The following is a 44,052-nucleotide window of genomic DNA, read 5'->3' as shown; positions in this document are numbered from 1 at the left end:
CCGAATCAGGTGGCCGATCTGTTCCGCACCGGATCGCTCGATATCGGCGGCATCTATTCCCCGGCCTTTTTCCCCGACCAGATCCGCAAGCCCGAGTACAAGATGGGCGTGACCTACGGCATGAAGGAAGGCTTCGCCACGCAACTGATGTTCACGGTGATCCCGAAGTCGCACCCCGCCGACAGCGATCTGATCCACGCGTTCATCAACCATTCGCTCGACGCCGGCGTGCAAGGCCGCATGGCTGCCGACGTGCTGAACGGCCCGGTCAATTCGAAGGCGGTGATCCCGGCTGAGAGTCGCGCGTTCGTACCCAGTCCGAAGCAGATCGCCGAAAAGGCTGTCCTGCACGACGACAAGTCGCTCGCCGCGGTGCAAGCTGCGTGGATCAAGCGCTACACCGAGATCTTCGCAGCATGACCACGATGCCCGCGCTCTCCTCGCGGCGCACTTCCGGTGCGCCGGACGATCCGGCGTCCGCCGCACCCGGCGCCGCGTTGGCGAACGCGCGGCCGTGGCTGCTGCTGACGCCGATCCTCGTGTTTCTTGCCGTGCTCGCGGCAGCTGCGCTCGTGGTGCTGCGGATGAGTTTCGGCACCACCGGCAACGAGTGGCACGGCTTCACCTTGCAGAACTACGCGGATCTGGCCGATAGCTACTTCATGAAGTCACTTTGGATCACGCTCAAACTCGCCTTTCAGAGCATGATCTGCGCGGTGCTGCTGGCGATCCCGGTCGCGCTCGCGATGGCGCGCACCGAGTCTCGCCTCGCGCGCCGGCTGCTGCTGGCCGGCGTGCTGTTGCCACTGCTCGTCAATCTGCTGCTGCAAGGCTATGGCTGGCTGGTGATCCTGGGGCCGGCCGGTTTGCTCAATCACGCACTGCTCGCAACCCGGCTCATCGACCGGCCGGTGCTGTGGCTGTATCGCGAGCATGGCGTGTTGCTCGGCTTGATCCAGACTGCGTTTCCGCTTGCCGTGCTGCCGTTGTCGAGCGCGATGCGTGCGGTGTCGCGCTCATACGAAGAAGCCGCGGCAACGCTCGGTGCGAGCCGCTGGCAGACCCTGCGCCACGTGATGCTGCCGCTGGCGATGCCCGGACTCGTGTCCGGCGCGCTGCTGGTGTTTGCCTATAACGCCAGCGCGTTTGCCGTGCCGCTGCTGCTCGGCGGACGCCGTGTGCCGATGCTCGCCGTGCTGGTCCACGACCAGGTCGCGCCGCTTTTGAACTGGCCCGCTGCATCGGCATCCGGCGTCGTGCTCATGGTTGCGACGCTGACTGTGATGACAATCTCGCAGCGCCTCGTGCGTCGCACGCAACATCTCGAGGAGACTTCCGCATGAGCACGCCCACCTCCTCACTGCGATTGCGCTCGCTACGCCTGCCCACCACGATGCCGGGCCAGCTTGGCAAGCCCGCCGCGTTGCTTGCTGCGATCGTCCTGTTCCTCGCCGCGATGCCGATCCTGACGATGATCACGATGTCGTTCAGCGCGTCGGACACGCTCGAATTTCCACCGTCCGGCTACAGCCTGCAGTGGTATCGCGCGGCGTGGCACAACTTCGTCTCACCCGAGGCGAGCGACACGCTGTCGATGGGCAGCGCCCTCAGCACCAGCCTGATCGTCGCCGTCTCGACGATGATCATCGCCACGCTCGTCTCGGTGCCGGCCGCCTATGCATTGAGCCGTTACCGCTTTCGCGGCAAGTCGGCGGTCGAACAACTGGTCGCGTTGCCGCTCGTCTATCCGCTGGTGATGCTCGGCCTGTCGCTGTTGCTGGTGTTCAACGTGCTGCCGGTCGAACTCGGCGTGTTCCGGCTGATCATCGCGCATGTGATTCTCGCGCTGCCGTTCACGGTGAAGAACTGCGCGGCCTCTGTGGCCTCGATCGGCCCGGAGTTCGAGGAAGCCGCCTGTGTGATGGGTGCAAGTCCGCGCAGAGCGCTCTTCGACGTCGTGTTGCCATTGATGCGCCCAGGCATCCTCGCCGGCATGCTGTTTGCCTTCATCATCTCGTTCAACGAATTCACGGTGACGTTTTTTCTTTACGGCATCAACACGATGACGCTGCCGGTATGGCTCTATAGCCGCACGGTGTCGTCGCTCGATCCGACTGTGTTCTCGTTCGCGGTTTTTATCGTCGCGATCGACTTCGCGCTGATCTGGTTGCTCGAAAAGCTGATCGGCGATGAAGGCGTTGCTCTCTGATTCCGTATTGATTGCGCTTCGATTCCGTGGCGATTCTGGCTCAAGCAGGAAATCTTCATGACTCATTTGACATTGCAGGCCGTGACCAAGCGCTTTAACGCCGCGTATGCCGTCGACCACGTCGACCTGAGCGTGCCGGACGGCAAACTGGTTTGCTTCCTCGGGCCGTCCGGCTGCGGCAAGACGACCTTGCTGCGCATGATTGCCGGGCTCGAAACGCCAAGCTCCGGCAGCGTGAACTTCGCCGGCCGAGATATCACGCATCTGCCCGCCAACCGGCGCGACTTTGGCATGGTGTTCCAGTCGCTCGCGTTGTTTCCGCATATGACGGTGGCGGAGAACGTTGCTTATCCGCTGCGATTGCGCAAAACGGACAAGGCGGCGCAAAGCCGCCGCGTCACGGAACTGCTTGAGTTGATCCAGTTGCCGCATATGGCGAACCGGCCGGTCACGCAACTCTCCGGCGGCCAGCGGCAACGCGTGGCGATCGCGCGCGCAATCGCATCGCAACCGAAACTGCTGCTGCTCGACGAACCGCTCTCCGCGCTCGATGCCAAGCTGCGCGAAGCGATGCAGGTGGAAATCCGCCTGCTGCAACAGCGTCTCGGCATCACGACAATCATGGTCACGCACGACCAGCGCGAGGCAATGACGATGGCCGACGAAATCGTCGTCATGGAAAAGGGCCGGATTGCGCAGGTGGGCAAGCCGCTCGATATCTACCGTGACCCGGTCAGCGAGTTCGTCGCGGACTTTATCGGCTTGGGCAACATCCTGCCGGTCACCCACGACGGGCAAGGCGGCGTGAGCTTACCCGGCGGCCAACAGATCGTCGTGACCCAACCGGAGCGGGTGACGCAAGCCACCTCGGACGTCCGTCTGCTGATCCGTCCCGAAGACGTCTGCGTCAAGGCCGCGTCGGCTGACGCTGGCCCGAACCGGCTAAGCGGAACGGTGACCTTCATCCGCGATGTGGGCGCATCGCTCGAAGCGACGATCGACTGTTCCGGCTTCTCACTGACTGTCGCAACGACGTCCCGCGAGACGCCGGGTCTTGCCCTGGGTATGCCGGTACTTGCTGAATTGCCGGCTCACGCGTGCAAGCTTGTTGCCGCGCGCCAAACATATTGAACTCAACACAAAACTATCCATAGAGGAGCACACCATGAATGCTTTATCCCTTTCCAACGTCGCGAATCGCCTTTTCGGCAACACGGTCTTTACGCTATCGGTCGCCTGTGGCGCTGTGCTGACTATGCTGGCACCTGTCGCGCATGCTGATGCGCTCGATTCGATCGCCAAGTCCGGTGTCGTGCGGATCGGCGTTTTCGAAGACTATCCTCCGTTCGGCTCGATCGGTGCTGATATGAAGCCGGTTGGCTACGACATCGAAATGGCCAACCTGATCGGCAAGGAACTGAATGCGAAGGTGGAACTCGTCCAGGTGACAGGCGACAACCGCATGGCGTACCTCGCTGACCACAAGGCGGACATGCTGCTATCCGTCGGCCAAACGCCGGAGCGCGCGAAAGTGATCGATTTCTCGCAGCCCTACGCGCCGTACTACCTGGCCGTGTTCGGTCCGAAGAATCTGCCGGTCAAGGGCGCGGCGGATCTTTCAGGCAAGACCATCTCGGTTGCGCGCGGCACGCTTGAAGACCTGAGCATCTCGAAGGTTGCGCCGGCGAGCGCGACGATCAAGCGGTTCGACGATCCGAACGGCGCAATTTCGGCATTTCTCTCCGGTCAGGTGCAACTGATGGTGGTGGGCAACGACGTCGGAGCGACAATTCTCGCGCGCCACCCGGCCATTGAACCTGAGCAGAAATTCGAATTGTTCAGCTCGCCTGACCACGTCGGTATGAACAAAAACGAGGTGCGACTCATGCAAAAGGTTGACGCGACGATTGAGCACGCAAAGAAGGACGGCTCGCTGAACGCAATCTCTCAAAAGTGGCTGAAGACCTCGTTGCCCGCGAACCTGTGAGTACGTAATGAGTTATGCATTCAATTTCAGTGATCTGCACACTTACACAGAAATACTGGTGCGAGGTGTAGCGGTGACGCTGGGACTCACAGCAGTCTCGACGGTGCTCGGAGGCGTAGTTGGCGTGGCCGGGGCTGCCGTCGGTGTGGCTGGCCCCCGTTGGGCGCGCGCGCTCGTCGGGGCCTATGTCGAGTTGATCCGGAACACACCGTTTCTGGTGCAGTTGTTCTTCGTGTTTTTCGGATTGCCAGGTCTTGGTATCCATATCGACGAGATGCAGGCTGCGGTGCTCGCGATGACCGTCAACCTGGGCGCGTACGCGATTGAAATAGTCCGTGCGGGGATCGACTCGATTCCGCGCGGGCAGGTCCAGGCGGCGGTCGCGCTTGGCTTGCCTGGGCGGCAGGTGTTTCGCTACATCGTACTACCGCAGGCGCTCGCGAACGTGTTCCCCGCGCTACTCGGGCAGGTCATGATCGTCATGCTCGGATCCGCCGTCGTATCGCAAATCTCGGTGCCGGATCTCACTTACGCGGCCAATTTTATCCAGTCGCGCAATTTCCGGTCGTTTGAAATCTATCTGGTGATCACGGCGATCTATCTGGGTCTCGCAATCGTGTTGCGGCGCATGTTGAACCAGCTGGGCTCCGGTCTCTTTGCGGGGCGTAAGCGATGAGCGACTTCACTCTATGGGATATTGCGCGCAATCTGATTATTGGGGCGCGCTGGACAGTCCTGCTTTCCTTTATCGCCTTTGTTGGCGGAGGGGCCGTTGGCATGGTGCTGCTGGCGATGCGCGTATCGAAAAGCACAGCGCTTCAGCACGGTGTTGCGTGGTATGTCGAGCTCTTCCAGGGTACACCGCTGGTGCTGCAACTGTTTCTTGGCTTCTTCGGCCTGCCTTTGCTCGGTATCGATGTGTCTCCGTGGAGCGCTGCAGCGGTGACGCTAACGCTCTACACGAGCGCTTATCTGGTGGATATCTGGCGAGGTTGCGTCGATGCCGTGCCGCGAGGCCAGTGGGGTGCTGGCGCCAGTCTCGGCATGACATATGGCCAGCAACTGAGATACATCATTTGGCCACAGGCACGCCAGATCGCAATTGCTCCGACTGTCGGGTTCCTGGTGCAAGTTGTTAAAAGCACGTCGTTGACGTCGATTATTGGCTTTGTCGAACTGACAAAGACGGGGTCGATGATCACCAATACGGCGTTTCGCCCGTTTCCAATCTATGGAATGGTCGCAGTTCTGTACTTTGCGATGTGTTTTCCACTGACCTGGTACGCGCGCTTGCTCGAAAACAGGGTTCAGGTCGCGCGGCACCGCTGATGGGACCATCAGCCGCGACCGGCACACAGCGCTCAATAGCGCAGTGGATGCAGTGACATAACGTTGACAGGTGTAGAAATGATTTCTATCAATGATGTTTCGAAGTGGTACGGGCAGTTTCAGGTGTTGACCAACTGCACAACCGAAGTAAAGAAAGGTGAGGTGGTGGTGGTGTGCGGCCCGTCGGGTTCGGGTAAGTCGACGCTCATCAAGACGGTGAATGGGCTGGAGCCGTTCCAGAACGGCGAGATCGCGATCAACGGCCAGTCAGTTGGTGACAAGAAGACCAACCTGTCGAAGTTGCGCGCGAAAGTCGGCATGGTGTTTCAACATTTCGAGTTGTTCCCGCATCTCTCGATCACCCAGAACCTGACGCTTGCCCAGATCAAGGTGCTGGGTCGTTCAAAGGACGAAGCAGCCGCGAAGGCGCTGAAACTGCTGGATCGAGTCGGCCTGCGTGCGCATGCGGACAAGTTTCCCGCGCAATTGTCAGGTGGTCAGCAGCAACGTGTAGCGATTGCACGTGCTCTCTCGATGGACCCGATCGCGATGCTGTTTGACGAGCCGACCTCGGCGCTCGACCCCGAGATGATCAATGAGGTGCTCGACGTGATGGTCGAACTCGCGCAGGAAGGTATGACAATGATGTGCGTCACGCACGAAATGGGCTTTGCAAAGAAGGTCGCGCACCGCGTGATCTTCATGGACAAGGGCTTGATCGTGGAAGATGGCCGTAAGGAAGATTTCTTCGCCAATCCGAAGTCCGATCGGGCCAAGGAATTCCTGGCGAAGATCCTGCACTAGTCGGACTCTGTCACTGCGTCGCCGCAACGGGGGGCGTCGCGAGCATTAAAGCGTGCAAGAGCGATAGCCAATGCGGAGCTGTACTCGTCTCGCTCACGCACTACACTCGATCAAGCTGCAATGGTTGTCGGTACGCCGCAAGTGGCCTCTTTCCTGAATACCTCGCATTCCATGAGGGCGCGTCTTCCGCGGCGAAGGAAATCCGGGAATTGATCGGCGACTCGGTTCAGCGCGTGCAACGGGGCTCGCAATTAGCCGATCAGGCGGCCCAAACGATGAACGACATTATCGTTGCAGTGCAGCGCGTCACCGACATCATGACCGAGATCGGCGCGGCGTCGATGGAACAGAGTATGGGGATAGATCAGGCTTCCCGCGCCGTGTGCAGATGGACGAAGGCACGCAGCAAAATGCTGCGCTCGTTGAGCAGGCTGCAGCGGCTGCGCAATCGTTGCAGGATCAAGCGATCAAGTTGCAAGGCGCGGTCGCCGTGTTCCGCATCGTGTGATCCCATTTTTCGGCGTATCTTGATAGCCTGCACGCGTTACGTTTGCCTGAGCGGTCGGCGTTGCGCGACGGCTGATTCCAACTTTCGTTTCCAGAACACCATGCGACGACTTCCACCCTTGAACGCGCTGCAGATCTTCGAGACTGTCGCGCGGCACCGCAGCTTCACGCGCGCGGCGGAGCATCTGTGTCTGACGCAAGGCGCGGTCAGCCGGCAGATCCTCACACTAGAGGAGTATTACAAGTTCCCGCTCTTTAAGCGGCACGCGAAGGGGCTCACGCTGACCGCAGAAGGTGAACTGCTGCTGCCGGCGGTGAAGGAAAGTTTTGCGCGGATCGAAGAGATTTCGCTGCGCCTCACCCGTCAGCGCACGGACCTCGCGCTGAAAGTGCCGACCTGCGTCATGCGCTGGATGTTGCCGAAGATCATGCGCTTTCAAGGCGGGCATCCAGGCGTTCAGGTGCAAATCACGACGACATGGCAGCACGACGTCAATTTCGAGTCCGAGCCGTTCGATGCGGCGATCATTTATGGTTCGTCGCCGGGCGCCAACGTGCGTGCAGTGCCGCTCTTTGAAGAGCGGCTGACGCCCGTATGCGCGCCTGATCTTTTGAAAGTCAAACCACTTGCCAGCGCGGCCGATCTGATTGAGCACACGTTGCTGCATCCGACCCGCGATCATCGCGACTGGAAGCTGTGGCTCGACCGTGTCGGTGCACAGGCCGTCGACGCAAACCTCGGCGCGAGCTTTGACACCCTCGATATGGCGACCAATGCCGCCATGCAGGGCTTTGGCGTTGCAATCAGCGATCTGACTCTGGTCGGCGAAGACATTGCGGCGAAGCGTCTGACGATGCCGTTCGATACCGTGATAGGGACAGGCTCGCGTTATTACCTGGTGTATCCCGAATGCGTCGCGGACCAGCATAAGGTAAAGCTCTTTAGTGAGTGGATAGCGGAACATCGTGACGAATGAAATCGCATCGATAAGTGTTGACGTGAACATCCGGAAATCGTTATTTCACTTTCCTTGGAAGTACGTATAAATACGATCAGAGTCGTAACGGATGGGACGGCCAGAACAATTCAAGTGGAGAAATCAATCGTGGCGGAATACTTTCAACCAATGGGCGGCAATGAGATGCCGCGCTGCGGCGGCATTGCGACAATGATGCGTCTGCCGAATGTTGCTTCGACCGAGGGGCTCGACGCATGTTTCGTCGGCGTGCCATTTGATCTAGGCACGTCGAATCGCACCGGTGCGCGTTTCGGGCCGCGCCAGATTCGCAACGAATCGGTGCTGCTGCGGCCTTACAACATGGCGACGCGCGCTGCGCCGTTTGATTCGCTGCAGGTCGCCGATATCGGCGATGTCGCGATCAATCCGTACAATCTTCTCGATTCGATCAAGCGCATTGAAGTTGCGTATGACGAGATCCTGCGGCACGGCACCAAGCCGATCACGCTCGGCGGCGACCACACGATCACGCTGCCGATCCTGCGGGCGATCCACCGGAAACACGGCAAGGTTGGCCTGATTCACGTCGACGCACATGCGGACGTCAACGATACGATGATGGGCGAAAAGATTGCGCATGGCACGCCGTTCCGCCGGGCGGCTGAAGAGGGCTTGCTGGACTGTGATCGCGTCGTGCAGATTGGCCTGCGTGGCACCGGCTACGAGGCGGAAGATTTTGACTGGTGCCGAGACCAGGGCTTCCGGGTCGTGCAGGCGGAGGAGTGCTGGAACCGTTCTCTTGAACCGCTGATGAAGGAAGTGCAGGCGAAAATCGGCGACGGTCCGGTTTACTTGACTTTCGACATCGACGGTATCGATCCCGCCTATGCGCCCGGCACCGGCACGCCGGAGATTGCCGGTCTAACTGTGCCGCAAGCCCTCGAGATTATCCGTGGTTGCTGGGGCTTGAATCTCGTGGGCGCTGACCTTGTTGAGGTTGCGCCGCCGTACGACCCGTTTGGCACGACCGCTTTGCTGGGCGCGAATCTCGCATACGAGATGCTCTGCGTTTTGCCGCAGGTTAAACGCCGTTAACTGCCACGCGAGGCCGCGACGCTGAAGTTCGAACAGCGCTCGGCACTCGCATACCGTCACGCGACGCCGTTGGCGTCGCGTGATACGGTGTGGCAGTTAGAACTTGTGACGGATTGCTACGCGAAACACGACCTGATTCTGCGTCGACGAAGCATCCGCTGCACCCGGCACATACGCCTGATCCAACGCGCTGCCAGTCTTGTCGCCAGCGACCTTCTGGTAGGCACCCTGAACATAGAAGTCTGTGCGCTTCGAGATGTTGTAGTCTGCCATCAGGCCAAATGAATGGATTTTCGGCTTGGCGCTGCCCGAGGACGCATCGTAGCTTTCCATCGTGTACACATATTGTGCACCAACAAAGAACGCCGGCGTGAACTGATATTTGCCGTTGACTTCGAAGTTCTGGAATTTGAGCGCGTTGAGCGTGCCGCTAGCCGGAAGGATCGATCCCGAGATGTAAGTCGTTGAGAGAGGCGACGTAAGGTCGGTGTTCGTATACACGAAACCCGCGGTCGCCGACCCGAACGTATAGTTGACGCCACCGCCGAAAACGCGCAACCGCTTGGCCAGGAAGTTCTCGTCGCCACCGTTGTTGATCGCGCCGATCGCGCTCGACGAAGGATTGTTCGCCTGCAGGTAAGCTGCGGCGACAAGCAAGCCGCCGTTCGCATATTGGCCGCCGATGCTGTATTGACGGTTATTCGCGAAGTTCGTGTCGTTGCTGAAACTATACGTACCACCCGCCTGGAATCCAGCGAAACTCGGACTTGCGTATTTGACCGTGTTGTTCACACGGAACGAGTTATCCGTGTTGTCGTTGTCGTACGGATGCGAGAACAGGTAGCCGGCCCAGTTGCCGTTGGCTGTTGTTTGTGCGAGGTAGTCGACCAGCGAGTCGTACTGGCGGCCCACAGTGACCGTACCGTAGGTGTCATTGCTCAAACCCACATAGGCCTGCCGGCCGAACATTAGGCCACCCTGGCCAAGCTTACCGTTGTTCACGTTAAAGCCGTTTTCCAACTGGAAGACTGCCTTCAGACCGCCGCCGAGATCTTCCGTGCCCTTGAGGCCCCAGCGACTGCCCTGCGCGTAGCCGCTTTGAAGTTCGGAGAGTGATTTCCCACCGACACTATTCGTATAGTCGAAACCCTCGTCGATGAGTCCATACAGCGTGACGGTGTTTTGCGCGAACACGGGTGCTGCGAATGCTGCGGACACGGCCAGTGCGATGACTTGCTTCTTCATTAAGATCTCCAGACTTCATTAGTAATTCGTATCATTTTCTTAGAGTCGCACTCCGAAAAATGCAACGGACGTGATGCTGTCATACCGATGGAACAGTGTCTATTGGCAGTGACACGAAAATGACAGCGCGTTGCTAAATGAATACGGCAACGACAGATGGTTCGCGTGATCGAGGGCGAGGTACCGGAACACAAAGTGAGTCTGCTTGCGGAATTTAAGCGTGATTTTGAGTATCTTCGTAGACGAACCAAGGCCATGATGCAGGCGCATGCTTCGCATGAAAAATTTTCGGTGGTGACGTTGGGAGAGTTGACGTTTAATCGCTAGACCCCATGAAAACGTTTTGCGCAAGCAGGGCGTAGATTCTGAAAGATGCGGCGCAGCCAGCGGAGTCACCGTACCTGCTCGGTATCCGCGTCACGTAGCCAAACATAAAGCAAAGGAGATCATCCATGAAGCAGCTGAAGAACTTGCTGGTATTCGCTTGCGCGTTCGCGTCCATGTCTGCGATGGCCGCTGATGCGGGCACGCTGCGCTTCGGTCTTGAAGCGCAATATCCTCCGTTTGAATCCAAGGGGCCGAACGGCAAGTTGCAAGGCCTCGATATCGACATCGGCAATGCTGTCTGCACGACCGCACATCTGACCTGCAATTGGGTCGAGACCTCGTTTGACGGCTTGATTCCCGCCCTGGAGGGTCGGAAGTTCGACGCGATCAATTCGGCAATGAATGCGACTGAGAAGCGCCGCCAGGCGATCGATTTCACGTCTGTGATCTACCGTGTGCCGACACGATTGATCGCGAAGAGCAACAGTGGCTTAGATGCAACCCCCGAATCGCTGAAAGGCAGACGCGTAGGCGTGCTGCAGGCTTCGATTCAGGAAACCTACGCGAAGGCTCACTGGGAAGGTGCGGACGTGAACGTCGTGTCGTATCAGGATCAGAACCAGATCTACACGGACCTCGTTGCGGGCCGGCTCGATGCGACGCTCGTGCTCGCACCGGCAGGGCAAACTGGATTTCTGTCGCGTCAGGAAGGCAATGGGTTTGCGTTTGTCGGTGCCCCGGTACGCGACGACAAGATCCTTGGAAGTGGTATCGCGTTCGGTGTCCGTAAGGGCGACGCGGCGCTACTTAATGAATTGAACGCGGCGATCGCGAAAGTGCAGGACGACGGTACCGTGAAGAAGCTGGCGCAGAAGTACTTTGGCAGTGTCGACGTGTCGGCGAAATAACCTGCCTGCAGAGCGAAGGTCGATGCGATCGCGACGGCTGACCTGACACTGTCGAGTTTCAGACGCGAGAGATAGGTGTTGGGCCGGCCGAAAAAAGTCCGTAGGTATTTCCATCATGAAGAAGTCTTTAGGCGTGACCGGCGCCTGGTTTGCAAGATTTGACGGTTGAGATTGAATGCGTACTTTGATGTCTCTGGATACAACGCTGCGACAAGGGAACGGCCGTGCTGCGAGCGCTATTTGATCTCGATCTGCGGCTAGTTCGCCTTTTTCTGGCGGTTGCCGATGCGGGCGGTGTAACCATCGCGCAAGCGAAGCTGAACATCAGCCAACCGACCATTAGCACGCAGCTGTCCACGCTCGAGACGCGTCTGGGTTATCGACTGTGTGAGCGTGGCCGGAGTGGCTTCAGGCTTACCGAACAGGGCGAGCGCTTCCGCGCGCTGTGCAGAACGCTCCTCACGACCGTCGACGAGTTCAGCGCCGCAGCGCGGAACATGGATAAGGCGCTGGCAGGCACGCTGAAAATCGGCCTGGTCGACCACACGCCAATTAGTCAGAATGCACGGATCAGCGACGCGATCGCGCTTTTTCGGCAGCGCGACGAAGCGGTGCACTTTTCAATATCGGTCAAATCGCCAGCTGAACTTGAACAAGATTTACTAAGTGGTGCGATTGAAATCGCGATCGGCTATTTTGGGCAACGTGTACCGGCGCTCGACTACACGCCACTTTTCAACGAGTGCCAGCTTGCCTATTGCGGGCACGGCCACCCGCTTTTTGGACGCGCTGGCAAGCTGGAGCCGGCGGAGGTCACTGATTTCGACTGGGCCTGGCGCAGCTATCCGTTGCCGGAGGCGAAATTGCCCGCAACATCAGGCCGCGTTACTGCGCAGGCGGACAACATGGACGCCGTATTGTTGCTGGTGCTGTCAGGCTGTCATCTGGGCTACCTGCCCGAACACTTTGCTGCACCTTATGTTGCGCAAGGCTTGCTCGCCGCGCTTAATCCGCAGCAACTCGGCTATGAGGTGACGTTTCTGATGGTCACGCAGAAGCAGACCAAACGGCGCCCGATTGTCGACGCATTTGTCGAGGACCTGAAGCAGGCGCACCAGGTTATCGGGAGTGATCGCCCAGCATCGTCGCTGAGAGGTCAAGTGGAGCAGTGAGCTGTTTGGTTATGCCGAAGGCGCGTTCACCGGCGCACGCAGGTCAGGTATGGCAGGGAAAATCGAAGCGGCGAATCACGGCACGCTGTTCCTCGACGAGATCGGCGAAATGCCACTCGACATCCAGCCGCATCTGCTGCGCGTGTTGGAGGAGGGGGAGATATACCGGTTGGGCGAGAATGCGCCTCGCGAGGTCAGCTTGCGTTTGCTCGCCGCCACGCATCGCGACCTGCGTGCAGACGTCGCTGACGGTAGATTCAGCATGGATCTGTATTACCGGCTGGCCGTCACGAACATCTGGATACCGCCGCTGCACGAACGCAAGACGGATTTGCCCGAGATGATCGAGCACTGGTTGAGTTTCTCGCGCGAACGGTACGGCGTAAGCCATGCCGTCTTCGACGACGTGGCGTATGAATGCCTGCTGAACTACACCTGGCCCGGTAACGTCCGCGAGATGCGAAATGTGATCGAGGGCGCAGTACTCATGGCCCGCGACGGAATCATTAAAGTCGCCGAGCTGCCGCTAGAAATCGACGCCCTGGCCGTTTCTCCTGGGGGCGTTCGGGATACGGCGTCCTCTGGAGTCGTCCAAAGACGCGCTGACGCAGTGGGCTCGCGAAGTGGACGAGGCTTTCGCCCACTCGGGGCGGGGGCCAGGTAGGATGCAGCGGGTTGCCCTTAACGCGCTGTTGGTTGTTGCACACCTGAACTGAAGTCGCAGCAATTCCGTGCAACGTCGGCAACCATGTGCCCTAGCGCGGAATGTGACTGCTTCAAAAAAATCGCGTCGTAGCGAACCAGCGGTGCCGGAGGGTTGGTCATCACGATTTGCATGAGCCGGTTCTGGATTTGCTGCCTGAAAAGGTCGACCGGCAGCAAGCTCACGCCAACCCCGGCCGCCACGAGGCCGCCTACTACCACCGCATTGTTGCCGCCGCAAATACGCTCAGGATCGACGCCCACACTTTCGAAGCTCCTTGAACTCAGGACCGTAATGATGGATGCAGGAATCTGCTCGATGACCGGAACGGTGCCCAGTCTGTGTAGCGGCACTGTGCGCTTGCTGTCGAACGCGCCGGGACGGCAGAACCAGGCGAAGCGGGCACTCCCGAGCATCACTCGTTCGACTGATGCGGGCAGCTCTGCCTCGGGCAAAATCGCGAGGTCGAGGCGTCCATCGATCACCCGCTCTTGCAGCGGCCCGGACATGTCGACATGGGGTTGCAGGATGAGATTTGGAAAAAGCTCGCGCATCTGCTGGAGGAACGCTGGGAACCACGTCAACGCAACCAGTTCGGTCAAACCGATGTGCAGCACACGGGCCATATGCCGGTCGGCGTCCTGGTAGGCTTCCAGTCGCCCAATGCTGTCCAGCAAGCCCTCGCACAGAGCGAACATCTCGTGTCCTTTCGCGGACAACCTTGCTTTCTTGCCGCTCCCTTCGAACAAACGTGCAGCGGACTTCGCTTCGACATCCTGCAGGCGCTTGGTCGCCGCGGACTGCGTGATATGGAGCTTGTCGGCCGCCCGCTGAACGGTACCGAGCTTCGCTACCCAGTAGAACGTCTCGATCTGCTTGACGGTCAGCATCGTTATTTAGCCTCGTTGACGAGCGATTCGCGTGCGTCCTGATAGCGCATTCCATAGTTACATGTCGCGCGCGCGAGGGTAATGACCTTGCGGTGGAACGGTGTCAGCGCGTCTTGCCGCGCAACGGCGACATAGCGCACCGGCGGCATCACCGGCGTCACAGGGACTTCACGCAACATACCCAGCGTCACGAGTTCACCGGAGATGGCATCCGGCAGACAGGCGATACCCAGACCCGCGCTCGCCATGCCGCCAAGCGCCGCGAAGTTGTTGCAGGTCAGGATGCTGCGCGGTTGCACACTGTTGCGCTCGAGCCATTTGCTCATGACATGTCCCACCGCCGAGTCGGCAGACTGGGACAGCAACGTCAACTGGCCGAGTTCCGACACGGCGAGCCTGCGCCGCTTGAGGTTGAACGTGGGACTGCAGAACCAGCCGTTACGCACGTTGGCGAGCGGGAACCTCAACATATCCGTCCAGCGTGGTGTGTCGGGCACGATGGCCAGATCCAGCTGCGCCAGTCTGAGCTTTTCGTAGAGTTCCACAGCGACGCCGCCCACCTCCAGTTCGACATCCACCAGCGGATAGGTAGAACGCAGTGCATCAATGAAGCCAGGCAACCAGGTCAGCGCCGCGAGCTCAGTCACACCCAGCCTTAACGAGCGCCGCAACACTTTCTCGCTCGCATACTGACTCAACAGGGCATCGCGTTGCTGAAGAATCGTGCGCGCCTGCGAGAGTATCTCGAGACCGTCGACGGTCAGCCGCGCCGATCGCGAACCGCGGTCGAATAGCGGCTTCGGGAACCGGCTCTCCAGCTCGCGAACGTGGCGCGACACGCCGGACTGAACGCTGCCGAGCTTGCGCCCGGCCGCCTCGAACGAACCCATATCCGCGATTGCAACCAGTGCTTCGAGTTGCAGAAAAGTGATCTGGTGTGCCATGCAACGCCTCTCGAATAAATCACACTTTGGAATGGATAAGTATGCACAAATATCTCTTTATTTAGGATTTTTTTCCACCAAGAATAGGGTCTCCAAGTCCCCTGCAATGCAGATCGAGCACATCAAGAGCTCGCGGTTGCGCTTTGAAGCACCTGTCTACGGAGATCGCATGAAATCGTCTAACAACCTAACCGCGGCATTGCTTGGGTTCACCCTGGCCCTGCTTACGGGTACCGCACACGCAGACCAGCTTGCAGACGTCAAGGCGCGCGGAACGCTGGTGTGCGGGGTATTGGCCAACTTCGAGCCATTCGGCTTTCAGGATCCGGCGTCTCGGGAGATCGTTGGCTACGACGTCGACTACTGCAAGGGCGTGGCGAAGGCTCTGGGCGTCAAGCCGGTGTTGCAGGTGGTGTCGATGGAGGCGCGCATTCCGGAACTGCTGCAAGGCCGTGTCGATGTACTCGCCGCGGTGCTCGGCTACTCGCCGGCGCGCGCCGAACAGCTCGCATTCACGCATCAGTACTACGTCGCCAAGCAGATCATTGCCGTGAAGACCGGCGGTCCGTTCAAAGCGCGGGACGATCTCGGCGGCAAGCGCGTCAGTACGATCAAAGGTTCCAGCAATATCGCAATCATGGGGCAGGTCATGCCGAGCGTGCAGCTCGTCAGCTATGACGACTCGCCATCCGCGTTCCTGGCCATGGTGCAGGGCAAGGTCAATGGTTTTGTCGTCTCCGAACCCATCATGCATCGCTTTGCCGCGAAACTCGGTCACGACACCAATGTTGAAGCGCTGTCACCGCCGGTGGGTCTCGAATACTGGGGACTCGGTATGAAGAAGGGCGAGCCAGCATTGCTCGACGCGGTGAATAAGGCGCTGGACGGAATGGAAAAATCAGGTGAAGCCCAGCAGATTTTCGACAAATGGCTTGGCCCCAACACGATCTATCAGATGCATCGCGATTTCAGGATCGGGCCGATCAAAGGCTGACCTTCATGCCGCTCTGTGTGATGAGGATTACGTATGTTATCGCATCTCAATTTTTCGGGCATCTTCACAGCTCAGAATCTGAAGCACCTCATGTGGGGAGTGCAGTACACCGTGCTGCTCACGCTGACGAGCCTGGTGCTCGCGGTTGCGCTCGGCACCGTGCTGGCGACGCTGCGCGCGATAGGTAACCCGCTCATCGAGAGGATCGTCGCCGGCTACGTTGCCTACCATCAGAACGTGCCGATGCTCGCGCAACTGTTTCTCTGGTACTTCGGGGTTCCGACGCTGCTGCCGGACAGCGCGCAAGGATGGATCAATGCGCATGGGGGCGAATTCATCTTCGCGTCGATTGCCATTGGCCTGTGCATGGCGGCGTACTACTCGGAAGATATTAGAAGCGGTCTGCGGGCGGTATCGGCAGGTCAACATGAGGCAGCCCGCTCGCTGGGTTTGAGCTTTGCGAAGTCGATGCGTTACGTGATCCTGCCACAAGGTTTTCGCATCGCCATGCCGCCGTTCATCAACCATACGGTGGTGCTCTTCAAGAATACCAGCCTGGCGATGGCCATCGGTGTTGCGGAACTGACATACACGGTGCGTGACATCGAGAATCAGACGTTTCGAACCTTTGAGATCTATCTCGTTGGGACGGTCATCTACCTGGCCATTTCATTGGGCCTGATGGGCGTGGGCGCGGCGGTCGCGCGCCGCACCCGTATCCTGGCGAAATAAGCGATGCTCGACATACTCATCCACAACGCGCATTTTCTGCTGCTCGGGCAATATCCGAACGGACCGGTTGGCGGTCTCGCGCTGACACTGATTCTCGCGCTGCTCGGTCTCGCTTTTGCCTTGCCCCTTGGCCTGCTGCTGGCGTTATGCCGGGTTTCGCCCTACAGGGTGTTGAGCGTGCCCTCGACGGCGCTCGTCTATATCGTGCGCGGTGTGCCGCTCGTGATGCTGGTGTTCTGGAGTTATTTCCTCGTGCCGGGCCTGATCGGCCATCTGGTCAGCGCATTCACGACCCTGGTCGTCACGCTGGTGATCTATCAGGCGGCTTACCTGAGTGAGATTGTCCGTGCGGGCATCGAATCCTTGCCCAAAGGACAGACCGAGTCCGCACGCTCGCTCGGGATGAGTTACGGGGCGACGATGCGGCACGTGATTCTGCCGCAGGCGCTGTACAACATGCTGCCGAGCATTCTCAGCCAATGCGTATCGACGGTGAAGGACACATCGATAGGCTATGTGATCAGTGTGCAGGAACTGACGTTTTCGGCCCAGCAAGTCAACGCCAGTCTTCTTACGCAACCGTTTCAGGTTTTCTTCATTCTCGCGTTGACCTACTTCGTGGTGTGCTACACGCTCACCCAATGCGCGCATGTCATAGAACGGCGCATCGCGCATCGGCGTGCCTCAGGAAAGATGCAAGACGTCAGGAGCGTCATCAATGATTCAATTCTCCAAAGTTAACAAGTGGTATGGCGAGTATCAGGCGCTCGTCGACGTCACTGCAGAGGTGAAACGAGGCGAGGTGGTGGTCGTGTGCGGCCCTTCCGGGTCGGGCAAGTCGACGCTGATCCGTACCGTCAACCGCCTCGAGGAGATTCACGGTGGCGGGATCACGGTCGACGGAACGAGCGTCCATCAAGCCTCGTTGAACCTGAACCGCTTTCGCACCCGTATCGGCTTCGTGTTTCAGCAGTTCAACCTGTTTCCTCATCTGTCGGCGCTCGACAACGTGTGCCTCGCTCCGATGAAGGCGGCCGGAAAAAGCCGCGCGGATGCGAAGCGACAGGCGTTGGCACTGCTCGATCGCGTGGGTCTGGCCAGCAAGGCGAACTCATATCCGCAGCAGTTGTCTGGCGGGCAGCAGCAACGCGTTGCGATCGCGCGCGCGTTGGCGATGGAGCCGCCGGTGATGCTGTTCGACGAGCCGACGAGCGCGCTTGATCCTGAGATGGTTGGCGAAGTGCTCAGCGTGATGAAATCGCTCGCCAGAGACGGGATGACGATGATGTGCGTGACCCACGAGATGGGATTCGCGCGCGAAGTGAGCGACAGCGTCTGGTTTATGGATCGCGGCGCGATTCTCGAGGTAGCCGATCCGCAAACGTTCTTTCGGTCGCCGCAGCACCCGCGCGCACAGGCATTCCTGTCCGACTTGCGTCACTAGCCAACCGTCATTGATGTGAGTTCGTTCTCTGATGAGACTCATCCACGCGAGACGACTCCGACGCTCCCTAACTATGACTCTATGACAAGAAGCAACATGATTAATCCAATTGACGCGGACCTGGTGCCGGCGGTCGCAACCCCTTGCTTCGTGGTGATGGAAGACCGCGTCCTGCACAATCTGGCGGTCACCGCACAAGCGTGCGGCGGCGTTGAGCGCCTCATGCCGCACGTGAAGACTCACCGCGCGGCGTGGCTCGTTTCGTTGCTGCTCGCCCATGGCGTCCTCGCTTTCAAAGCCAGTACGCTCGCCGAGGTCGAAATGGTGCTGAGCGCGGGCGGCACACGCGTCACCTGGGCGTTTCCTACCGTCAATCCGCAAAATATAGGCCGCTTCATCGAATTGGCCCGGGCATTTCCGGAGGCCGAACTCACGGGCCTGATCGATTCCCGCGAGGGACTGGACGTGTGGACCAGGCTACTCGAGGGCGCCTCGCCTTCGATTCGCCTGCGTGTTGATCTCGATCCAGGGATGGGGCGCACGGGCGTTGCGATGGACGAGGCAGCGCTCGAACTCGCGCGTGGGGTGGCGCGACTCGGTCGGCTTGCGGGGTGGCATGTTTACGACGGCCACATCCGGGGCGCCTATGACGAGCGAAAAGCTGAAGTGGAAAAGCTTGCCGGTACGTTGGAGGTGCTGCAGTCGCACCTGCGCGAAGAGGGCATCGATGTCGACGTCGTCGGCGCATGCAGCTATACGTTCGACCTGTGGCCGCGTTCTGTGATGCGGTATGTGTCGCCGGGCACCTGGGTGTATTCGAACGCCCAGCACCTGAGGGAGCTATCGCATCACAAGTGGGTTGCGGCCGGGTTTGTGTTGACGACGGTTGTTTCAACGCGCAATGGCACGTCGACGCTGGACGCCGGCAGCAAGGCGATCTCACCGGACAAGCCGTTGCGGCAGCGTTTTGAAGGCGCCGGCGAAATCGTGATGATGAACGAGGAGCACACCGTGATCCGCAGCGACGCACTTCACACCGGTGACAGGCTGTTACTCGTCCCGGAGCACACGTGTACCACCGCCTACCTGTACAGCAACGCCTTGGTTCGATCCCTCGACGGACACTGGGAATACCGCGATCAACTCGGCAACGAACGTTCGGTTGTCGCGTTGACGCGTTGACCGCCAACACGCGGGTGCATGCGGGCCCATGTTCATATTCCTCCAGCTGAGACTTCACACATGACCGAATTGAGCAAGCAACCGTCCACAGGCGGCCACTACAGCCTATGGCGCCGCGCAGGCGGACTGATTTTTGTGGCGGGTCAGGTTCCGCGAGATCCTGAGCGAAACATTATTGGCGACACCATCGAAGAGCAAACGACTGCGGTACTCGACAATTTGCGTCTTGTTCTGGAAGACGCCGGCACGGATTTCAGCCGGCTTGTTCGCGTCCAGGTGTATCTGGCGGACATTGGCGAATTCCCGCGCTTTAACGCCGTGTACGCAAAAGTGATGGGCAGTGCCGCTCCCGTACGAACCACCATTGGATGCGCGTTGAATGGCGTGCGTATCGAAATTGACGCCGTTGCGGAACCGGGTGACGCATCGATCCCCGCAGCAGTCAATGGTTAACCAGTTTTTCACAGGGAAAGACGATGGACCTACAGCTAAAAGATAAGACCGCTCTCGTGCTTGGCGGTGGTGGCGGTCTCGGTGGCGTCATCTCGCGAACGCTCGCGGCCGAGGGCGTACGCGTTGCCGTTGCCGACATTGATCTGGCGGCAGCCGAAAAGACCGCGACGGCGGTGAGAGAGGCGGGCTCGCATGCCATTGCGCTTCAGTGGGATCTTGGCGATCTGTCTACCGTGGACAGTCATATCACCCGGATCGAGGACGAACTGGGGGCTATCGACATACTGGTGAACAATACCGGCGGACCTCCGCCGACGCCGGCGCATGGACAGGATGCAGCACTGTGGCGCAAGCATTTCGAGAGCATGGTCTTGTCGGTGGTATCCATCACCGACCGGGTGCTTCCGGGAATGCGCGAACGTGGTTTCGGCAGGGTGATCACCAGCACCTCATCGGGTGTTGTCTCGCCTATACCGAACCTCGGGTTGTCAAACGCACTGCGCATGTCGCTGGTCGGCTGGTCGAAAACACTGGCGCGGGAAGTCGGTCGCGACGGCGTTACCTGCAACATCGTGCTGCCCGGGCGCATCGCCACCGATCGCATCCGCTTCCTTGACGACGCCAAAGCCAGGCGCGAAGGACGATCGGTCGAGGACGTTGCTGCCGAGAGCACTGGGTCGATTCCGGTGGGGCGGTACGGCGAGCCGCAAGAGTACGCAGATGTGGTGACCTTCCTTGCGAGTCCTCGAGCTTCTTACATTACCGGATCGACGGTCCGGATCGATGGCGGCCTTATCGCCAGCATCTGATCACTCCTTCTTTGGAAGCACCAAACCGTGACCATCGACCCACTTCCGCTCGACGAAAAAATCGTTGCAACCCTCTCGGGCGTATCTACGGCCACGCTTACGACGGTCATGCTCAAGCATGGTCTTCGCAACGTGTGGCTTCGCGGTACTCGACCGATAGCAGAAGGTCAGCCGAGGCTCGTCGGCCGTGCATTCACACTCCGTTTCGTGCCGGCCCGGGAAGACCTTGCGACCCCTGCGTCGTGGAGCTCGCCCATTTCAACCCGCGCGGCGATTGAAGCGATGCCAAGTGGCTGTATCGCCGTAGTGGGCGCACTGGGCGTAACCGATGCGGGAATCTTCGGCGACATTCTCTGCGCACGAATGCACAAGCGCGGAGTCGCGGCGCTTGTCACGGACGGCGTGGTTCGGGATATTGCGGGCGTGCTGAATGCCGGCCTTCCAGTCTGGTGTCAGGGTACCGCATCGCCCCCCTCGGTGGCCGGCCTGACGTTTGTCGCCTGGCAGGAACCTATCGACTGTGGTGGCGTCGCGGTATTTCCAAACGACGTAATCGTGCTCGACCGGGATGGCGCTGTGCTTATTCCTGCTGCGCTTCTTGAGGAGGTTGTTGCCGCGTCGGTCGAACAGGAGCGACTGGAAAACTGGATCATGAGCGAGGTCGAAAACGGCGCTGCTTTGCCAGGTCTCTATCCGCCTAACGAGGCAAACCGGGCTCGCTATGAAGCGGCGAATATTTGATCTGGCGGTGCGTCGAACGTATGTGGGTAACGCGTAGCATTTAGCGGAATCGAAGCAAGTCTGAGGTATCACGAACTCGACTTCACGGATGTCGTCGAGTTCGTCTCCTACCACGTGGATATTGCGTCAGGCCGCCGCCCGTCGAGCCGAGTAGGTGAGAAGCCATCTCCGAGTCAGAAAGCGCCGCTCCGCTGCGAGAGTGCGTCTGCTTCGATTTCCGCGAGAATGGCCTCGGTATGCTGGCCGACTGCCGGCACCGGACCCATCACCGGTTCGAGCCCCGGGATCGTAACCGGCGGAAGGAACATATCGTGCGGTCCGCTCTCGGTTTCGACGCTGCGGTAGCGATTGCGCTCGCGCAATTGCGGATGATCAAGCAGCGCCTCCACGTCGTTCATCATGCCGTTCGCAATCGCCGCGCGATCCAGTCGTGCCAGCACTTCAGCGCTGCTCCACGCGGCGAAGCGCTGCTCGATCGTCTGTTCCAGCGCCTCGCGATTCGAGACCCGTAAAGAGTTCGACACGTAGCGCGGCTCAACCGCGATAGCTGCATCGCCCAATACGACTTTGCAGAAACTGAGCCACTCGCGTTCGTTCTGAATGCCGAAGAAAACCGTCTTGCCGTCGCCGGTTGCAAACGGACCGTATGGCGCGATGGTCGCGTGCCGGGCGCCGCTTCGTGGAACCGGCTGGCCGCGGCCGCGCGTATAGTACGCCGGATAGCTCATCCACTCGGTCAGCGCGTCGAAGAGCGAGACCTCGAACGCCATGCCTTTGCCGGTGCGCGAGCGCTGATGCAGGCCCATCAGGATGCCATTCAGCGCGTACATGCCGGTCGCGATATCGGCAATCGCAAGACCGCATTTCGACGGTGTCTCGGGCGTGCCGTTGATTGACAGGAAGCCAGTCTCGCACTGAACTAGCAGGTCGTAGGCCTTCTTGTCGCTGTACGGTCCGTTGGAGCCGTAGCCGGAAATGTCGCAGGCGATCAGTTGCGGGAAGCGGGCGACGAGGGACTTCGCGTCGAGACCCTGGCGCTGCGCAGCGCCGGGCGCCAGATTCTGGATAAAGACGTCGGCACGGAGAAGCAACGCTTCAAGCGTTTCCTGCCCGCGGTCGGTCTTGATGTCGAGAGCGAGGCTCTCCTTCGAGCGATTGGTCCAGACGAACTGGCTCGACAGGCCATCCATCGCTGTATCGTAGTTGCGGGCGAAATCACCGACCTCCGGGCGCTCGATCTTGATGACGCGCGCGCCCCAATCGGCCAGATGCCGGCTTGCCAGCGGTGCGGCAATTGCCTGTTCGATCGAGACGACCGTGATGTCGTTGAGTGGATGGTTCATCTTCTGCATATCCTCGATATTTCAATGCGTAAAGCACGTGCTCAGTTTTTCTTGCGGTGCGGCGGTGACCCGGTCGATCACGGCACCATCCAGCCGAGGACCGGCGTGGACTGGAGATAGACGAGCAGGCTGAGCGCCGCGATCATCAGGACAGTCCAGCCCGCCACACGCCTGAACAGCACACCTTCCTTGCCCATCATGCCGACCGCCACCGCGCCGACCGCGAGGTTCTGCGGCGAAATCGCCTTGCCGACCACCCCGCCCGAAGTATTGGCAGCGGTCAACAGAATGTCGGACAGGCCAGTGTGATGTGCGGTGGTGAGTTGCAGCATGCCGAACAGCGCATTCGCCGACGTATCCGAGCCAGTGAGCGCGGTCGCGAACCAGCCGAGTATCGGCGATACCGGTGCGAAAGCCGGGCCCGCCTTGGCCGCCCAGATGCCGAGCGTCACGATCTGGCCAGACAGGTTCATCACATAGGCCACGCCAACCACGCAGCACACCGTGAACACCGCCCAGCGCAGTTCATGCAGGTTCTTCAAATAGGTCCGGGCGGCAACGGGCGCGCTGACTTTAAGGATGGGCGCGGACAGCAAACCGGCGATCAATACGATCGAGCCTGCGGAAAGCAGCCATTCAAACTTGGCGTTGACAGCCGATACGGCCGCGCCTTTCGGATCGACGACGTGCAGGCCGGGCCATGGAAACGTTGAGGTGATGACGCCCAGTGCGTGGCCGACCAGGCTGATCTGCGTCGATGCGACGACGAGAATCACGGCGGCGTAGGGCGCAAGCGCGCGCAGGATCTCGGCGCGCGAATCGGGCGCCTGGGCGGTGTCGGCAGGTGCATTGCCTCGCTCGGCTGCATGATGGAAATGCGTTCCTGAGCCCGGGGTTGGCATGGCCATGGTGGCGCTGTGAGACACACCCGCCAGGTCGCGGCTGGGCTCAAGACGCCGCTGGCCGCCGGAATTCGCAACGGCCGCGGCCGCGCCAGCCAGGTCGGCGCGCAACACGCCCGGCGACCAGACGCGCAGGAACACGATCGAAACGCCTGCGCAGACCAGTGCGGCGACGATATCGACGAGTTCGACCGGCAGCAGCATCGATCCCGCAAACTGCGCGAGCGCAAACACGATCCCGGCGACTAGCGCGAGCGGCCAGACTTCCTTCAACCCGCGTCGCCCGTCGACGATAAATACGAGGATCAGCGGAATGAAGAGCGACAGCAACGGCGTTTGCCGTCCTACCATCACGCTGATCTCATGGACCGGCAAACGGGTGATCTTGGCGAGCACGGTAATGGGCAAACCGAGTGCGCCGAACGCGACCGGACTGGTATCCGCGATCAGGCAAACCGCTGCGGCCTTCAACGGCTCGACGCCGATCGAAATCAGCAACACCGCACAGATTGCCACTGGTGCGCCGCCGCCGGCCAGCGCTTCCAGCAACGCGCCGAAGCAGAAGGCGATCAACACCGCTTGCACGCGTTGGTCGGCGCTGACGCGGGCGAGTGCGCGCCGCAGCACGTCGGCGTGGCCGCTTTCCTGCGTCAGCTTGAACAGCCAGATTGCATTGATGCCAATCCAGATGATCGGGAAGAACCCGATCGCGGCGCCTTCGAGTGCGCCGCTGGCTGTCTGGTTAGCGGGCATTCCATACACCAGGATCGCGACCGCCATCGAGACGGCGAGCGAGGCAAGCGCTGCCCAGCGCGCCTGCACGCGCAGGACGCCGAGCAGAACGAACAGGATGAGAAGGGGAAGGGCGGCAAATGCTGCGGAAGCCCCTATCGAATGCGCGACGGGGGCAAAAGTCTGGGTGTACATGCGTCTCCTTCGAGCTCTGTGCGAGCATCTTTTATCGACTACGAAGGCCTCAATTTAGACGCACGCCGCGTCGGCGAGAAATACCGATTCGAGCTACCGCATATAGGTGACGCCTATATCTGACGTGACAACCTTGACTCTGTCCAAAAATCGAATCACTTCTACCAACTTCGCGTAGATACCAAATCAAAACCGAGTGAGGTGTTGTTGAAAACCACGACCTTGACTGGCAGATCGATCTGGCAGGCGCTCGACAGATCGCCGGGCAACATTGACAGGCCACGGTCGCCGGACGGAGCGATCACTTAGGCGGCGGCTAGCACGCGGCGTGCTTCGCGGGCGATCGCTTCGTCCACCATGCGGCCGTCGACGGTGCCGGCGCCCTTTTCGGCGGCTTCGACGACGCGCTTCGCCCATGTGACGCGTTCGGCCGAAGGGGTGAACGTTGTGTTGATCGACTCGATGTGCGACGGATGAATCGCGGCCTTGGCCTCGAACCCGTTGGCTGCAGCAAACGTCAGATCGGCGTGTAACCGCTCAGCGTCGTGAAGCGCGAAACAAGGCGCATCGATCGCGAGCACGCCCGCCTGCGCGCAGGCCGCGGCGACGCCACAGCGTGCAAGCTGGAGCGCAAGCGCCTCGGGTTGTGCCTTGACGTCTGACGCATAGTCCGCTGCACCAAACATCAGCGCGGCGACGCGGGAGCAGGATTGTGCAATCGGCTCGACGACCGAAAGGCCGCGCGCCGATTCGATCATCGGCACAAGCCAGGTGGTTTTGCCGGCGGCCGTCAATAGCGTGTCGATTTGCAAAACCTGCTCGGGCGATTCGATCTTCGGCAATAAAACGAACTGCGGCGCGTGCTTCGCGTCGAGCAGCATGATGAGATCGTCAAGACCAAACCGGGTCAGCAGCGAATTGATGCGAATGGCCAAGGGGGGGAGCGCCGTGTTGTCGGCCGCGTCGAGCAAGGTTCGAACGTTGCCACGTGCTGCCGCTTTTTCGTCCGGCTGCACCGCGTCTTCAAGGTCCACGATGAGCACATCCACCTGGCTTTTAGCGGCATTCGCGAAGCGATCGGGACGTGTTGCCGGAGTGAACATCCAGCTCCGTGTACGGATCGCAAGCTGACTGTTTGTGGCAGAAGACATAATCTGAGGCTCCTCATGAGGATGGTTTCGATGCATCCAATGTAAGAGGTCGGCGAAGCGGGCGGAAATACAGGTCAGGTCTAAGTGGTATAGGATCAACCTATCGGAACCTCGATTTTCCCCCGAACCTCCCGGCAGGAATGCGCAAACTATGGACGTCAGGCAACTCAAATACTTCATCGCGATCGTCGATGCCGGCAGCTTGTCCAAAGCCGCGCAGAAGCTGTATGTGGCACAGCCGTCACTGAGCCAGCAGATAGCCGGGCTCGAGGCGGAGCTGAAGACGAAGCTGCTGCTGCGAAGCGCCCAGGGCGTCAAGCCGACGACGGCGGGCAGCGCCTTGTACCGGCACGCGAGACTTGTCGTGCGGCAGATTGACCAGATCCGCGAGGACGTGCGTGAGGACAGCGGCAGCGAGGCGGGCGCGGTCGCGGTGGGGTTACCGACCACGGTGGCGGCCATCCTTGCGCTGCCGCTGTTCGAGCGGATCCGCAAGCGCTTTCCCGGCATCCGCTTGCAGCTTTTCGAAAGCATGAGCGGATACATCAGCGAATTGCTGCCGAACGGGCGGCTCGATCTCGCGTTGCTGTTTCGTGACTCTGAAACGCGCGGCATGTCGGTGATTCCCGTCTTCGATGAGGAACTTTACGTGCTCGGCGACGCGGGGCTTTCGCTGCCCGGCGATCAAACCGTGTGCCCGCTGCACCTGCTGTCGAACGTGCCGCTGGTGGCGCCGAGCGCCAGCAATGGGCTGCGGCTCATCATCGAGCGCACCTTTCAGCGCGAAGATGTCGAATTGAATCTGATCGCGGACATCGATTCCCTGCCTACGCTCGTCGCGATTGCCGGCACGGGCGAGGCCTGCACGATCTTGCCGGCTTCCGCGCTGGCGCGGCACGAACCGTCGAAACGGGCCGCCATGCGCCGGATTGTCGACCCCGTGATGTCGAGGCCGGCAAGCGTCTGCTGGTCGCATGCGCTGCCGATTAGCGCCGCCGCGCTTGCGGTGCGCAAGTCGATCGTGGAACTGATCGGTGAACTGCATGCAGAGGGTCTGTGGACTGGAATTACCTTGCGGCCGCCGCCCGATGCGGCGACGCTGGCCGACACGGGTGGCTCGCCGAGTGCGCAAGGTTTTGACTGAACCAAAGGTTTTACCTATAGGACCTTTCGCGATTTCGTATTTCCTCTAGTGCAGAAGCACTCCCTACACTGGCTCCCAACGTGCAATCACTTGGAGAACCAGCATGGCGTGCATTTCAGCGCGAACGATTCCTGACTATGTCGACGGCTATGGCAAGGTCCAGCGTTTTTCCGGCGTCAGCCGCGAGTCGCGGGAGGTTGTCTTCGCCTCGGTCCGGTCAATCTCGGAACAGACCGGGGCCAGCAAGCTTCTGTCCGGCATCGGCGCCGCGCTTGACGCATGCGGGGTGCGCGACGGCGCGACTCTGTCCTTTCATCACCACATGCGTAACGGCGATCATCTGCTGAATCTGGTGCTCGCCGAAGCAGCCAAAAGGGGGTTGCGCGATCTCACGATCGCACCCAGTTCGATTTTTCCGGTCCATGCACCGCTGGTGGAGCACATGCGCACGGGCGTGGTGACCGGTATATATACGGCCTATGTTGCCGGACCCGTCGCCGAGGCGATCAGCGCAGGCTTGCTGCGCAACCCTGCCGTCCTGCAAAGCCACGGCGGCCGTGCACGAGCGATCGAGTCCGGCGAGCTGCCCATCGATGTCGCCTTTATCGCGGCGCCGACTGCCGATGACTACGGCAACCTGAACGGCGTCGACGGTCCGTCCGCATGCGGCTCACTGGGCTATGCGCAGGTCGATGTGCGCTCGGCGCGGCGGGTGGTCGCCGTGACCGACAACCTCGTGCCGTATCCCGCCTGTCCGGGTGAAATCACACAGGACTTTGTCGACTTCGTCGTAGCGGTCCCGGAAATCGGCGACGCGTCGCAGATCGTGTCGGGCAGCACCCGCGTGACCGAAGATCCGGTGGGCCTGCAGATCGCCCAGACCGCCGCTGCGGTTATCGATGCGGCGGGTCTGCTCGTGGACGGGTTCTCCTTTCAGACCGGCGCAGGCGGGATTTCGCTCGCGGTAGCGAAATACGTGGGGCAGCTGATGCGCGACAAGCATGTTCAAGGCAGCTTCGCTGCCGGCGGCATTACCGGGCAGATCGTCGACATGCTGGAAGCTGGACTGTTCCGCACGCTCTTCGACGTACAGTGCTTCGACCTTCGTGCGGTGCGCTCGTACCGCGACAATCCGACTCATCAGGGGATGTCTGCGTCGCTGTACGCGAATCCGTGGAATCGGGGCGCGGTAGCGAACCGGCTGGACACGATGATTCTGGGTGCAGCCGAAGTCGACCTCGATTTCAATGTCAACGTCACCACCCGCTCCAACGGCGTGCTAATGGGCGGCTCGGGCGGTCACGCTGATACCGCGTGCGGCGCGAAGCTCGCGATCGTGACGACGCGCCTGAAGGCCGGCAAATATCCGAAGATCGTCGATAGCGTGACGACGCTGACTACCCCCGGGTCCACCATCGATGTGGTGGTCACCGAAGCAGGTGTGGCGGTGAATCCGCTTCGCGAGGAGCTTGCCGCGCGGCTCGTCGCAGCCGGTGTAAATGTCGTGCCGCTTACACGTCTTCACGACCTGTCGCAAACGGATGCATCGCCCAGGCTGCGCGCCGACGCTGCCGTTGAGCAGGCGAAGAGGATCGTCGCGCTTCAGCAGTATCGCGACGGCACGGTGATCGATGTGCTGAGGCAAGCCGGTTCGCTCAACTAGCGCACAGAGCCGGTAATCGCCGTCTTCGCCAGCCGCATGTGCGCCGAAGGCAAGCGCCCAATCTGCCAGGACACCGGCATCGTCACGGTGTTCGTGAAGCTCGGTATGGACGTGCGTTGGGACGATGCGACGATAGGCGTCACCGACATGATCAACGAAGGCGTTCGCCGCGGTTACCTGAACCCGGGCAACGTGCTGCGCGCCGCGATCGTGAACCCGCCGGAAGGCGCGCGCAAGAACACGAAGGACAACACGCCGGCCGAGAGGAGAAAGGGCACCGCGCGAACATCACACCGCGATCGCCTCTCCCGCCCGCGTCGGCCAGTCGCGCTTGACAACCTGTAATGCGACGAAACACAGTGCCGCCGCTAGCAATGCGCCGATCATGAACAGAAAGCCGCCCGTGAAAGACCCGGTCACACCGACCAGCCAACCGACGATGATCGGCGCAAAGAAGCCGCCGATCTGGCCGCCGCAGTTGACGAAACCCGAGAACGCGCCGCGCAGGTTGCCGGGCGTCAGATCCAGCACCACCGACCACACCGGCCCGAATCCGCCATACAGGAAAAACCCGGCTGCCGATAAACCGACGATGCTCGCCTGCGCAGTCGCGACGTTGTATGTCACATATAGGCAGACGGCCGTGCATAGATAGATCGCGGCGATCAGCACACAGCGATGGCGGTACAGCACCTTGCTGCCGAGCCAGCCGAACACGAACATGCCGACCGTGCCGGCGAGATACGGCATCGACGCGGCAAAGCCGAGCGCTTTGAGTTCGATGTGACGGCTGAGCGACAGATAGCTTGGCATCCAGCCGAGGTAGCCCCAGAACGCAATATTGAACGCCATGTAGGCGATGAAGATGAGCCACGATGTCGGCATACGCGTGACGTTGACAAAGCGGCCGCTTTCTGCAGGCGCTTCGGCTTGCTCGCGGCTTATAGCCCTATCGCGCGATTGGCGCGGAATCACGAAAAAGATCAGCAGCGCCATCACGAAGCCGGGCAATGCGAGCCAGCGGAACATCCCCTGCCAGCCGACGTGCGTCAGGAACCACACGGCGACCGGCGCGATAAACGCGGGCCCGAGTGCAAGCGCCGACAGGTACGCGCCGTTCGCGGCCGAGCGTTCATGCGACGGGAAATAATCGCCGATCAACTTGAAGCTCGCGCCGTTCGACAGGCCTTCGGCGGCGCCGAACAGCACGCGCACGATGGCGAGCGCAATGAAACTCGCGACGAATCCCGTCATGCCGGTGAAAACGCTCCACAGAATCGGACTGACGATCAGGAGGATTTTCGCGCCAAAGCGGTCGGCCAGCGCACCGCCGGGAATCTGCGCCACCGCATAGCCCAGGCTGAACGCGGCCAGCACGACGCCGAAGAGCGCCGGCCGTATCGATAGCTCTTTCATCATCGTCGGCGCGGCGATCGAGAGATTGATGCGGTCCAGATAGTTGACGAACTGGAGCATCCAGATCATCAGCAGAACCTTGTATTTGTCGCTGGAATTCATACCGATTCACTCCCTCGGGGACGATAGGTTGCAGACTAACGACGTTTTTTTAGCACTTCTGGATTCACAACATGCGTTGGACGGCCGTTTGCAAAGGCAACAATCTGATCAAAAATATCGGTAAATTGGATTTCAAATTCGTCACGCGATACATAGCCGATATGCGGCGTACAAACAACATTATCCATATTGAGTAAAGGATGGTTAATGTCCTGCACCGGCTCATCTTCGAACACATCCACGGCGGCCATTCCTGGGCGCCCTGCTTGTAGAGCCTGTACCAATGCGCCTGGTGCTATAAGTGCTGCCCGGCTGGTGTTGACGATCAATGCGGTCGTCTTCATGTGGGCGAGATCCTCAGCGGTGACAATGCCGCGCGTCGCATCGTACAATCGCATATGCAAAGAAAGGACATCGGATGTTTCAAAAAAAGCCTGCTTACTTTCAGCAATTTCGTAGCCATCCTCAATTGCTTTCTTGAGCGATTCTGCGCGCGCCCATATCAATACTTTCATACCAAAGGCTTTGCCATATCCAGCAACCACGCGCCCAATCCGGCCATAACCATAAATACCTAAGGTCTTCTCACGCAACGTACTACCAGCACCGATTTGCCACTTTCCTGCCTTGAGAGCCGACATTTGCTGCGGAATCTGGCGCACACCAGCAAGCACCAAGCCCACGTAATTTCTGCCGCAGCGTAGTTAGGGGTATCAGCGTGCTGACTAGATGAGACGATCACGCCGAGTCGTGTACAGGCAACAATGTCGATGTGTGGATAAACGCTACGTTGGCTGATCAGTTTGAGATTGGGGAGGCGCTCTAATAATGCAGACTGAATTTTGGTGCGCTCGCGATTCAATACTAGCACTTCGATCTCTTGTAATCGTTCAGCTAGCACATCAACATTTTGTACGTGATCGTTCCAGATTGTGACGTCGTGGCCTGTCAATTTGTCGAAACAAGGTAGCGTGCGTATGGCGTCGTGATAGTCATCAAGTATTGCAATTTTCATTGGTCTTTTCTCTCTAAGTAAAATGGACACAGTAGTCATGACAGTTTTTAACTGAATCTAAACTGTGTCCGTTTTTGTCGGACTACCTCACTCATTCAATCGCTGCGATTTTTCGACAGTGGGTTTCCGGCATCCGTATATAGACGAGAAGCGACACCGCCGCCCACGCGGTAACGTACCAATAAAAGTACTGTTCGTGACCGCTCGCCTTGAAGCGCAACGCAACGAACTCCGTCGTGCCACCGAGAATCGCCGTCGTCAGCGCGTAAGGCAAGCCGACTGCAAGTGCTCGGATTCGCGCCGGAAACAGCTCGGTCTTCGCGAGCATGTGGACCGACGTGAAGCCGCTCAGCATCACGAGTCCGGCGAACGACAGCAGGAACGCAACGAGCGGATCTTTCGTGTGACTGAGCGCCGTGAACAACGGCACCGAGAAGAACGTGCAGCACACACCGAAAAAGATCAGCACCGGGCGCCGGCCGAATATATCTGACGCGAGGCCGAACAGTGGCTGCAGCGGCATATACAGCAGCAGAGCGCCTGTAGAGATAAGCGCTGATGTTTCCTTGCTGAGCCCGACCGAATTGACCAGATACTTCTGCATGTACACCGTGTAGGTATAGAAGCCGACGGTGCCGCCGACGGTGATGCCGATTGCAAGCGCGAGCTGCCTCCAGTGCTGCAGCATCTGCTGGCCGACCGACGGCCCCGCTTGTCGCGCGCTCTGTTTGAACGCCTCGGTTTCAGTAACGTTGCGGCGCATGTACAGCGCAAATAGCGCGAGCGCTCCGCCGATAACGAACGGAATGCGCCAGCCCCAACGCTCGATTTGCTGCGACGTGAACAGCACGTTCTGCATCACCAGCATCACCGCGAGCGCGACCAGTTGCCCCGCCACCACGCTAACCTGCAGAAAGCCCAGATAGAAACCGCGGCGGTGCGCCGGAGCGATCTCGCTCAGATAGGTCGCGCTGGTGCCATATTCGCCCCCCATGCTCAAGCCTTGCAGCAACCGCGCGAAAATAAGCACAACCGGTGCGAACACGCCGATCGTCGCGTAGCCCGGCGTGATGGCGATTATCAGCGAGCCGATGCACATTGCCATGACCGACCAGGTCAACGCCGATTTGCGGCCGCGCCGGTCCGCATACAGCCCGATCAGCCAACTGCCGAGCGGCCGCGCCACATAACCCACCGCCGCGATCGCAGCGGTGTTCATCAACTGGACGGTCGGCTTGTCGCTCGGGAAGAAGGACTTCGCGAAATAGATCGAGAAGATGCTGTACGCAAGAAAGTCGTACCACTCGATCATGTTGCCGGCCAGGCCGCCGACGATTGAGCGGATGCGCACCGGCGCAGCGGCGCTTTCTGCGTTCCCAGCATTTCGGGCGCTCGCGACGGCGGCTGCATTGATGCTGCGCGCGTCGCCTGGGTTAGGGGGCATTTCCATGAAGTCTCCGTGATTTTATTGATGCGATCGAGTGGCGTTGCCGCTCACTTGTCTTTTGCTGCGTATTCCCGGTCGAGCTTGTCGTACAGCGGCTTGTTCACAAGGCGCTGGCGTTCGCTGAACGGCGCGACCAGGGTGGCGTCTTCATCGAGGCGGCCGTTGCTCTTCAATGTACCGAGCGCGCGCTGCATGCCGAGCACCGCGCCTTGCAGCGCCGCGTTCGCGTACAGCACGATGCCGTAGCCGAGTTTGGCGAGCGCTTCACGCGATTGCACCGGCGTCTTGCCACCGATCACGATGTTGATCAGTTGCGGCTTGTCGAACAGTCCCGGCAGGCGTTCGATGTCGGCGAGCGATTCGGTCGCTTCGATAAACAGGATGTCCGCACCGGCCTCGATGAAACGATGGCCGCGCTCGATGGCGTCTTCGATACCGTGGACCGCGGCCGAATCGGTGCGCGCCATGATCTGCAGATTGCCGTCTTCGCGGGCATCGACGGCCGCTCGGATCTTGCCGACCATCTCGCTCGTGCTGACGACTTCCTTGCCGGCGAAGTGGCCGCATTTCTTCGGCATGACCTGGTCTTCGAACTGGATCACGTCGGCGCCGCTGCGCTCGAGCACACGCACGGTCTGGCGCACGTTCAGCGCGTTGCCGAAGCCGGTGTCGGCGTCGACGATCAGCGGCAGCGCGACCGCGTCGCGAATCCGCGCGCAATGCTCGGCGACTTCGGCGAGACCGATGAAGCCGAGGTCGGGCAGCCCGAGCGACATGTTGGTGACGCCCGCCCCCGTGATGTAGAGCGCCTCGAAACCGGCGTCTTCAATCACGCGCGCGCTCATCGCGTTGAAGGCGCCCGGCACGAGCAGGCCCTGACGTTGGTTGACTTTGGTGCGGAAGGCCGCGCGGCGGGTAGCGGACGAAGTAGTCATAGCGTGTGTCTCCGGAATGAGTGACTTAAAGTGCCAGCCTTATGCAGGAAGCATGCCGATCGTGAGCCTCTTTCTGTTTCGTGTGCAAAAACATGGACTTATCGAAAGCAGCGTGCTGCGACGCGGCTGTGCGAAAATGTTTCACTTGTTCCGCGGAACGTTTCATAATCGTTCCATCGTCTCCGGAGACTCCATCGTGTCAACGCTTGTCTCGAACCCGAACCAGGGCCGCCCGGGCATCGCGCTGGTCAGCATCAGCCGGCTGAGAGCGCTGTGCGAAACCGTCGCGCCCCGCTATGCGGAGCACGCAAGGTTCTTTTCGGTACGCGAGGGTTACGGCGCGGCCGTGACCGCGCTGCAGGCGTCTGTCGATGCTGGCACGGTCGACGTCGTACTCGCCGCCGGCTCGAACGGCGCGTATCTACGCGACAACCTGAGCGTGCCGGTCGTGATGGTCAAGGTGAACGGCTTCGACGTGCTGAGCGGTATCACCCAGGCAATCACGATGTGGCCGGGCGCGCCGATCGGCCTCGTTCTGCACGAAACGGTGTCGAAGGAACTGACCGACCTCAGCGCGTGGTTGAACGTTGCATTGAAACAGCGCGCATACCGCTCAATCGACGAAGTCCGCGTGGCCGTCGACACGCTCGCGGCCGAGGGCTGCAAGGTCATTATCGGCCCGGGCATGGCGTGCGATCTCGCACAGCAGGCCGGGCTGCATAGCGTGTTTCTCTACTCGCTCGGAGCGGTCGAGGAAGCGTTCGAGCGCTCCATCGAATTGGCGCGGGTGAGCCGCCAGAAGGAGTCGAAGCGTGTGCGGCTCAATACAATCGTCGCGCATCTGCGTGACGGCGTCGCCGCATTCGATGACGCCGGCCAGCTCGAGGCAGTTAATCCGGCGATGCTCGATCTGCTCGGACTTGACCGCACGCGCGATCTGCCGCCGCAAATTGCGAGTGCGGTCGGCCCGCTGCTGCGCGAAACGCTCGACACCGACGCGCCGATCGACGAGCGCATCGAGCAGATCGACGGCCGTGCGCTGATCGTCAATTGTGTGCCGATCGTCGAGCATGGCTTGCGGTCCGGGTCGGTGGTCACGGTGCAAGACGCGCTGGTCGCGCAGCGTATCGACCGCACATTGCGCACCAGTCAGCGGCCGAAACATCTGGTGGCGCGGCACAGTCTGTCCGATCTGACTGGCGCGTCGCCGGCGCTCGAGCGTGTGCGGCGCATTGCGCGGGCCGGCGCTGCGCACGACGCGACCGTGCTGCTCGCCGGCGAAAGCGGCACCGGCAAAGAACTGGTCGCGCAGGGCATTCACAATGCGAGCCGCCGGCGCGGCAACCCATTCGTCGCGTTCAATTGCGCGGCGTTGCCGGAAGGGTTGATCGAAAGCGAACTGTTCGGACACGAGGAGGGTGCGTTCACCGGCGCGCGGCGCGGCGGCAGCCCGGGGCTCTTCGAAACCGCGCACACGGGGACGATCTTTCTCGATGAAATCGGCGAAATGCCGGCGGCGTCGCAAAGCCGGTTGCTGCGCGTGTTGCAGGAGCGCGAAGTAATGAAACTCGGTTCGGGGCGCGCGACGCCGATCGACGTTCGCGTGATCGCCGCGACGCATCGCGACCTGCATGCACTCGTCGAGCAGGGCGTGTTTCGCGCCGATCTGTATTTCCGGCTCAATCTGTTGCAAATCGAACTGCCGCCATTACGCGAGCGGCGCGACGATATACCGGAACTGGCGCGGCATCTGCTCAGGCGTAGCGTGACAAAATACGGGTTGCCCGCCGCGGCCACGGAGCGCGTGCTGGAATTCCTGACGCCGCTATTCGAACATTACGCGTGGCCCGGCAACGTGCGGGAGCTCGAGAACCTGATAGCGCGCGCGGCGATTTATCTGGGCGATGCGGCGAGCAGCGCGTGGCAGGATCTGCGGGACGTTTTTCCGGAGTTCGGACGCATGCATGCGCCGCTCGCCCTTGCGGCCAATGGCAAGGTCGCCGGTCCGCCGCCCGCGGCCGTGACCCGCGATGACGTACTACGCGCTCTGGAAAAAAACGGCAACAACCGCGCCGCGGCGAGCCGTGCGCTCGGGATCGGACGTACCACGCTGTGGAGGCTGCTGAAGAAGTGAGGCTATCCAGGTTCACACGTTGGATACCAGCGCCCCGGCTGCTCAAACCCGGTAGTTGAAACCGCGGGGCGAACGGGGAGTGCCTTTCGCCGGCCAGCTTACGAGGCGCTGGGTGAACTACTACCGTTGAACCGTCCGAACATGCGCGCCGCAAACCGCCAGCCTGTTCCAGGGCTGGCGTTACTCGTCCCCATGGATCAGGGTTGGCGTTTGCCGCGGCCACCAGCGGGTTTGCCAGCCGGCTTGCGTGAACCCTCAACTGGCTTGCTGGCGGGTTTGCTGCGTGGCTTTTGAAGGCTGAATGGGCTGCCGCTAGACAAGCTTGTGCCTTTACCCGCGGCCACAGCGCGCTGCGCCGCAGGCTTGCGTTTGTTTTCGCCACTTTGCGGGCGCGGTTTTTTGCTGAGCACCTGCATGGCGCCCGGCGCAGCTGGCGGCACTTTGGGCTTCTTAGGCTTTTTGGGTTTCTTGATGATCTGGCCCGTCGCGCTAGTTTGCGGCACGCGGTGTTCGGCTTCAAAACCCGGCTCTTCTTCACGGGGCAGCGTTTGGCGGATCAGCGCTTCAATCGCGGCCAGTTGCGGCGCTTCATCGGCACACACAAGGGACACCGCCACGCCGCTGGCGCCCGCGCGGCCGGTACGGCCAATACGGTGCACATAGTCTTGCGCCACGATCGGCAGATCAACGTTGATTACCAGCGGCAGGTCGTCGATATCCAGCCCGCGCGCAGCCACATCGGTGGCTACCAGCATATGGACTTCGCCTGCCTTGAAGCGCTCCAGCGCACGCATGCGCGCGGGTTGCGGTTTGTCGCCGTGGATGGTGTCGACCGCATAGCCCGCTTCATCCAGCATGGCCGCCAGGTAATCCACGCCATTGCGGGTTTTGACGAACACCAGCGCGTGCTCCCAGTTGTTCTCAGCCACAAGGTGCATGAAGAGCTCAGGCTTGTTCTTTTTATCCACCGGCACCACCCACTGCTTGATCTTGCTGACCGTTGAATTGGGCGGGCTGACGCTGATATTGACCGGGCCGCGCAGAATGCCGGCCGCCATGGCGCGGATATCATCGGTAAACGTGGCGGAGAACAGCAGGGTCTGGCGCTCGGCGGGCAAGGCAGCAAAGACGGCGTTGAGTTCACGCGCAAAGCCCAGATCCAGCATGCGGTCGGCTTCATCCAGCACGAGCGTTTGTACTTCATCAAACTGCACTGCGTTCTGGCGATTGAGATCGAGCAAACGGCCCGGCGTGGCAACGAGCACATCCACGCCTTTGCGCAACTTCATCATCTGCGGGTTGATACTCACACCGCCGTAGGCGGCCAGAAATCGCAAGTCGAGGCCTTTGCCATACTCGATAAAGCTTTGCAGCACTTGTTCGGCCAGTTCACGGGTGGGCACCAGCACCAGAACACGCGCGCGGTTGCTGGACACCGCCGGGCCGTGTTGCACCAGCCGTTGCAACAGCGGCAGCGCAAAACCCGCCGTTTTGCCAGTGCCGGTCTGTGCCGCAGCCATGACGTCCTTGCCACTGAGCACAGCAGGAATCGCCTTGGCCTGCACCGGCGTAGGTGTCTGGTAATTGAGGTCCTGCAGATTACGCAGCAAGGGATCGATCAGGCCAAGCGAGGCAAAAGACATTGGCGTATTCCGGGGTAAAGCCGCAATTCTAGCGGTTACCGCCTGATTGCGCCGCACCGGCAAGCTGTACGACGGGACACCGATGAGCAGCACGGCCGCCAGCGCCAACTTCAATTGCATCAACAGCAAACGCGCCAGTGGTCGCGCAACCAGCCACGTGCGCATCTGTATCGCCAGCAACTGCCCGAAACAAGGCTGGAGTCCTGCCAGGCCATCCACGATCGGATCTGTCGCGGTAACGAAAGTCAGGAAGAGTCGAGACGGCACGAATAGGAATGCTCATTTCGCAAGATCGTAGAATTGCTAGGCGACTGAACTATGCCGACACCGTCACTCTTCATCGCCGGTGCAGAACGACGGCGGCACAAAAACCGCGGCAGAGCAATTCTATTCGCTGGCTATGTAAGCATTCCTACTCATTCATAAATCTATCGCTTCATTTGTGTTATCGCGACCCAATCACTAGGCTTCTGTGTTGGAACAAGTTGCTTCAAGAGGCCTTGCGGAAAGTTGTTCATCGTGCGGTCGTTTGATCTAATTTTTCACACACCGAAACCCCGCATACACATACTGATAATGCGGCTGAAACCAGTTGCGAAACGCCGGCCGCAACATGCATTGCGCGGTGCGTGCCGAACCGCCTTTGATCACGTAATGCTGCCCGTCGAAAAAGTTGGCGGAGTAGCCCGGATAAAACGGAAATGCTTCAAACCCAGGCAGTGCGTCGAACACCGTGGAGGTCCACTCCCAGCCATTGCCGAATTGACCTTCCACGCCGAACGCGCTGACGTTGTCTGGATAGGCATCGACCGGCTGCGGGTCCCAGCTACGAAAATCGAAATTGCCCGACATCGCATGCGGTGCGCCGTGTGCCGCGCGTTGCCATTGTGCTTCGCTGGGCAGTGTCTTGCCGGCCCATCGCGCGTAGGCGCTGGCCTCGGCATGACTCACGTAAGCCGGCCAGTCGAGCGGCAGCGGCACTTCGTCGAACATCGTGCGTAGCACCCATGCGCTGTCCTGATTGCTTCCGGCTCGCTGCGACCAGCAGGCGGGATGCTCGATGTGTTCGCATTCCTTCCATACCCAATCCTTGTCCGTCCACCACTTCGGTTCGCGATAGCCACCTGCCTCGATGAACTCACGAAATGCGCCGTTCGTCACCATGTGGCGGTCTATCTCGAACGCTGGCACGTCGACACGCAATTCGCCGAACTCGTTGTCCCAACCGAAACGCCCACTCTCGCGCGACATGCCGAGCACCGTTGCGCCAGCCGGCACGCTGACCATCGAGGACAACGCCTCACGCGGTTCAGAACGGGTAAGCACCGCCTCGCGCAACTCGGTGACCTTCTGTGCAAGCGGCAACTGATGCAGCATGTACGCGAGCGTTTCAGCATGCATCAGCCGATGCTCGATCGCGACATTCAGCAACTGCTCGGCCGTGCCAGCGTGCTCACCTTCCCGGCCGACCCGCGTTGAGTCGCTCAGCGCATCGAGCTCGCGGTCGATCTGCTCGCGGGCGCGCAACGCGTAGCCGCGCACGGCGTCGAGCGATGGCCAGTCAGTGGGTTGATCGGTCGGAAAGCCGCCATCAACAGGATCGATACCGAATGCGAAGAGCTGATCGAGGTGCGGATCGAACGCAGGCAGATCGCACACGCGTTGATCGAAAAGATTACGATCGAAAGCTTCCAGATGGCCGATGTAAAACACGATCCGGTGGCGCTCACGGATCGGCCGCTCATACAGAAACTCGGGTTTGACGATGGAAAACAGGGCGTCAGTAACTTGACGCGCGTCGATCAGACGCTGGACGAGCGGGTGATGCGGGGCGGGGTCGCGATTCATTTCGCCAAGTCTCCTTGCGGGGGACGGACTAAAGACTGTACCCGCTCGCAGGAGCCATGCCAAGACGAATGCGCGCTAAATGGGGGGTCGACGCGGACGTGGCTACGCGGGCCAGGTCCTGCGCGTATGGCTTACACCTTCTGCAAGCCTTCCAGATCGACGATCCGGATGTGTTTGCCTTGTGTGTCGATCAGGCCGCGTTTTTGAAATCTTGATAGGGTACGGCTCACGGTTTCGAGCGTCATGCCGAGGTAGCTGCCCATGTCCTCGCGTGTCATGCGCAAGTTGAATTCCGCCGATGAATAGCCGCGCTGCGCATTGCGCTCCGACACGTCGAGCAGAAACGCTGCCACGCGTTCGTCGGCCGAAAGTGAGCCGAGCACCATCATCTGCCCAGCTTCGCGGACGATCTGCTCGCCCAGCAGTTTGTGCAGTCGATCCTGCATCGAGCTGATTTCGCGGCACAGGGACTTGAGGGCGGGGTAGGGAACGATACAGACGGTGCTGTCTTCGAGGGCGACGGCGCTGCACGCATGGACGTCATCGCTGATGCCGTCGAGGCCGAGCGCTTCGCCGGCGAGGCGCAGCCCAGTGACCTGTTCGCGGCCGTCACGGTGCGCCATGACGGTTTTCATGGAGCCGGAACGCACGGCGTAAACATTGTCGAAGCGGTCGCCGCTGCGATACAGCGCTTCGCCGCGCTGCACCGAGCGCGCGGTGCAAATGAGCACTTCCAGTTTCGTGAGTTCGTCGGACGACAGGCCTTGCGGCATGCAGAGCGCCCGCATCGAACAGCTCGAACAGCGAGCGGTGGTGCGCGCGGTTGCCCTCACCGGCGCGGCACGACGGCTGCCACGTGCCGGCGACGAAATCACGGTGGAATCGGCGGCGGCGCCGGCGGAGCGAGTCACAGCGGTAGGAGTAGGCATGTTCTGCAGCCATTTGTCAGGGTAACGACTGATTGTCCCACCGCCCATGCGCCCCGTTTAGCGACAAAATGACGCATTCGCTCAGTTAGGCATCTTGAGCGATGTCACCCTCGCGTTGTTGCTTGTGGTTATGGACTGCTATGCAACGTGGCAGAGCGTGCTCTGCTCGCATTTTAGAGATAGAGCGCTGCGCGTGCCGCCCTATGCGTAAAACACACGCAGTTGCAAAGAGCGCACCACGCTGCGTCACCACGCGTTCAGGCGTCTTCATTGGCGTTGCCCGCTGCGGACGGAATCAGCAGTACGGGCAAGCTCGCCTGGCGCACGCAGCGCTCTGCGACGCTGCCGAGAATCAGACGCTGAAAACCGCGTCTGCCATGCGTGCCCATCACCAGCAGATCGGCGTTGAAGTCGGCGGCAGCTTTTAGCACGACTACCGAAACGTCATCGAGCGAAGAGGCTTCGCCCACGGCAAGCTCACCTTTGACGCCTTGCGCCGCCATGGCCTCGGCGAATTCCGCGCCGAGTTCCTTGCCCTCTTCGACCAGGCGGCTACGCAGAATGGACGGGTCGTAACCGGGCGCTTCGAAATACATCGGCGTGTTTTCAACGACGTAGAACGGTTGCATGACGGCGCCGGTGGATTTCGCGAGCGCGAGCGCTGCTTCGAATGCGCGGCGCGAGGTGTTGCTGCCATCGACGGCTACGAGGATGCGTGTGTACATATCGACTCCGCGTCTGAAGGATTCGAATGCCGCGGCCGTTTCGGCCGGCCGGGCTCATTGACGATTTATTACCGATGTGAGCTTAAATGATCGCTGAAAAAGATGCATCGGGTCAGGATGTAAATCAAAGACTTGTCAAATTTTGCGATGACGGCGCTTTATCAGCAAGCTCCGCGCAGCGTGCATTTGCCGCGTTCCTGTTAAGCCAGACCGCATATATCAAAGCAATATAGGGCCGGGTTTGCCTTACAATCAGGACCTACTCAGACAAGCTGCTTCAGCACCGCTGATGAACGAGCGCAAAACGACGGGCTTGCCCGACAAGATCTACGGCGACATCCTTAATCGCATTCTTGAAGGCGAGTACAAGGAAGGGGCGCGGCTGCCTACCGAGCATGCGCTGGCCGAACGCTTTGCGACGTCACGGCCGACCGTGCGCGAAGCGCTCGCGCGCTTGCGGGCGGACGGGATCATCATGACGCGGCACGGCTCAGGCACCACGGTTGCGCGACGGCCGGACCCGGATGTGCGTCGCTTCGCGCCGCTCGAAACGCTGTCCGACATCCGCCGCTGCTATGAATTTCGCATCGTGACCGAAGCGGGCGCGGCCGAGCAGGCGGCGCTCAAGGCCGACGCCAATGACATCGCCGCGATCCAGCATGCGTGGGACCAACTGGAACGCATCATCGAAACCCAGGGTATCGGCGCACAAGACGATTTCATGTTTCACCTGGCGGTGGCGCGTGCGTCCAGGAATCCGTTTTTCATCACGGTCATGTCGTTCATCGAGGAACAGATTCTGTTCAGCATGAACCTGTCGCGCAATTTGTCGCTCGTGAAGACGGTAGAGCGGCGGCGGCTCGTGCAGACCGAACATCTGGCCGTGCTCGAGGCGATCCGCCGTAAGGACGGCCCTGCTGCAGGGAGGGCGATGCGCGCGCATCTCGAGAATGCGCTCGAGCGGATGTTCGGTTCCTGATCTTTCGCGCGCCGCCCTTGCGGGCCGCAACTACCAGGTAACGGCTGCCAGTCCGCCGCAACCGGGCGACCGCAACCGGGCAAAGGCAACCGGGCCACAGCAACCGGGCAAAGGCAACTGCGGCCCGGCTCCAATCTCACGTCCAGGCGTCAGGCGGCGGCAGCCATCGGCCCGAACAGGGCGGTGCGGGTCTTCGGACTGACTGCGATATCCAGTGCCACGGCCCGTTCCACGCCGATCTGCAGAGGCGACCCGAGCCGGCTGATGTCGATCCCGGTCTTGCGCAGCAGCCGTTCGATCGGGGTGGTGGTCACCGTGACGTAACGCGTGATGCCCATCCGGTCAGCGAATGTCACGAGTTCGTGGATCGCCTGCATCGTCAGGTCGGCAAAGCCGAAGGACTGCTCCTCGCCGCCAGTTTCGATCGCGAACCGGCTCAATTCCCAGATATGCCGCCCGACCGGCGCATCCGCGCCATGCAGCAATTGCGGGAAGGTGTCCTTCAGCATATTCGGCCCCTCCGTCGGCATCAGGCGCCAACAGCCCCGCACGTGCCGGTCGTTGCCCTGAATCAGCATGTAGTGCGGCCCGAGGGCGTCGTAGCCGTCGATCTCCATGCCCGCAATGGTGGGGATGTCCCATCCGAGCCGCCCGTGAAACACCCGCGCCCGCAGGCGGTACATCTCGTTGATGTGCGCGTTGTCGAATTCTTGCCGCATTCCAATCCGGATCGCTGTTTGCATGACGTTCTCCTGAACGTGTTGGGTTACCCAATACGCAAGAAAACTTATGCATTTTGAATGGTTCTGCCACCTACCTACCTGGATAGGTGTGCATGCTTATCGGATAACGCAGAATTCGAGATAAGCCTCAGCACTCAACCGACGGGACACAAAAATGGAACTTCTCGAAAATCACTGGCAGGCGCAACCCTCGGTCCAAACCCGCCCGGCAGAGCCTTCATCGGCGGTGGATCGCGTCCTGATCATTGCCTACCGCAAGAAGAAAAAAGAGAGCCAGCGCCGCTTCTGGGCACGCTTTGGCGTGACGCAATCGCGTGGCAGCAGGTTCGAATCGGGCGCCGAAATTCCGGCGCCGGTGTCGATCCTGCTGGGCCTCTACTTCACCAAAACCGTTTCGGATGCCGATCTGGGCCGCGCTGAGCGTGTGCTGTACAGCCGCGACGGCGCCGCCTTGCTCAACCCGGGTCAATAAGCCCTAACTGCGCGGCGATCACGGCCGCCGCGCGCCGCGAATTCACACCGAATTTGGTCCTGATGTTCTTCATGTGGAAGTTCACCACCGCTTCCGAACAACTCAGGATATGGGAGATTTCCCAGGTGGATTTGCCGCGCGCGGTCCATTTCAGACATTCGCGTTCGCGCGGCGTGAGCTTGGGCAATAACGTCTGAGCGTGGGTATTCAAATGGCGCTGACTGGTATCGATTACCAGATCGCGCAATAACACCAGGTTCGGCAACGCAACGTTGACATGGCGCCAGAATGCGTCGGTCGGATTGCTGTCATTGACGAAGCACATCATGCCGGCTTCCTGGTTCGGCCCATGAATGGGCAGCGTCACGCCGGCGCGCAGGCCGTGCGCGCGGGCTTCCTCGTACATCGACTGCTGCGGTGCGGTCGTAAAAATGTCCGGCGACCAGATCAGCGGCGCCGCGCGCGTCGCGCAATGCGAGACAGTCGGGTCGATGTGGACGAGCCCCTGCTCGTCGTAGGTGCGTCGCCATGTCGGCGAGTAGGTGCTCCGCACATAGGCGTCTTCAAGGCGAATGGTCGGGCGCGGCAGCATGGCGATCAGCAGCCTGTCGAAGCCCCAGGTGTCGGCAAGCCCCGCGATCGCACCGAACCATTCCGCTTCATCTGCGGCTTTCAGTAGCGGCGCCATTTCCTCGATAAAATGTAGCGACAATTTGGTTCTCTCAGACTCGCAAACGTCCCGTTGCGGTTAATTGCGGTACGGTGATCCGTCCGGCTGTTTTTATCTTCACAATCTATCACTAAAAATTATTTCGCAAGTCGAGGGCAATTTCTAAAGAAACGGCACCAACGCTGGTTCTGCAACTGGGCGAACGAATTACTCCTTATATCGGATTTTTTCGACCTGGATTAACATTCACGGGTTGATAAAGTGGGTAATTTTCTCGTAGTTGCGTTTTTGATGCTTTTGATTGACAACATTATTGTCAAACCAATCTGAATGACGTCTAGTTGAAATTCTGGGCAAAACGACGCTGATTGCCCAGATTGGCAATTTCCCTTTAGCCCGCCACCATTCACTAATGCTCACTCGCCGCGCG

The 44,052-nt window shown here is 60.3% G+C and carries 40 protein-coding genes and 6 pseudogenes; 29 read left to right on the top strand and 17 right to left on the bottom strand.

What is annotated here, in order from left to right; genetic code table 11:
* From HHL24_RS32390 to speB, 11 genes and pseudogenes are all read left to right on the top strand, one after another.
* A pseudogene (locus tag HHL24_RS32390) lies at positions 1–420 on the top strand (ABC transporter substrate-binding protein); the annotation flags it as partial.
* Positions 417–1,343 (top strand): ABC transporter permease, encoded by a 927-nt coding sequence (locus HHL24_RS32385; protein ID WP_169489369.1) that lies wholly within the window; start codon positions 417–419, stop codon positions 1,341–1,343. The pseudogene HHL24_RS32390 and the gene HHL24_RS32385, both read left to right, overlap by 4 nt.
* Entirely contained in the window at positions 1,340–2,209 is an 870-nt protein-coding gene (locus tag HHL24_RS32380; protein WP_169489368.1) for an ABC transporter permease, read from the top strand. Before HHL24_RS32385 ends, HHL24_RS32380 begins: the two co-directional genes overlap by 4 nt.
* A 57-nt stretch (positions 2,210–2,266) precedes the next feature.
* On the top strand, positions 2,267–3,340 hold the full coding sequence (locus tag HHL24_RS32375) for an ABC transporter ATP-binding protein (protein ID WP_169489367.1): 1,074 nt from the start codon (positions 2,267–2,269) through the stop codon (positions 3,338–3,340).
* A gap of 34 nt (positions 3,341–3,374) precedes the next feature.
* Positions 3,375–4,196, top strand: coding sequence for a transporter substrate-binding domain-containing protein (locus tag HHL24_RS32370; protein ID WP_169489366.1), 822 nt, complete (start codon positions 3,375–3,377; stop codon positions 4,194–4,196).
* Between the two features lie 7 nt (positions 4,197–4,203).
* A pseudogene (locus tag HHL24_RS32365) lies at positions 4,204–4,863 on the top strand (amino acid ABC transporter permease); the annotation flags it as partial.
* A 5-nt stretch (positions 4,864–4,868) separates the two neighbouring features.
* Entirely contained in the window at positions 4,869–5,525 is a 657-nt protein-coding gene (locus tag HHL24_RS32360) for an amino acid ABC transporter permease (RefSeq protein ID WP_169489364.1), read from the top strand.
* A 78-nt stretch (positions 5,526–5,603) separates the two neighbouring features.
* Positions 5,604–6,329 carry an amino acid ABC transporter ATP-binding protein gene (locus tag HHL24_RS32355; RefSeq protein ID WP_169489363.1) on the top strand — a complete coding sequence of 242 codons (726 nt, stop codon included), beginning with the start codon at positions 5,604–5,606 and terminating at the stop codon, positions 6,327–6,329.
* Between the two features lie 182 nt (positions 6,330–6,511).
* Positions 6,512–6,837 (top strand): annotated as a pseudogene (locus HHL24_RS43675) (methyl-accepting chemotaxis protein); the annotation flags it as partial.
* A 100-nt stretch (positions 6,838–6,937) separates the two neighbouring features.
* A complete protein-coding gene (locus HHL24_RS32345) occupies positions 6,938–7,813 on the top strand; it encodes a LysR substrate-binding domain-containing protein (RefSeq protein ID WP_169489362.1) in 876 nt (291 codons plus the stop codon).
* 150 nt (positions 7,814–7,963) lie between these two features.
* A complete protein-coding gene (gene speB / locus HHL24_RS32340) occupies positions 7,964–8,890 on the top strand; it encodes an agmatinase (protein ID WP_169489381.1) in 927 nt (308 codons plus the stop codon).
* Positions 8,891–8,986: 96 nt separating this feature from the next.
* Here the strand turns inward: speB and HHL24_RS32335 are convergent, their stop codons facing one another.
* A complete protein-coding gene (locus HHL24_RS32335) occupies positions 8,987–10,135 on the bottom strand; it encodes a porin (protein ID WP_169489361.1) in 1,149 nt (382 codons plus the stop codon).
* 156 nt (positions 10,136–10,291) lie between these two features.
* On the opposite strand from HHL24_RS32335, the gene HHL24_RS32330 reads away from it, so the two are divergent.
* The 4 genes from HHL24_RS32330 (at position 10,292) to HHL24_RS32315 (ending at position 13,206) form a co-directional block, all read left to right on the top strand.
* A complete protein-coding gene (locus HHL24_RS32330) occupies positions 10,292–10,462 on the top strand; it encodes a hypothetical protein (protein ID WP_169489360.1) in 171 nt (56 codons plus the stop codon).
* A 125-nt stretch (positions 10,463–10,587) separates the two neighbouring features.
* Positions 10,588–11,370 carry an ABC transporter substrate-binding protein gene (locus HHL24_RS32325; protein ID WP_169489359.1) on the top strand — a complete coding sequence of 261 codons (783 nt, stop codon included), beginning with the start codon at positions 10,588–10,590 and terminating at the stop codon, positions 11,368–11,370.
* Between the two features lie 224 nt (positions 11,371–11,594).
* Complete coding sequence (locus tag HHL24_RS32320) at positions 11,595–12,542, top strand: LysR family transcriptional regulator (protein WP_169489358.1); 948 nt, start codon at positions 11,595–11,597, stop codon at positions 12,540–12,542.
* Between the two features lie 49 nt (positions 12,543–12,591).
* Complete coding sequence (locus tag HHL24_RS32315; RefSeq protein ID WP_230417648.1) at positions 12,592–13,206, top strand: sigma 54-interacting transcriptional regulator; 615 nt, start codon at positions 12,592–12,594, stop codon at positions 13,204–13,206.
* A gap of 17 nt (positions 13,207–13,223) precedes the next feature.
* On the opposite strand, the gene HHL24_RS32310 is transcribed toward HHL24_RS32315, so the two are convergent.
* Positions 13,224–14,135, bottom strand: coding sequence for a LysR family transcriptional regulator (locus HHL24_RS32310; protein WP_169489357.1), 912 nt, complete (start codon positions 14,133–14,135; stop codon positions 13,224–13,226).
* A 2-nt stretch (positions 14,136–14,137) separates the two neighbouring features.
* Positions 14,138–15,079 carry a LysR family transcriptional regulator gene (locus HHL24_RS32305; protein WP_169489356.1) on the bottom strand — a complete coding sequence of 314 codons (942 nt, stop codon included), beginning with the start codon at positions 15,077–15,079 and terminating at the stop codon, positions 14,138–14,140.
* Between HHL24_RS32305 and HHL24_RS32300 the strand changes: the two genes are divergently transcribed.
* From HHL24_RS32300 to HHL24_RS32265, 8 genes are all read left to right on the top strand, one after another.
* Positions 15,078–16,073, top strand: coding sequence for an ABC transporter substrate-binding protein (locus HHL24_RS32300; protein ID WP_230417647.1), 996 nt, complete (start codon positions 15,078–15,080; stop codon positions 16,071–16,073). The genes HHL24_RS32305 and HHL24_RS32300 overlap by 2 nt on opposite strands.
* 33 nt (positions 16,074–16,106) lie before the next feature.
* Positions 16,107–16,805 carry an amino acid ABC transporter permease gene (locus tag HHL24_RS32295; protein ID WP_169489355.1) on the top strand — a complete coding sequence of 233 codons (699 nt, stop codon included), beginning with the start codon at positions 16,107–16,109 and terminating at the stop codon, positions 16,803–16,805.
* A gap of 3 nt (positions 16,806–16,808) precedes the next feature.
* Positions 16,809–17,546, top strand: a complete 738-nt coding sequence (locus tag HHL24_RS32290; RefSeq protein ID WP_169489354.1) for an amino acid ABC transporter permease — start codon at positions 16,809–16,811, stop codon at positions 17,544–17,546.
* Positions 17,524–18,249, top strand: a complete 726-nt coding sequence (locus tag HHL24_RS32285; protein WP_169489353.1) for an amino acid ABC transporter ATP-binding protein — start codon at positions 17,524–17,526, stop codon at positions 18,247–18,249. Before HHL24_RS32290 ends, HHL24_RS32285 begins: the two co-directional genes overlap by 23 nt.
* 96 nt (positions 18,250–18,345) lie before the next feature.
* Entirely contained in the window at positions 18,346–19,431 is a 1,086-nt protein-coding gene (locus HHL24_RS32280) for an alanine racemase (protein ID WP_230417646.1), read from the top strand.
* 60 nt (positions 19,432–19,491) lie between these two features.
* Complete coding sequence (locus tag HHL24_RS32275; RefSeq protein ID WP_169489351.1) at positions 19,492–19,884, top strand: RidA family protein; 393 nt, start codon at positions 19,492–19,494, stop codon at positions 19,882–19,884.
* Between the two features lie 23 nt (positions 19,885–19,907).
* A complete protein-coding gene (locus tag HHL24_RS32270) occupies positions 19,908–20,693 on the top strand; it encodes an SDR family oxidoreductase (RefSeq protein ID WP_169489350.1) in 786 nt (261 codons plus the stop codon).
* A gap of 27 nt (positions 20,694–20,720) precedes the next feature.
* Positions 20,721–21,434 carry a ribonuclease activity regulator RraA gene (locus HHL24_RS32265; protein ID WP_169489349.1) on the top strand — a complete coding sequence of 238 codons (714 nt, stop codon included), beginning with the start codon at positions 20,721–20,723 and terminating at the stop codon, positions 21,432–21,434.
* A 173-nt stretch (positions 21,435–21,607) separates the two neighbouring features.
* Here HHL24_RS32265 and HHL24_RS32260 read toward each other — a convergent pair whose 3' ends face one another.
* The 4 genes and pseudogenes from HHL24_RS32260 to HHL24_RS32245 form a co-directional block, all read right to left on the bottom strand.
* Positions 21,608–22,777 carry a CaiB/BaiF CoA transferase family protein gene (locus HHL24_RS32260; RefSeq protein ID WP_169489348.1) on the bottom strand — a complete coding sequence of 390 codons (1,170 nt, stop codon included), beginning with the start codon at positions 22,775–22,777 and terminating at the stop codon, positions 21,608–21,610.
* Positions 22,778–22,854: 77 nt separating this feature from the next.
* Positions 22,855–24,606, bottom strand: a complete 1,752-nt coding sequence (locus tag HHL24_RS32255; RefSeq protein ID WP_169489347.1) for an L-lactate permease — start codon at positions 24,604–24,606, stop codon at positions 22,855–22,857.
* Positions 24,607–24,794: 188 nt separating this feature from the next.
* Positions 24,795–24,911, bottom strand: a pseudogene (locus HHL24_RS32250) (thiamine pyrophosphate-dependent enzyme); the annotation flags it as partial.
* Positions 24,912–25,967 carry an aldolase/citrate lyase family protein gene (locus tag HHL24_RS32245; protein ID WP_230417645.1) on the bottom strand — a complete coding sequence of 352 codons (1,056 nt, stop codon included), beginning with the start codon at positions 25,965–25,967 and terminating at the stop codon, positions 24,912–24,914.
* On the opposite strand from HHL24_RS32245, the gene HHL24_RS32240 reads away from it, so the two are divergent.
* From HHL24_RS32240 to HHL24_RS32230, 3 genes and pseudogenes are all read left to right on the top strand, one after another.
* Positions 25,909–26,901, top strand: a complete 993-nt coding sequence (locus tag HHL24_RS32240) for a LysR substrate-binding domain-containing protein (protein ID WP_169489346.1) — start codon at positions 25,909–25,911, stop codon at positions 26,899–26,901. The two genes, HHL24_RS32245 and HHL24_RS32240, sit on opposite strands and share 59 nt — an antisense overlap.
* A 103-nt stretch (positions 26,902–27,004) precedes the next feature.
* Positions 27,005–28,564: a citrate lyase subunit alpha gene (citF, locus tag HHL24_RS32235; protein WP_169489345.1), complete on the top strand. Its 1,560-nt coding sequence runs from the start codon at positions 27,005–27,007 to the stop codon at positions 28,562–28,564.
* Positions 28,565–28,594: 30 nt separating this feature from the next.
* A pseudogene (locus HHL24_RS32230) lies at positions 28,595–28,825 on the top strand (fumarate hydratase); the annotation flags it as partial.
* 27 nt (positions 28,826–28,852) lie between these two features.
* On the opposite strand, the gene HHL24_RS32225 reads toward HHL24_RS32230, so the two are convergent.
* From HHL24_RS32225 to HHL24_RS32210, 4 genes and pseudogenes are all read right to left on the bottom strand, one after another.
* Complete coding sequence (locus HHL24_RS32225) at positions 28,853–30,082, bottom strand: MFS transporter (protein ID WP_169489344.1); 1,230 nt, start codon at positions 30,080–30,082, stop codon at positions 28,853–28,855.
* Between the two features lie 35 nt (positions 30,083–30,117).
* A pseudogene (locus HHL24_RS32220) lies at positions 30,118–31,097 on the bottom strand (D-2-hydroxyacid dehydrogenase family protein).
* Positions 31,098–31,188: 91 nt separating this feature from the next.
* Entirely contained in the window at positions 31,189–32,547 is a 1,359-nt protein-coding gene (locus tag HHL24_RS32215) for an MFS transporter (RefSeq protein ID WP_230417644.1), read from the bottom strand.
* A gap of 44 nt (positions 32,548–32,591) precedes the next feature.
* On the bottom strand, positions 32,592–33,479 hold the full coding sequence (locus tag HHL24_RS32210; RefSeq protein WP_169489343.1) for an isocitrate lyase/PEP mutase family protein: 888 nt from the start codon (positions 33,477–33,479) through the stop codon (positions 32,592–32,594).
* 196 nt (positions 33,480–33,675) lie between these two features.
* Here HHL24_RS32210 and prpR point away from each other — a divergent pair, with 196 nt between their 5' ends.
* Positions 33,676–35,613 (top strand): propionate catabolism operon regulatory protein PrpR, encoded by a 1,938-nt coding sequence (gene prpR / locus HHL24_RS32205; RefSeq protein WP_329606774.1) that lies wholly within the window; start codon positions 33,676–33,678, stop codon positions 35,611–35,613.
* 197 nt (positions 35,614–35,810) lie between these two features.
* Here prpR and HHL24_RS32200 read toward each other — a convergent pair whose 3' ends face one another.
* The 4 genes from HHL24_RS32200 to HHL24_RS32185 form a co-directional block, all read right to left on the bottom strand.
* Positions 35,811–37,256 (bottom strand): DEAD/DEAH box helicase, encoded by a 1,446-nt coding sequence (locus tag HHL24_RS32200; RefSeq protein WP_169489374.1) that lies wholly within the window; start codon positions 37,254–37,256, stop codon positions 35,811–35,813.
* 534 nt (positions 37,257–37,790) lie between these two features.
* Complete coding sequence (locus HHL24_RS32195; protein ID WP_169489342.1) at positions 37,791–39,104, bottom strand: SUMF1/EgtB/PvdO family nonheme iron enzyme; 1,314 nt, start codon at positions 39,102–39,104, stop codon at positions 37,791–37,793.
* Positions 39,105–39,235: 131 nt separating this feature from the next.
* Positions 39,236–39,892: a helix-turn-helix domain-containing protein gene (locus HHL24_RS32190; RefSeq protein ID WP_169489373.1), complete on the bottom strand. Its 657-nt coding sequence runs from the start codon at positions 39,890–39,892 to the stop codon at positions 39,236–39,238.
* Between the two features lie 398 nt (positions 39,893–40,290).
* Positions 40,291–40,758 (bottom strand): universal stress protein, encoded by a 468-nt coding sequence (locus HHL24_RS32185; protein WP_169489341.1) that lies wholly within the window; start codon positions 40,756–40,758, stop codon positions 40,291–40,293.
* A 289-nt stretch (positions 40,759–41,047) separates the two neighbouring features.
* Between HHL24_RS32185 and HHL24_RS32180 the strand changes: the two genes are divergently transcribed.
* Positions 41,048–41,737 (top strand): FadR/GntR family transcriptional regulator, encoded by a 690-nt coding sequence (locus HHL24_RS32180; RefSeq protein ID WP_169489340.1) that lies wholly within the window; start codon positions 41,048–41,050, stop codon positions 41,735–41,737.
* Positions 41,738–41,886: 149 nt separating this feature from the next.
* On the opposite strand, the gene HHL24_RS32175 is transcribed toward HHL24_RS32180, so the two are convergent.
* A complete protein-coding gene (locus HHL24_RS32175) occupies positions 41,887–42,480 on the bottom strand; it encodes an acyl-homoserine-lactone synthase (protein ID WP_169489339.1) in 594 nt (197 codons plus the stop codon).
* A 154-nt stretch (positions 42,481–42,634) separates the two neighbouring features.
* On the opposite strand from HHL24_RS32175, the gene HHL24_RS32170 reads away from it, so the two are divergent.
* Entirely contained in the window at positions 42,635–42,952 is a 318-nt protein-coding gene (locus tag HHL24_RS32170; protein ID WP_169489338.1) for a helix-turn-helix domain-containing protein, read from the top strand.
* Here HHL24_RS32170 and HHL24_RS32165 read toward each other — a convergent pair.
* Complete coding sequence (locus HHL24_RS32165; RefSeq protein ID WP_169489372.1) at positions 42,936–43,640, bottom strand: helix-turn-helix transcriptional regulator; 705 nt, start codon at positions 43,638–43,640, stop codon at positions 42,936–42,938. The genes HHL24_RS32170 and HHL24_RS32165 overlap by 17 nt on opposite strands.
* Positions 43,641–44,052 lie beyond the last annotated feature (412 nt).

The sequence above is a fragment of the Paraburkholderia polaris genome (assembly GCF_012927345.1).
GTDB classification, from domain to species: Bacteria; Pseudomonadota; Gammaproteobacteria; order Burkholderiales; family Burkholderiaceae; genus Paraburkholderia; species Paraburkholderia polaris.
The sequence above is the reverse complement of the archived record's forward strand: the minus strand, read 5'-3'. Positions and strand labels throughout refer to the sequence as shown.

What these genes read in the sequence shown, in the direction of transcription:
- HHL24_RS32275 (WP_169489351.1), top strand. Translation starts at nt 19,492, where the DNA reads ATGACCGAATTGAGCAAGCAACCGTCCACAGGCGGCCACTACAGCCTA.
- HHL24_RS32195 (WP_169489342.1), bottom strand. Translation starts at nt 39,104, where the DNA reads ATGAATCGCGACCCCGCCCCGCATCACCCGCTCGTCCAGCGTCTGATC.
- HHL24_RS32165 (WP_169489372.1), bottom strand. Translation starts at nt 43,640, where the DNA reads ATGGCGCCGCTACTGAAAGCCGCAGATGAAGCGGAATGGTTCGGTGCG.
- HHL24_RS32335 (WP_169489361.1), bottom strand. Translation starts at nt 10,135, where the DNA reads ATGAAGAAGCAAGTCATCGCACTGGCCGTGTCCGCAGCATTCGCAGCA.
- HHL24_RS32315 (WP_230417648.1), top strand. Translation starts at nt 12,592, where the DNA reads ATGGCAGGGAAAATCGAAGCGGCGAATCACGGCACGCTGTTCCTCGAC.
- HHL24_RS32360 (WP_169489364.1), top strand. Translation starts at nt 4,869, where the DNA reads ATGAGCGACTTCACTCTATGGGATATTGCGCGCAATCTGATTATTGGG.
- HHL24_RS32325 (WP_169489359.1), top strand. Translation starts at nt 10,588, where the DNA reads ATGAAGCAGCTGAAGAACTTGCTGGTATTCGCTTGCGCGTTCGCGTCC.
- HHL24_RS32310 (WP_169489357.1), bottom strand. Translation starts at nt 14,135, where the DNA reads ATGCTGACCGTCAAGCAGATCGAGACGTTCTACTGGGTAGCGAAGCTC.
- HHL24_RS32260 (WP_169489348.1), bottom strand. Translation starts at nt 22,777, where the DNA reads ATGAACCATCCACTCAACGACATCACGGTCGTCTCGATCGAACAGGCA.
- HHL24_RS32385 (WP_169489369.1), top strand. Translation starts at nt 417, where the DNA reads ATGACCACGATGCCCGCGCTCTCCTCGCGGCGCACTTCCGGTGCGCCG.
- HHL24_RS32255 (WP_169489347.1), bottom strand. Translation starts at nt 24,606, where the DNA reads ATGTACACCCAGACTTTTGCCCCCGTCGCGCATTCGATAGGGGCTTCC.
- HHL24_RS32180 (WP_169489340.1), top strand. Translation starts at nt 41,048, where the DNA reads ATGAACGAGCGCAAAACGACGGGCTTGCCCGACAAGATCTACGGCGAC.
- HHL24_RS32225 (WP_169489344.1), bottom strand. Translation starts at nt 30,082, where the DNA reads ATGAATTCCAGCGACAAATACAAGGTTCTGCTGATGATCTGGATGCTC.
- HHL24_RS32215 (WP_230417644.1), bottom strand. Translation starts at nt 32,547, where the DNA reads ATGGAAATGCCCCCTAACCCAGGCGACGCGCGCAGCATCAATGCAGCC.
- HHL24_RS32210 (WP_169489343.1), bottom strand. Translation starts at nt 33,479, where the DNA reads ATGACTACTTCGTCCGCTACCCGCCGCGCGGCCTTCCGCACCAAAGTC.
- HHL24_RS32355 (WP_169489363.1), top strand. Translation starts at nt 5,604, where the DNA reads ATGATTTCTATCAATGATGTTTCGAAGTGGTACGGGCAGTTTCAGGTG.
- citF (WP_169489345.1), top strand. Translation starts at nt 27,005, where the DNA reads ATGGCGTGCATTTCAGCGCGAACGATTCCTGACTATGTCGACGGCTAT.
- HHL24_RS32270 (WP_169489350.1), top strand. Translation starts at nt 19,908, where the DNA reads ATGGACCTACAGCTAAAAGATAAGACCGCTCTCGTGCTTGGCGGTGGT.
- HHL24_RS32290 (WP_169489354.1), top strand. Translation starts at nt 16,809, where the DNA reads ATGCTCGACATACTCATCCACAACGCGCATTTTCTGCTGCTCGGGCAA.
- HHL24_RS32285 (WP_169489353.1), top strand. Translation starts at nt 17,524, where the DNA reads ATGATTCAATTCTCCAAAGTTAACAAGTGGTATGGCGAGTATCAGGCG.
- HHL24_RS32305 (WP_169489356.1), bottom strand. Translation starts at nt 15,079, where the DNA reads ATGGCACACCAGATCACTTTTCTGCAACTCGAAGCACTGGTTGCAATC.
- HHL24_RS32345 (WP_169489362.1), top strand. Translation starts at nt 6,938, where the DNA reads ATGCGACGACTTCCACCCTTGAACGCGCTGCAGATCTTCGAGACTGTC.
- HHL24_RS32170 (WP_169489338.1), top strand. Translation starts at nt 42,635, where the DNA reads ATGGAACTTCTCGAAAATCACTGGCAGGCGCAACCCTCGGTCCAAACC.
- HHL24_RS32300 (WP_230417647.1), top strand. Translation starts at nt 15,078, where the DNA reads ATGCAACGCCTCTCGAATAAATCACACTTTGGAATGGATAAGTATGCA.
- HHL24_RS32330 (WP_169489360.1), top strand. Translation starts at nt 10,292, where the DNA reads ATGGTTCGCGTGATCGAGGGCGAGGTACCGGAACACAAAGTGAGTCTG.
- HHL24_RS32280 (WP_230417646.1), top strand. Translation starts at nt 18,346, where the DNA reads ATGATTAATCCAATTGACGCGGACCTGGTGCCGGCGGTCGCAACCCCT.
- HHL24_RS32185 (WP_169489341.1), bottom strand. Translation starts at nt 40,758, where the DNA reads ATGTACACACGCATCCTCGTAGCCGTCGATGGCAGCAACACCTCGCGC.
- HHL24_RS32375 (WP_169489367.1), top strand. Translation starts at nt 2,267, where the DNA reads ATGACTCATTTGACATTGCAGGCCGTGACCAAGCGCTTTAACGCCGCG.
- HHL24_RS32200 (WP_169489374.1), bottom strand. Translation starts at nt 37,256, where the DNA reads ATGTCTTTTGCCTCGCTTGGCCTGATCGATCCCTTGCTGCGTAATCTG.
- HHL24_RS32240 (WP_169489346.1), top strand. Translation starts at nt 25,909, where the DNA reads ATGGACGTCAGGCAACTCAAATACTTCATCGCGATCGTCGATGCCGGC.
- HHL24_RS32380 (WP_169489368.1), top strand. Translation starts at nt 1,340, where the DNA reads ATGAGCACGCCCACCTCCTCACTGCGATTGCGCTCGCTACGCCTGCCC.
- speB (WP_169489381.1), top strand. Translation starts at nt 7,964, where the DNA reads ATGGGCGGCAATGAGATGCCGCGCTGCGGCGGCATTGCGACAATGATG.
- HHL24_RS32295 (WP_169489355.1), top strand. Translation starts at nt 16,107, where the DNA reads ATGTTATCGCATCTCAATTTTTCGGGCATCTTCACAGCTCAGAATCTG.
- HHL24_RS32370 (WP_169489366.1), top strand. Translation starts at nt 3,375, where the DNA reads ATGAATGCTTTATCCCTTTCCAACGTCGCGAATCGCCTTTTCGGCAAC.
- HHL24_RS32175 (WP_169489339.1), bottom strand. Translation starts at nt 42,480, where the DNA reads ATGCAAACAGCGATCCGGATTGGAATGCGGCAAGAATTCGACAACGCG.
- HHL24_RS32190 (WP_169489373.1), bottom strand. Translation starts at nt 39,892, where the DNA reads ATGCGGGCGCTCTGCATGCCGCAAGGCCTGTCGTCCGACGAACTCACG.